58 protein-coding genes, 6 tRNA genes, 1 other RNA gene and 1 other annotated feature (1 of these 66 cut by a window edge) are annotated in these 56110 nt (G+C 50.3%); of the genes, 49 read left to right on the top strand and 16 right to left on the bottom strand.

Translation table 11 applies throughout. The annotated features are described in order from the left end of the window. The 5 genes from DCCM_RS12280 to DCCM_RS12260 form a co-directional block, all read left to right on the top strand. Nucleotides 1-316, top strand: partial view of a pyridoxal-phosphate-dependent aminotransferase family protein gene (locus tag DCCM_RS12280; protein WP_104372680.1) — the 3' portion only. Its footprint begins 833 nt before the window's first position; 316 of the gene's 1149 nt are visible here — the last part of the coding sequence; its start codon lies off the left edge, out of view; the stop codon is at nucleotides 314-316. Next, a complete protein-coding gene (serA, locus tag DCCM_RS12275) occupies nucleotides 316-1896 on the top strand; it encodes a phosphoglycerate dehydrogenase (protein ID WP_174705162.1) in 1581 nt (526 codons plus the stop codon). The genes DCCM_RS12280 and serA overlap by 1 nt, the downstream gene beginning before the upstream one ends. Nucleotides 1897-2269: 373 nt before the next feature. Continuing rightward, the gene (gene serS, locus DCCM_RS12270) at nucleotides 2270-3541 is read left to right on the top strand and encodes a serine--tRNA ligase (protein WP_104372678.1); all 1272 of its coding nucleotides are present in this window, start codon (nucleotides 2270-2272) and stop codon (nucleotides 3539-3541) included. Between the two features lie 196 nt (nucleotides 3542-3737). Beyond that, nucleotides 3738-3827: transfer RNA gene (locus tag DCCM_RS12265), tRNA-Ser, on the top strand. Nucleotides 3828-3841: 14 nt separating this feature from the next. After that, nucleotides 3842-3936 (top strand) — tRNA-Ser (locus DCCM_RS12260). A gap of 53 nt (nucleotides 3937-3989) precedes the next feature. Here DCCM_RS12260 and DCCM_RS12255 read toward each other — a convergent pair. Together DCCM_RS12255 and DCCM_RS12250 are read right to left on the bottom strand one after the other, a co-directional pair. Beyond that, nucleotides 3990-4199, bottom strand: coding sequence for a hypothetical protein (locus tag DCCM_RS12255; RefSeq protein WP_104372677.1), 210 nt, complete (start codon nucleotides 4197-4199; stop codon nucleotides 3990-3992). A 71-nt stretch (nucleotides 4200-4270) separates the two neighbouring features. Further along, nucleotides 4271-5158: a glycosyltransferase family 2 protein gene (locus DCCM_RS12250; protein ID WP_104372676.1), complete on the bottom strand. Its 888-nt coding sequence runs from the start codon at nucleotides 5156-5158 to the stop codon at nucleotides 4271-4273. A 228-nt stretch (nucleotides 5159-5386) separates the two neighbouring features. On the opposite strand from DCCM_RS12250, the gene DCCM_RS12245 reads away from it, so the two are divergent. Next, nucleotides 5387-5463 (top strand) — tRNA-Arg (locus tag DCCM_RS12245). A gap of 3 nt (nucleotides 5464-5466) precedes the next feature. Continuing rightward, nucleotides 5467-5543: transfer RNA gene (locus tag DCCM_RS12240), tRNA-Arg, on the top strand. Between the two features lie 41 nt (nucleotides 5544-5584). Here the strand turns inward: DCCM_RS12240 and DCCM_RS12235 are convergent. Then, nucleotides 5585-6931 (bottom strand): ABC transporter substrate-binding protein, encoded by a 1347-nt coding sequence (locus tag DCCM_RS12235; RefSeq protein WP_231702762.1) that lies wholly within the window; start codon nucleotides 6929-6931, stop codon nucleotides 5585-5587. A gap of 119 nt (nucleotides 6932-7050) precedes the next feature. Between DCCM_RS12235 and DCCM_RS18670 the strand changes: the two genes are divergently transcribed. The 4 genes from DCCM_RS18670 (at nucleotide 7051) to DCCM_RS12220 (ending at nucleotide 8910) form a co-directional block, all read left to right on the top strand. After that, nucleotides 7051-7209, top strand: coding sequence for a hypothetical protein (locus tag DCCM_RS18670; protein ID WP_165792137.1), 159 nt, complete (start codon nucleotides 7051-7053; stop codon nucleotides 7207-7209). 100 nt (nucleotides 7210-7309) lie between these two features. Further along, on the top strand, nucleotides 7310-7948 hold the full coding sequence (gene upp / locus DCCM_RS12230; protein WP_104372674.1) for a uracil phosphoribosyltransferase: 639 nt from the start codon (nucleotides 7310-7312) through the stop codon (nucleotides 7946-7948). Nucleotides 7949-8087: 139 nt separating this feature from the next. After that, the gene (tadA, locus tag DCCM_RS12225; RefSeq protein WP_112787737.1) at nucleotides 8088-8555 is read left to right on the top strand and encodes a tRNA adenosine(34) deaminase TadA; all 468 of its coding nucleotides are present in this window, start codon (nucleotides 8088-8090) and stop codon (nucleotides 8553-8555) included. 261 nt (nucleotides 8556-8816) lie between these two features. Further along, nucleotides 8817-8910, top strand: a tRNA-Ser gene (locus DCCM_RS12220). A gap of 143 nt (nucleotides 8911-9053) precedes the next feature. On the opposite strand, the gene DCCM_RS12215 is transcribed toward DCCM_RS12220, so the two are convergent. The 3 genes from DCCM_RS12215 to DCCM_RS12205 form a co-directional block, all read right to left on the bottom strand. After that, the gene (locus DCCM_RS12215; protein WP_104372697.1) at nucleotides 9054-9494 is read right to left on the bottom strand and encodes a helix-turn-helix domain-containing protein; all 441 of its coding nucleotides are present in this window, start codon (nucleotides 9492-9494) and stop codon (nucleotides 9054-9056) included. Nucleotides 9495-9589: 95 nt separating this feature from the next. Further along, entirely contained in the window at nucleotides 9590-10126 is a 537-nt protein-coding gene (locus DCCM_RS12210; RefSeq protein WP_231702761.1) for a DUF6932 family protein, read from the bottom strand. A 156-nt stretch (nucleotides 10127-10282) separates the two neighbouring features. Continuing rightward, nucleotides 10283-10621 (bottom strand): hypothetical protein, encoded by a 339-nt coding sequence (locus DCCM_RS12205; protein ID WP_174705161.1) that lies wholly within the window; start codon nucleotides 10619-10621, stop codon nucleotides 10283-10285. Between DCCM_RS12205 and DCCM_RS19020 the strand changes: the two genes are divergently transcribed. Both DCCM_RS19020 and DCCM_RS12190 read left to right on the top strand, forming a co-directional pair. Further along, nucleotides 10601-11161: a M48 metallopeptidase family protein gene (locus tag DCCM_RS19020; protein WP_207655594.1), complete on the top strand. Its 561-nt coding sequence runs from the start codon at nucleotides 10601-10603 to the stop codon at nucleotides 11159-11161. The two genes, DCCM_RS12205 and DCCM_RS19020, sit on opposite strands and share 21 nt — an antisense overlap. Beyond that, nucleotides 11118-11342 carry a hypothetical protein gene (locus tag DCCM_RS12190; RefSeq protein ID WP_207655593.1) on the top strand — a complete coding sequence of 75 codons (225 nt, stop codon included), beginning with the start codon at nucleotides 11118-11120 and terminating at the stop codon, nucleotides 11340-11342. The genes DCCM_RS19020 and DCCM_RS12190 overlap by 44 nt, the downstream gene beginning before the upstream one ends. Nucleotides 11343-11450: 108 nt before the next feature. Here DCCM_RS12190 and DCCM_RS12185 read toward each other — a convergent pair whose 3' ends face one another. From DCCM_RS12185 to DCCM_RS12175, 3 genes are all read right to left on the bottom strand, one after another. Next, nucleotides 11451-12260, bottom strand: a complete 810-nt coding sequence (locus DCCM_RS12185) for an SDR family oxidoreductase (RefSeq protein WP_207655592.1) — start codon at nucleotides 12258-12260, stop codon at nucleotides 11451-11453. Between the two features lie 142 nt (nucleotides 12261-12402). After that, complete coding sequence (locus tag DCCM_RS12180; RefSeq protein ID WP_104372672.1) at nucleotides 12403-13068, bottom strand: NAD(P)H-binding protein; 666 nt, start codon at nucleotides 13066-13068, stop codon at nucleotides 12403-12405. A 142-nt stretch (nucleotides 13069-13210) separates the two neighbouring features. Continuing rightward, nucleotides 13211-13513: an ArsR/SmtB family transcription factor gene (locus tag DCCM_RS12175; RefSeq protein WP_104372671.1), complete on the bottom strand. Its 303-nt coding sequence runs from the start codon at nucleotides 13511-13513 to the stop codon at nucleotides 13211-13213. Nucleotides 13514-13586: 73 nt separating this feature from the next. Between DCCM_RS12175 and DCCM_RS19745 the strand changes: the two genes are divergently transcribed. After that, on the top strand, nucleotides 13587-13661 hold the full coding sequence (locus tag DCCM_RS19745; protein WP_373855460.1) for an SEC-C metal-binding domain-containing protein: 75 nt from the start codon (nucleotides 13587-13589) through the stop codon (nucleotides 13659-13661). A gap of 311 nt (nucleotides 13662-13972) precedes the next feature. Here the strand turns inward: DCCM_RS19745 and DCCM_RS12165 are convergent, their stop codons facing one another. Beyond that, the gene (locus DCCM_RS12165) at nucleotides 13973-14461 is read right to left on the bottom strand and encodes a GNAT family N-acetyltransferase (RefSeq protein WP_104372670.1); all 489 of its coding nucleotides are present in this window, start codon (nucleotides 14459-14461) and stop codon (nucleotides 13973-13975) included. Nucleotides 14462-14629: 168 nt separating this feature from the next. Here DCCM_RS12165 and DCCM_RS12160 point away from each other — a divergent pair, with 168 nt between their 5' ends. Together DCCM_RS12160 and DCCM_RS12155 are read left to right on the top strand one after the other, a co-directional pair. Continuing rightward, complete coding sequence (locus tag DCCM_RS12160) at nucleotides 14630-16063, top strand: aminotransferase-like domain-containing protein (protein ID WP_104372669.1); 1434 nt, start codon at nucleotides 14630-14632, stop codon at nucleotides 16061-16063. 432 nt (nucleotides 16064-16495) lie between these two features. Next, on the top strand, nucleotides 16496-17938 hold the full coding sequence (locus DCCM_RS12155) for an MATE family efflux transporter (protein ID WP_104372668.1): 1443 nt from the start codon (nucleotides 16496-16498) through the stop codon (nucleotides 17936-17938). 164 nt (nucleotides 17939-18102) lie between these two features. Here DCCM_RS12155 and DCCM_RS12150 read toward each other — a convergent pair whose 3' ends face one another. Further along, nucleotides 18103-18705, bottom strand: coding sequence for a TetR/AcrR family transcriptional regulator (locus tag DCCM_RS12150; RefSeq protein WP_104372667.1), 603 nt, complete (start codon nucleotides 18703-18705; stop codon nucleotides 18103-18105). 260 nt (nucleotides 18706-18965) lie between these two features. Between DCCM_RS12150 and DCCM_RS12145 the strand changes: the two genes are divergently transcribed. From DCCM_RS12145 to DCCM_RS12125, 5 genes are all read left to right on the top strand, one after another. Then, entirely contained in the window at nucleotides 18966-19892 is a 927-nt protein-coding gene (locus DCCM_RS12145; protein WP_104372666.1) for an alpha/beta hydrolase, read from the top strand. Nucleotides 19893-20174: 282 nt separating this feature from the next. Continuing rightward, entirely contained in the window at nucleotides 20175-22094 is a 1920-nt protein-coding gene (locus DCCM_RS12140; protein ID WP_104372694.1) for an ABC-F family ATP-binding cassette domain-containing protein, read from the top strand. A gap of 365 nt (nucleotides 22095-22459) precedes the next feature. Next, a complete protein-coding gene (locus tag DCCM_RS12135; protein WP_231702760.1) occupies nucleotides 22460-22792 on the top strand; it encodes a carboxymuconolactone decarboxylase family protein in 333 nt (110 codons plus the stop codon). Nucleotides 22793-22807: 15 nt separating this feature from the next. After that, nucleotides 22808-23176, top strand: a complete 369-nt coding sequence (locus DCCM_RS12130; protein WP_104372665.1) for a hypothetical protein — start codon at nucleotides 22808-22810, stop codon at nucleotides 23174-23176. 16 nt (nucleotides 23177-23192) lie between these two features. Continuing rightward, the gene (locus DCCM_RS12125; RefSeq protein ID WP_104372664.1) at nucleotides 23193-24245 is read left to right on the top strand and encodes a TDT family transporter; all 1053 of its coding nucleotides are present in this window, start codon (nucleotides 23193-23195) and stop codon (nucleotides 24243-24245) included. Nucleotides 24246-24386: 141 nt separating this feature from the next. On the opposite strand, the gene DCCM_RS12120 is transcribed toward DCCM_RS12125, so the two are convergent. Then, complete coding sequence (locus tag DCCM_RS12120; protein WP_104372663.1) at nucleotides 24387-25658, bottom strand: hypothetical protein; 1272 nt, start codon at nucleotides 25656-25658, stop codon at nucleotides 24387-24389. A gap of 333 nt (nucleotides 25659-25991) precedes the next feature. Further along, a complete protein-coding gene (locus DCCM_RS12115) occupies nucleotides 25992-28235 on the bottom strand; it encodes a HelD family protein (protein ID WP_104372692.1) in 2244 nt (747 codons plus the stop codon). 379 nt (nucleotides 28236-28614) lie between these two features. On the opposite strand from DCCM_RS12115, the gene DCCM_RS12110 reads away from it, so the two are divergent. Next, on the top strand, nucleotides 28615-30684 hold the full coding sequence (locus DCCM_RS12110) for a DNA topoisomerase III (RefSeq protein ID WP_104372662.1): 2070 nt from the start codon (nucleotides 28615-28617) through the stop codon (nucleotides 30682-30684). A 422-nt stretch (nucleotides 30685-31106) separates the two neighbouring features. After that, complete coding sequence (locus DCCM_RS12105; RefSeq protein ID WP_104372661.1) at nucleotides 31107-31862, top strand: DUF3800 domain-containing protein; 756 nt, start codon at nucleotides 31107-31109, stop codon at nucleotides 31860-31862. A 228-nt stretch (nucleotides 31863-32090) separates the two neighbouring features. Here DCCM_RS12105 and DCCM_RS12100 read toward each other — a convergent pair whose 3' ends face one another. Then, nucleotides 32091-33365, bottom strand: coding sequence for a [Fe-Fe] hydrogenase large subunit C-terminal domain-containing protein (locus tag DCCM_RS12100; RefSeq protein ID WP_104372660.1), 1275 nt, complete (start codon nucleotides 33363-33365; stop codon nucleotides 32091-32093). A 155-nt stretch (nucleotides 33366-33520) separates the two neighbouring features. Between DCCM_RS12100 and DCCM_RS12095 the strand changes: the two genes are divergently transcribed. From DCCM_RS12095 to DCCM_RS12030, 14 genes are all read left to right on the top strand, one after another. Beyond that, nucleotides 33521-33823: an H-type small acid-soluble spore protein gene (locus DCCM_RS12095; protein WP_128739147.1), complete on the top strand. Its 303-nt coding sequence runs from the start codon at nucleotides 33521-33523 to the stop codon at nucleotides 33821-33823. Between the two features lie 587 nt (nucleotides 33824-34410). Then, nucleotides 34411-34500, top strand: a tRNA-Ser gene (locus DCCM_RS12090). Nucleotides 34501-34522: 22 nt separating this feature from the next. After that, nucleotides 34523-34787: signal recognition particle sRNA large type (ffs, locus tag DCCM_RS12085), an RNA gene on the top strand. A gap of 217 nt (nucleotides 34788-35004) precedes the next feature. After that, nucleotides 35005-36837 (top strand): DNA polymerase III subunit gamma/tau, encoded by a 1833-nt coding sequence (dnaX, locus tag DCCM_RS12080; protein WP_104372658.1) that lies wholly within the window; start codon nucleotides 35005-35007, stop codon nucleotides 36835-36837. Between the two features lie 116 nt (nucleotides 36838-36953). Continuing rightward, the gene (locus DCCM_RS12075; RefSeq protein ID WP_104372657.1) at nucleotides 36954-37271 is read left to right on the top strand and encodes a YbaB/EbfC family nucleoid-associated protein; all 318 of its coding nucleotides are present in this window, start codon (nucleotides 36954-36956) and stop codon (nucleotides 37269-37271) included. A gap of 35 nt (nucleotides 37272-37306) precedes the next feature. Next, nucleotides 37307-37903, top strand: a complete 597-nt coding sequence (gene recR / locus DCCM_RS12070) for a recombination mediator RecR (RefSeq protein ID WP_104372656.1) — start codon at nucleotides 37307-37309, stop codon at nucleotides 37901-37903. A 299-nt stretch (nucleotides 37904-38202) separates the two neighbouring features. Continuing rightward, nucleotides 38203-38466, top strand: coding sequence for a pro-sigmaK processing inhibitor BofA family protein (locus DCCM_RS12065; RefSeq protein ID WP_104372655.1), 264 nt, complete (start codon nucleotides 38203-38205; stop codon nucleotides 38464-38466). Between the two features lie 477 nt (nucleotides 38467-38943). Next, nucleotides 38944-39627 (top strand): hypothetical protein, encoded by a 684-nt coding sequence (locus DCCM_RS12060; RefSeq protein WP_104372654.1) that lies wholly within the window; start codon nucleotides 38944-38946, stop codon nucleotides 39625-39627. A gap of 51 nt (nucleotides 39628-39678) precedes the next feature. Then, the gene (locus tag DCCM_RS12055) at nucleotides 39679-40767 is read left to right on the top strand and encodes a transketolase C-terminal domain-containing protein (RefSeq protein WP_104372653.1); all 1089 of its coding nucleotides are present in this window, start codon (nucleotides 39679-39681) and stop codon (nucleotides 40765-40767) included. A gap of 116 nt (nucleotides 40768-40883) precedes the next feature. Further along, on the top strand, nucleotides 40884-41642 hold the full coding sequence (locus DCCM_RS12050) for a thiamine pyrophosphate-dependent enzyme (protein ID WP_104372652.1): 759 nt from the start codon (nucleotides 40884-40886) through the stop codon (nucleotides 41640-41642). 2 nt (nucleotides 41643-41644) lie between these two features. Continuing rightward, the gene (locus DCCM_RS12045; protein ID WP_104372651.1) at nucleotides 41645-42211 is read left to right on the top strand and encodes a 2-oxoacid:ferredoxin oxidoreductase subunit gamma family protein; all 567 of its coding nucleotides are present in this window, start codon (nucleotides 41645-41647) and stop codon (nucleotides 42209-42211) included. Nucleotides 42212-42227: 16 nt separating this feature from the next. Further along, a complete protein-coding gene (locus tag DCCM_RS12040) occupies nucleotides 42228-42488 on the top strand; it encodes a 4Fe-4S dicluster domain-containing protein (RefSeq protein WP_104372650.1) in 261 nt (86 codons plus the stop codon). A 393-nt stretch (nucleotides 42489-42881) separates the two neighbouring features. Continuing rightward, complete coding sequence (locus DCCM_RS12035; protein WP_104372649.1) at nucleotides 42882-43226, top strand: cupin domain-containing protein; 345 nt, start codon at nucleotides 42882-42884, stop codon at nucleotides 43224-43226. Nucleotides 43227-43310: 84 nt separating this feature from the next. Further along, nucleotides 43311-43532 carry a sigma factor G inhibitor Gin gene (locus DCCM_RS12030; RefSeq protein WP_165792136.1) on the top strand — a complete coding sequence of 74 codons (222 nt, stop codon included), beginning with the start codon at nucleotides 43311-43313 and terminating at the stop codon, nucleotides 43530-43532. Here DCCM_RS12030 and DCCM_RS12025 read toward each other — a convergent pair. After that, the gene (locus DCCM_RS12025; RefSeq protein ID WP_104372647.1) at nucleotides 43487-43750 is read right to left on the bottom strand and encodes a hypothetical protein; all 264 of its coding nucleotides are present in this window, start codon (nucleotides 43748-43750) and stop codon (nucleotides 43487-43489) included. The two genes, DCCM_RS12030 and DCCM_RS12025, sit on opposite strands and share 46 nt — an antisense overlap. 241 nt (nucleotides 43751-43991) lie before the next feature. Here DCCM_RS12025 and DCCM_RS12020 point away from each other — a divergent pair, with 241 nt between their 5' ends. The 6 genes from DCCM_RS12020 to rsmI are packed head-to-tail and all read left to right on the top strand — an operon-like array spanning nucleotide 43992 to nucleotide 49100. Continuing rightward, nucleotides 43992-45440, top strand: a complete 1449-nt coding sequence (locus tag DCCM_RS12020) for an aminotransferase class I/II-fold pyridoxal phosphate-dependent enzyme (protein ID WP_104372646.1) — start codon at nucleotides 43992-43994, stop codon at nucleotides 45438-45440. Further along, nucleotides 45437-46066, top strand: a complete 630-nt coding sequence (tmk, locus tag DCCM_RS12015) for a dTMP kinase (protein ID WP_104372645.1) — start codon at nucleotides 45437-45439, stop codon at nucleotides 46064-46066. Before DCCM_RS12020 ends, tmk begins: the two co-directional genes overlap by 4 nt. Then, nucleotides 46063-47088, top strand: coding sequence for a DNA polymerase III subunit delta' (gene holB / locus DCCM_RS19500; protein ID WP_104372644.1), 1026 nt, complete (start codon nucleotides 46063-46065; stop codon nucleotides 47086-47088). The genes tmk and holB overlap by 4 nt, the downstream gene beginning before the upstream one ends. Nucleotides 47089-47093: 5 nt before the next feature. Next, nucleotides 47094-47990 (top strand): PSP1 domain-containing protein, encoded by an 897-nt coding sequence (locus DCCM_RS12005; protein WP_104372643.1) that lies wholly within the window; start codon nucleotides 47094-47096, stop codon nucleotides 47988-47990. After that, nucleotides 47911-48243, top strand: a complete 333-nt coding sequence (locus DCCM_RS12000; RefSeq protein WP_104372642.1) for an initiation control protein YabA — start codon at nucleotides 47911-47913, stop codon at nucleotides 48241-48243. Before DCCM_RS12005 ends, DCCM_RS12000 begins: the two co-directional genes overlap by 80 nt. Next, on the top strand, nucleotides 48240-49100 hold the full coding sequence (gene rsmI, locus DCCM_RS11995) for a 16S rRNA (cytidine(1402)-2'-O)-methyltransferase (RefSeq protein WP_104372641.1): 861 nt from the start codon (nucleotides 48240-48242) through the stop codon (nucleotides 49098-49100). The genes DCCM_RS12000 and rsmI overlap by 4 nt, the downstream gene beginning before the upstream one ends. 80 nt (nucleotides 49101-49180) lie before the next feature. On the opposite strand, the gene DCCM_RS11990 is transcribed toward rsmI, so the two are convergent. Next, nucleotides 49181-49435, bottom strand: a complete 255-nt coding sequence (locus DCCM_RS11990; protein WP_104372640.1) for an AbrB/MazE/SpoVT family DNA-binding domain-containing protein — start codon at nucleotides 49433-49435, stop codon at nucleotides 49181-49183. A 197-nt stretch (nucleotides 49436-49632) separates the two neighbouring features. Next, nucleotides 49633-49906 (top strand) — a binding site (T-box leader). Between the two features lie 105 nt (nucleotides 49907-50011). Here DCCM_RS11990 and metG point away from each other — a divergent pair. From metG to DCCM_RS11955, 6 genes are all read left to right on the top strand, one after another. Continuing rightward, nucleotides 50012-51562, top strand: coding sequence for a methionine--tRNA ligase (gene metG, locus DCCM_RS11980; RefSeq protein ID WP_104372638.1), 1551 nt, complete (start codon nucleotides 50012-50014; stop codon nucleotides 51560-51562). A gap of 111 nt (nucleotides 51563-51673) precedes the next feature. After that, nucleotides 51674-52465, top strand: a complete 792-nt coding sequence (locus DCCM_RS11975; RefSeq protein ID WP_104372637.1) for a TatD family hydrolase — start codon at nucleotides 51674-51676, stop codon at nucleotides 52463-52465. A gap of 23 nt (nucleotides 52466-52488) precedes the next feature. Then, entirely contained in the window at nucleotides 52489-53019 is a 531-nt protein-coding gene (gene cobO, locus DCCM_RS11970) for a cob(I)yrinic acid a,c-diamide adenosyltransferase (protein ID WP_104372636.1), read from the top strand. A 362-nt stretch (nucleotides 53020-53381) separates the two neighbouring features. Further along, nucleotides 53382-54407 (top strand): resuscitation-promoting factor, encoded by a 1026-nt coding sequence (locus tag DCCM_RS11965; protein WP_104372635.1) that lies wholly within the window; start codon nucleotides 53382-53384, stop codon nucleotides 54405-54407. A 202-nt stretch (nucleotides 54408-54609) separates the two neighbouring features. Further along, entirely contained in the window at nucleotides 54610-55497 is an 888-nt protein-coding gene (gene rsmA / locus DCCM_RS11960; RefSeq protein ID WP_104372634.1) for a 16S rRNA (adenine(1518)-N(6)/adenine(1519)-N(6))-dimethyltransferase RsmA, read from the top strand. A gap of 73 nt (nucleotides 55498-55570) precedes the next feature. Next, a complete protein-coding gene (locus tag DCCM_RS11955; protein WP_104372633.1) occupies nucleotides 55571-56041 on the top strand; it encodes a ribonuclease H-like YkuK family protein in 471 nt (156 codons plus the stop codon). Nucleotides 56042-56110: the final 69 nt, after the last annotated feature.

The following is a 56110-nucleotide window of genomic DNA, read 5'->3' as shown; positions in this document are numbered from 1 at the left end:
GGCGCTGGGTCTGAAATTGCTGGCTGAGGACGCCTGGGCTTCTCCGGTGGTAACGGGCATTTATAGCCCCGAGGGCATGGGAGCCGACGATATCCGTAAAATAGCCAAGAAGGAATTTGCCGTAACCTTTGCCGGAGGCCAGGGCAAATTAAAGGGTAAGGCCTTCAGAATAGCCCATATGGGATTTGCCGACAGAATGGACGTAATAATAGCCATTGGCGCTCTGGAGATGGCGCTGAAAAAAGCCGGCCATGCCATGGAACTGGGGACCGGCCTTAAGGCAGCCCAGGAAGTACTGATGGGAGGGAGCAAATAATGAAAGTTCTGGTTATGGATGGTGTTTCCGAGGAGGGTTTGAAACCTCTCCGGGAAAACCCCGAAATAGAAGTGGTTATAGGGCAAAAGATGACCGAGGATGAATTATGCGCCGCCATTTCCCAGTACGACGCCATGATAGTGCGCAGTGCCACCAAGGTTACCGCCAAGGTTTTTGAAAGCGCCGCCAATTTAAAGGTGGTGGGCCGCGCCGGCGTCGGGGTTGATAATATTGATCTGGAAGCCGCCACCAAAAAAGGGGCGCTGGTGGTCAACGCCCCGGACGGCAACACCATTGCCGCCTGCGAGCACAGCATCGCCATGATGCTGGCCCTGGCCAGAAACGTTCCCCAGGCCGTGGGTAAAATGAAGGAAAAGGTCTGGGATAAAAAGGCCTTCTTAGGCGTGGAACTAAGGGGAAAAACCCTGGGTGTTCTCGGATTGGGCCGGATCGGCTCCGCCGTGGCCAAAAGGGCCCAGGCCCTGGAGATGAATGTTATCGCCTACGACCCGTTTATCACCGAGGAAAACGCCTCCAGGCTGGCGGTGGAACTGATGCCCCTGGAAGAGGTTTTTAAAAAGTCCGACTTTATAACCATTCATATGCCCAAAACCAAGAACTCCTATCATCTGATCAATGATAATACCATAGCTCAAATGAAACAGGGCGTGCGCATCGTCAACTGCGCCCGGGGCGGCATAGTGGACGAGGAGGCCCTGTATAAAGGAATGATGTCCGGCAAGGTGGCAGGGGCGGCCCTGGACGTGTTTGAAAAAGAGCCTAATTTGGAAAGCCCGCTGCTGGAACTGCCCAACTTTATCGCCACCCCGCACCTGGGCGCCTCCACCAGGGAAGCGCAGCTGAACGTGGCTGTGGACGTCGCGGAGGAAATAGTCAATGCCCTTACCGGCAAGCTGGTGAAAAACACAGTAAACATTCCATCCATCAGCCCCAAGGCCCTGGCTGTTATTAAACCCTACCTTGGCCTGGCGGAAAAACTGGGCCGCTTCCATGCCCACCTGGTGGACGGAAGGATTAAAAAGGTTGAGGTTGTATACAGCGGTGAACTGGCCAGCCAGGATGTTATGCCCCTTACCACCGCCCTGCTCAAGGGCTTGTTGGACCCCATCCTCCAGGAAAGCGTTAATTTCGTCAACGCTCCCCTGCTGGCCAAAAACCGGGGCATTCAGGTGTTCCAGACCACTGACGGGGACTCGGAGGGATATGCCAATCTGATTTCCATAAAGGTTTATACCGACAGCGGCGACAAATGCCTGGCGGGAACTCTTTTCGGACAGAGCGACGCCCGGCTGGTGATGATAGACGGCTACCGCATTGACGCCGTGCCCAGCCAGCATATGCTTTATATTCCCCATGTGGATAAGCCCCGTATAATAGGTCCTGTGGGGACGCTTATCGGCGAGCACAACATCAATATCGCCGGTATGCAGGTGGGCCGCAAGGAAATAGGCGGCAAAGCGGTGATGATCCTGGCGGTGGACGGCCTGGTGCCGGACGAAACCCTGAAAGAAATCGCCGCCATTGACGGGGTCATTGAGGTGAAGATGATTAACCTGTGATTTCCCCCAAGCGGCTTTCTTTCAGCATTTAAATAAGGTTTTCATATAAAAACGGTTAAAGGCAGGTGTCTTTAACCGTTTTTTTAACAGGTTCACGAAGGGATGTTCCCGGCTTACGGTAAATTATTATGGGCGGCCTGACGGCTCAATTGGAAGGTTTTCTTGTTTTTGAACAATTTCGCCGGAGAAAGTCACCAGGCTACTGTTTCTTGCTGAAATATCTGTGTTATTATTACTAATGACGGTCTGCATTTAATGGGGTTGTCAGGTTGTAGTGCCGGCATAAATTGGCAATAATAGTACTTACCTGGTGATTATAACCGGCTGGGCCGGAGAAATATTATATTATGATCTGTGGCGGAGGTATGATACCATGCTGGATTTAAAATTTGTGCGCGCTAATCCTGAAGAGGTTAAGGAAGGATTGGCCAGGAGGGGAGCCGACGTATCCCTGCTGGATCCCTTTTTAAAGCTGGATGAAACCCGCCGGGAAAAGCTGCATGCGGTGGAGCAGCTGAAAAACCGGCGCAATGTGGTGTCCGAGGAAATCGGCAGGCTGAAAAAAAGCGGACAGGAAGCGGAAGACAAGGTGCTGGAAATGCGCCAGGTTTCCCAGCGGATAAAGGAAATGGACGACGAGCTAAAGGATCTGGAGGAGCAATTGCAGGCAACGCTGCTGACAATTCCCAACATCCCCAACGAGACTGTTCCCTACGGCAAAGACTCCAATGACAACGTGGAGGTGCGTCGCTGGGGCCGGCCCGCTGATTTCGGTTTTGCGCCCAAGGCTCACTGGGATATAGGAGAATCCCTGGATATATTCGATTTCGAGCGGGGAGGCAAGGTAACCGGCGCCAGGTTCACCTTTTACAAAGGTCTGGGAGCCCGGCTGGAAAGGTCCGTTTTTAACTTTTTCCTGGACCTGCACACCCGGGAGCACGGATATGTGGAGGTATTTCCGCCTTTTATGGTGAACAGCTCCAGCATGGTGGGAACAGGTCAACTTCCCAAATTCGCGGAGGATATGTTCAAGGTGGAGGGAACCGATTATTACCTTATTCCCACCGCCGAGGTTCCGGTGACCAACCTGTACTCCAATGAAATACTGGACGGCGGCAAGTTGACTATTTCACACTGCGCCTACAGCGCTTGCTTCAGGGCTGAGGCCGGGGCGGCCGGCAGGGATACCAGGGGGCTTATCCGCCAGCATCAGTTCAACAAGGTGGAAATGGTTAAATTTACCCGCCCGGAAGATTCTTACGAGGAATTGGAGAAGCTTACCCTGAATGCGGAAAGAGCTTTGCAACTGCTGGAGCTGCCCTATAGAACCGTTTGCCTGTGTACCGGGGATATGGGCTTTAGCTCGGCCAAAACCTACGATATAGAGGTATGGCTGCCCAGTTACAACGATTACAAGGAAATTTCCTCCTGCAGCAATTTTGAGGACTTCCAGGCCAGGAGGGCGAATATACGGTTTAAGGATGGAAAGGCCAAGCCCAGGTTCGTGCATACCTTAAACGGCTCCGGGCTGGCGGTGGGCAGGACCGTGGCCGCCATACTGGAGAATTTCCAGCAGGAAGACGGCAGCGTGAAGGTACCGGGTGTGCTGGTACCCTACATGGGAACAGAGTATATAAGGAACTGACAGATGGGGCCACCCGGACCGCTTTGTTAAAGCTTTAAGCCCGGCGGCTGGGAAGTGCCGGAGCGGGAGGGTTTATGGCGGGATTGGATGTTCAACTTATAGTTTACTTATATTGACAGGAACAGGGGCAGGGCTTTTATTGACAGGCATATTAGGCTATGCTATACTGATATATGCCGCTGGGGAAAGCCTGCCTGGAGGGGTGTCCGAGCGGTTGAAGGAGGCGGTCTTGAAAACCGTTGAACTCTTGCGGGTTCCGTGGGTTCGAATCCCACCCCCTCCGCCAATATGAAGCTATATGGAGAGTTGGCCGAGTTGGCTGAAGGCGCTCGCCTGCTAAGCGAGTATACGGGCATAAACCTGTATCGAGGGTTCGAATCCCTCACTCTCCGCCAGATAAAATACCAATATGCCGCACCGCCGGAAGGTGCGGCATTTATATTGCTTTTTAGATTAAATAATCGAGTATAACCACCACAGCCACTATCAGCAAAAATATACCAACCAGCACGATGGTTCTGTGGCTGTTTTTAGACAGTTTTTTTTGTTTTTCACGCTGACGGAGTAATTCCTTTTTTTCCGGCGAAACATAATTAACGTCTTTTAATTTCTTTTTTTTCCTGGGCTCAAATTGTATAACCTTTTGAGATTTATTCATTTTTTTTACCTCTAACGGGTGTTTTAACAAAATTATATAACATCAAGGAGGCCGGGGAAAGTTTGACGGCATTAAAAATCAATTCCGAAACGCCTCATAAACCAGTTATCGTCCCTGCTGCGCCTTGACAGATAATCTTTTCGCTGCTCCCATACATTGCTCAGGCATATCGAGGATAAAATTTGTTCAAAGCCGGCATGTTTTTTTAAAATGTTAAAGGCTTTGGCCAGGCGCTCCTCGTTAAGGTGGGAGCAGGCCAGGCGCAGAAAATTATAATGAATGTGTGTCATGGTGACAGGGTAGGGGTGCCTGGGCCGAAAAAGGTGCAGCACCTTCACATCGGGCTCCACGTAGAGATTGTGCCCGAATAACCACATTTTAAAGGATATTTCCTCGTCTTCGTGGCCCCATACCAGGAACCCCCGGTCAAATCCTCCCACCCGGTCAAAGGCTTCCCGGCGGAAGGCCATGCAGCCCCCGGGCAGCAGGGCCACCTGGGTGAGTCTGTTAAACTTTGTGCTCAGCCATTTGCACTCCAGTTGCCCGTTCCAGGTCTGGCCGTAGCCCACGGCGTTGGGATCCGCCATTGAGCCGATGCCCGGTGAAACGCCGTCCACAATGTCGTGGGAAAAATCCGTGGAGAATACCGCCAGCCAGTCCGGCGGGACGGTTATATGGGCGTCGCAAAACACCAGAATATTTCCCCGGGAGTATTCAGCCCCCAGATTTCTGGCGCCGGCGGCGCCCAGACCCGGGGATTTTACCAGTATGACTTTTTCGTAACCTTTATTCCTGTATCGTAAAAAGTCGCAGCAGCCGTCGTTGGAGTTATCGTCAACCACAATTATTTCGTGGTTAATGTCCGGGTTGGCCTGCAGCATGGAGTCCAGCGTCATCTTAACGTTTTGGGTGCCTTCGTTTTTTACCGGTATAATCACCGAAAACATTACTTTTGACAAAAGGGCCACCCCCTCCCCGCTTTTATATCACATTAACATTAATATGCGGGAACGGGGATAGAAGACACGGTTTATTGCGGAAAGCGCGCCTTATCCGGCTGGCGCCTTTATGTTACGGGGCGGGGAGATTACTGGTTAATCTGTCAGATATATATAGCGGATAAGTTCTTGACTTGGGTTATGTATTTTGTTACAATATAATTCGCCGGTGAACGCCGGACATAATACGTGCCTGTAGCTCAGCTGGATAGAGCGTCTGACTACGGATCAGAAGGCCGGGGGTTCGAATCCCTTCAGGCACGCCATATGCGCCCGTAGCTCAGGTGGATAGAGCAGCGGTTTCCTAAACCGCGTGCCGGGAGTTCGAGTCTCTCCGGGCGCACCATGGGAAATAAACCCCCGCAAAATTTTGCGGGGGTTTTCTAATTATGGGTTAATAGTTGTTACATATTGCAGCTGTCCGCTTTTAACCTGCATAATTACACCGGACTTTATGGGATTGCCGTCTTTATCAAAACTAATGCCGCCTGTTACACCCGGGTAATTACCGATGCTTTTTAAGGCCTCCCTAATTTTGACCGGATCATTGGAATTAGCCGTTTCAATGGCTTTCAGCAGCAGTCCGGTGGCATCGTAGCCCAGGGCCGCAATTATATCGGGGTCGGAGCCGTACTTTGCCCTGTATTTTTCAACCCAGGCCTTTACCTCGGGGCGGGGATCGTCGTTGGAATAATGGTTGGTAAAATAGCCTCCCTCCATTGCCGCATAGTCCAAATTCGGGGAATCCCAGCCGTCGCTGCCGACAAACACGGCTTTGACGCCTTTTTCCCGGGCCTGCTTGCCGATCAGGCCAACCTTAATATAATAGTCCGGCAGGTATAGAACATCCGGGTTCTCTTCGGCGATATCAGTCAGCACCGGGCCGAAGTCCGTGTCATTTCCCTCATAGCCGATATAGCCGGTAATTGTTCCGCCCCCGGTGGTAAAGCTTTCTTTAAAGTTTTCGGCCAGCATCAGTGAATAGTCGTTATGTTTATCATACAAAACCGCGGCGGTTTTTTTGTTTAAATTGTCCAGAGAGAATTTTGCCGCCAGTTTGCCCTGGTAGGGATCTTCGAAACAGGCCCTGAAGGCGTACCCGTCAATGCTCCCTTCGGTGACCTTGGGGCTGGTGGCGGTGGGAGTAATCATCGGTATCTTTTCCTGGCCGGCCAGTGTTGCCAGCGGGATTGAACATCTTGAAGTCAGGGAGCCTATCAGGGCATTTACCTTGTCTTCTTTGATCAGCTTTGTGGCCATGCTGACCGCCTCGGTGGGGTCGTTCCGGTCGTCCTGGGTAAAAGCAGTGACGGTATAGTCCCCTATTTTGCTTTTTTCTTCAACGGCCAGAATAAATGCCTTTTCCAGGGACTGCCCGAAGGAGGAAACATCTCCGCTGAGAGGGGCCAATAAACCTATATTTACCGTTTCTTTTGCCGCTGCCTGTGCCGGTGTCGTAATGCCGCCGCCGGGGGTCGACTGGATATAAACGGTTTTGGCTGTATCGTCCCATTTTATGTCCATCCCCAGGGCCTCACCAATGGACCTCAGGGGCACAAGGGTGCGCCCGTCCATAATTATTGCCGGCACATCTCCTTTTAGCTCTTTCCCGTCCACCGAAACCTTTACCACCGGGTAGCCCTTATACTGGCTGCTGCTGTCGGCGTATGCCGGGGCAGTAAGGGCGGTCAGCAGGAAGGTAACCAGTAAAATCATTTTTAAACAACGAAACATTAAAATAAATCGCCTCCTGTGAATTTTTTAATATTATAGTTTCATATGCAAATGAAAGTAAGAAGATATAATGTCAAAATGCGCCGAAAGTGGTTTAGCCAATAATAACATATTTATAATTGTTATTTAACCGGGTAAAAAATAAATATACCGATGGCGCAAGGCATTTTGCGGGTGTTATACCCAAAGAGGATACCCGGCCAGGCACCGGCTTAAAGGAGCTCGACGGCAGGGCAAAAGATATCGAGGCTGATGAAATGCTGGGTGAAGGGGACTAGAAGGGATTTTTTGTACTGTTAAATGCATAGAGGAAAACCGTGGCTTTTGTCGAAGATTACTTGGATCGCGCATTTTTATGTTGTGAACGGGGGTATTGATTTGAGTTTCGTTACAGTGTTAAAACATCCTTTGGCAAGTCATCACATCCGGATTCTCCGTGACCGGGATACGGACATTGAAATGTTCCGCCGGTCCCTGAAGGGTCTGGGTTTATTTTTGGCCGTGGAGGCCACCAGGCAATTACAGGCAGTATCTTCCCCGGTAATTACACCCCTGGATGTGGAGGCTCCGGGAGAAGCGGTAGAATCAGGCAGAGTGCTGCTGGTGCCGGTGTTGAGGGCCGGCCTGGGATTCCTGGACAGTTTTTTGGAATTGCTTCCTGCCGCCAGGGTGGCCCATGTGGGCGTATCCAGGGACCATGAAACCCTGCAGGCCTGCACTTATCTTAGCGTAATACCGCAAAACCCGGAATTGTTTGATACCGTTTTCGTGCTGGACCCCATGCTGGCCACGGGCAACAGCAGCGTAAAAACCCTGGAGATACTTCAGGACGCCGGTTATTCCCAGGAGAAAATTATTTTTGCCTGCGGATTTGCCGTTGAGGAAGGCATAAACCAGATTAAGAGCAAATTCCCCGCCATTGGCATAATTGCCGGCACCATCGACTGGAAGCTCAATGAGGTGGGCTATATAGTTCCCGGACTGGGGGACGCCGGTGACAGGCTGTACCTTATATAACTGTGCAATGTTCTTATGTTAAGCGGATAGCGGTTAAGGCTATATTAACGAATACAGGTTATGTTATCGGCCGGACATGGATTATGGCATACTTGTTTTTAGTCCGGTCCGCGGATCATAGTATAAAGGGGATGTACCGGTGGATCATCCCGATTATATGCGGGAAGCCCTGCTGGAGGCTCAAAAGGCTTACGACCTGGGAGAGGTGCCCATAGGGGCGGTGGTGGTCCGGGAAGGCCAAATTATCGGCCGGGGCCACAACCTCCGGGAAATACTTGCGGACAGTTCGGCTCACGCCGAGATGCTGGCCATGAGGGAAGCGGCCCGCCGCCTGGGTGACTGGCGGCTGAACGAATGCACGCTGTATTCCACCATAGAGCCCTGCCCCATGTGCGCCGGCGCCATGGTCCAGTTCAGAATTAAAACCTTGGTATACGGCGCCGCGGACCCTAAGGCCGGAGCCGTGGACTCCATAATGGACGTGGTCAGAGAGCCCAGGTTCAACCACCGGGTGGAAGTGATCTCCGGTGTGCTGGCGGAGGAATGCGCCGCCATTATTAAAAGATTTTTTCAAGCCCTGAGGCAAAGACATAAAATTGACAAATAATTTATTTCTGAGAATCAACAAAAATTTCCCGGAAGGCGCCCAACGGTCCGGGTTTTTTTATGTTCAAACTCCCTCTTAGGCAGAGTAATATATCAGGTGCAAAAAACGCTGTATTTAAACTGACCCCCGATGAATTGCTAAAAATAACCCGGGGCGATATAGTGACGGTAAAATAGCTATGATAATAACTGACAGCGCCGGTTGTGTTGTCAACCGGCACCGGTGTGTGTTATACTTGTTTTTGCTGGGAAAATGTAAAATGGAGAGATGGCCGAGCTGGTCGAAGGCGCTCGACTCGAAATCGAGTAGGCTGTGATGAGCGGTCTCCAGGGTTCGAATCCCTGTCTCTCCGCCAGATTACATGAAAACCAAGTGGGTTTATCGCCAGTTACAGCGATAACCCACTTGGTATTTTTATAGGTAAAATCTCATGCAGCCAACGGGAGAGCCGACGGTGGTCATTATCCGCTCAAGGAGTTCATAAAACTACATACTTTTTTAACTGGCAAGCTTTTTGGGGAGGGATTCTACTTTGCTAATAAGCTTGATGTCAAGGGCATCTAAAATTCTTTGAGCTTTTTCAATTGTCATTCCATGATACTCATTACGTTCATCTTTTGAAACCTGGGCCTCGGAAACACCCAAACGATTAGCAAGATCAGATTGGGAAATACCAATCGCTATTCTAGCACCAATTAAAATTCTACCCAATCCGGACAAGTTTTCAAGGGCATCAAATTCCCCTTTTTTAATACGCTCATAGTAGGCAACCTCTTCTTTGAGTTGCTGATGAAAGCTAATAGTAGGCTCTACAACCCGTTTTATTTGATCTTCTGTTAATCCCAATTTTTTTAGTTCCTCTTCTTGCGCCTGAATTAATTTCTCATCCTGAAGAAGCCGTTCTTTCATTGCCGAATATTCTTTATCAGTTCGTATCACTATAAACACCCTTTCTTTATATACAAAAATAAATTTCCAAAAAATAAATGCCATATCCTTTGAAACACTGTACCTATTCTGCTTTCCTGTGTTGATCATCTGATGATTTTTATGATCCCCTTAGGTTGAAATGTATCACGAGTTTTCCTGAAAGCTGCGGGGAATTGTTGATTATTCCCATGCTCATCCAATATACCTGAAAAAATACCATCACAATGTGGGTAGAGTTCAACACGGTATTTATGCCACATTGGCAACTGTGCTTTTGTATGACCTTTGTAGGGTTTTCGACTCTTAGGATCCCATGTCCAGATTCCGGGATCAAAAGAGTTCAGTTCTTTATGTAAATCACCAGTTGCAAAGCGCATAAGATCAGTAACGAAGTAGCCATCGATATCGTTGGGGTGCAATTTGTCTTCGACAAATGAACCATTGATAAAAATTTCCGTTATTCCTACCGTCCATAATTGACTGACCACTATTTCCAGCTGGTTTACCAAATACAGACGCCACTTTATATCCCAACCTATGACATCCTCAGGTCCGTTGACGAGTAAGGAACTTCTTAAGTCACTAATGGCCAATGGGTAATCACCCGGAGGCAAAAGCCCATCGCTATTAAATGCCAACATTGTGGGTGCTCCTTTGCTATATTATATTCAGTAGCTCCTGTGTTTATACCTATATATTAATATTAACCAATGGGTTAAGTCAATTTTTTTGGTGCAATTCGTTTCTCCTTTCTCAGGATACTAAAAGGCCCCAACCTCAGTATTTGAGATTGGGGCTTATGCGGTGCCGGCCTGTTCCTCCAGCCACTGTAGGGCTTCATCGTCTGCTGCGTCCGGAGGGCAATATATGTTTATGGCGTATTCGTTGTTCAGCACAATCACCAAGCTGTAGAATTTCTGGCCGTCCCTCTCCATGAGTTCCACCCACTCCGAGGCTGCTCCCAACGGGCCGCCGTCTTCTGAGTTCAAGCCGATTTCTTCCAGGTCACGTACGTTGTCGCCGGGTTCAAGCACCACGATGGGGCCGATGTCCCGCAAGCTGAATTCTTCGATGCTAGCGCCTTCATTGACATTCTCATAAACGGTTGTGAGCTGATGCTCAGTTTCGTCCGGCAAGACTGGCGAAAGCGCTCCGGCTTGCCTCAGCAGGCTAATGTCTTCCATTGTTTTGATAATCCTCATTTTCTACACCTTCAAGTGCTGGCCGGGAAACATTTCCGTGACGAGCGCCTGAGCATGAAAGGCATCCCACCCAAGCTGCGCAGTATTATTGACGCTTATCTTGAATCAAAGGGGATTGAGGTAAAGGTAAAACCCATTTCTATCCTTGACGATGATTTTCAGAAACAGGTTGGTACGCGCAAGCGAACAAAGACCAAGGCTGCAGAAGTTGAGCACGCAATACGCCACCACTATGTTATCATACACGAGCTTGCTCATCTCATCGAAGCAAACCATACGCCCAGGTTCTGGAACATTGTCCGAACACAAGCTCCGACGATAGAGAAGGCAAAGGCTTGGTTAAAGGAGTACGGACAATTGCTAGAACAAGCGATTGAATTTATAGGGGTTGGATTTGGTTTTGGTATGATTAGTGAATGGAGGGTTGTGAATGGCTATTTGGCTCACCCGCGCCGGTTCACACGGGGAATATGAGCAAAAATTTATTCAGGAAAATAGGGTTTATGTGACTTGGGAAGACTTAGACGTAAACTTAGGCAAGCTTAAGCATAGAGCGGATTTGACTGCGGCGATGACCGACTATTACCCAGAGGCAAAGCCCAAAGCGATTCAGAAAATACCTAGAAAGCCCTCCACACGACTCGAAATCGAGTAGGCTGTGATGAGCGGTCTCCAGGGCTCGAATCCCTGTCTCTCCGTTAGAAATAATAACCAACAAGGGATTTTCACGAGGGAAGTGGGAATCCCTTGTTGGTATTTTTATTTATTTTTCCATTGCACTTCTTACCAGCGAAGTATAAACTTTTAGCGGCAACATTGCACGTATAGAAATCATTTCCTTTGAATATCCTGTGGGATACCGTAATTTTGTACTGTTATCCGTAGCTGCTTTATAAATAGTTTTGGCAACTCCATCCGGGCTGGAGCCCTTTTCTCCGTTTTTTAAAATATTTTTTACAACTTTTTGAGAATATGATTCATACTCTTTTATTTCATCATCCTGCATCACAGTCATGGAACGGCCGTAAAAATCGGTTTTGATGACACCGGGTTCAATAATTTTAACACGTATATTAAATGGCCGTAATTCATATTGTAATGATTCAGAAAAACCTTCCACTCCCCATTTGGTGGCATGATATAGAGTTTGCAGCGGGATGGAAATTATTCCTGCGATAGAAGATACATTGATAATGGTACCGGATTTTTGTTTTCTAAAATGAGGGACTATTTCTTTGGTAACTTCGATTAATCCAAATAAATTAGTGTCAATTTGCCGTTTTATCTGTTCATGTGTTGCAGCTTCAAATGGCCCAAGGATATAATATCCGGCATTATTAACCAGAACATCAATATTGCCAAAAGCTTTTATTCCTTCGTTTACAGCAGTTTTAATGCTATTTTGCTCCGTTACATCACACTGTAATATTTTTATGTTTTTTAATTGTACCAATTCTTTTTCCGCCTGGGGATTGCGCATGGTGGCAATAACATTCCATCCCCTTTCCTGAAACAGTTTGGCTGTTTCCTTACCAATTCCCGAAGAAGCACCTGTAATAAACACTGTTTTCATTATAGAACCTCCTTGTATTCACTTTTAAATTTCGACAATTTTACAATTAAAAAAGTTTGCAATATAAGAACACTATCAAAACCGGAAAAACTCCTCAAATGCCAGTGGGCCAACCACCCTGGTTATATCTGAATTCCGCCAGTCACAGGCAAATACTGTTGATGTCATGATTTTCAAGAACCGGTTTTGGAGCTCCCCGCCTGGCGACTTTGATCATCGCACGCCCCACATTTTCTGTTGTTGTGACATGCCTCGGGAAAAACGTCTTCCACGCGGGATAGAGCGGACCCAGCACGGCATACAGCGCCCTGTACAACTTTGTCTTTGATACAATTCCATGCATCGGTTGAATGTATGCGGGGCGGAACATATACGTTGCCCTGAATGGCAAACACAGCAGCGCATTCTCGGTCTTACCCTTCACTCTGGCCCACATGACGCGCCCCCGCCCGGTGTTGTCGGCGCCGGCTCCCGACACGTAGATGAACGTCATGCCGGAGTTAAGTTTAACCAGATTCCGCGCCACTGCCAATGTGATCTCATAGGTCACGCGCTGATAGTCTTGCTCCGTCATACCTGTTGAACTTACCCCAAGGCAGAAAAAGCATGCATCGTAATCCGAAAGAGAGCCTTCGATTGTGGAAAGATCCTGTAGATCCTTATGTACTATCTCACGCAACTTACCATGTTGCAGCCCTGTCGCACTGCGTCCAACCGTCAGAACGGCTTGAACCTCAGAGTCAAGCAAACATTCCCGCAAAACACCCCGGCCGACCATCCCCGTAGCTCCAAAAATAATAACTCTCATGAAGACCCCTCCAAAAATTTGAATTTATTTTTTACTTTATTTGATATTTTTTAAATTTGATAAATATCAAAGTTTAAAATAAAAAATATAATTGCCCATAGCCTTCTAAAAACTGCTTAAGCCGCAATTCGGGAGAATTAGATTATTTAGTGGATTGCCGCAATGTTAACAGCTTAATTATTTCAGCTACCAATTGTTCATTAACCCGGCAGGTTAAAAATTTCCCTCTTTTTTCCGTGATGATTAAATCAGCGTTAGCCAATTCTTTAATATGGTGCGAAATAGTGGGAGCACCAATATTTAAAGAGTCGATGATATCAGTGACGAAACATTCACCGCTCGTTTGAAAATCGGATTCGCGGGCGTCAGCAATTTTTAAATATAATTCTAATCGATTCGGATTGGAAAGAGCCTTAAATATTTTTGCCATTTTCTTAATATCCACATTAGGTGAGCTCCTTGTCAATTATATTACATTTCGATAATTTTCAAATTGATATTAGCCTATTTTAACATTCTTGTCAATAATCTTTCTCTATGATCCTTGCTCCTGTGGCAGTGGCAAGAAATATAAACGCTGCTTCGGCAACTAAATTGGAACCAAAAATAAAGAGGCACAAGGAACCCGAAATCAGGTAGACTGTGATCCGGGTTGGAATCCTGTCTCTCAGCCAGATTGTTTGTAAAGCAAGGGGTTATCGCTTTTTGGAGCGACAACCCCTTGCTTATTTTTTCCGTAATAAATTGTATGAACTCCTAATACAGGCTCCTCAATATATAAATAGTCCAGGGTGCAATGTTTGTTTCATTAAGCCATTGGTACGGCCCGCTTTCTTGGCGTATGCCCGGGCACATTTTGCATCCGCATGGCAGTTAACGGTCGCCATAATATGCCTCCCTTTACTTATAGCGTCAGCTGCATCCAAATGACATCGAAATAAATACCCTTTTTTCGGCCTATGCCGGGAAAGCGTCCGCATTCTTTAAACCCGCGCCTGTGGTGAAAACGGATGCTGTCCTTGTTAATGGAGGATATTTCCGCCAGTATGTTCCGGATACCTGTTGATTTGGCTTCCTCCAGCAGGAACCCGAGCATAAGGGTTCCCAGTCCCCGGCCTGTCATATCGGGTTTGATAAAATAAGTGATTTCGCACGTGCCCCGGAAAGCGGGGATGGGGTTATACGGGCGAAGCAGGGCAAAACCAACAACACTTCCATCCTGATTCTCCGCAACTATCCTGGGATAACCATCGCTCCTTAGAAATATCTCATCGAAGTATGCATAGGGTATTTTTTCCTCCGGGAAGGCAGCAAAGCTTTGCTCAACATAATGATTGAAGATGTCAATAACAGATATACGATCCTCATTATTCATCCGGCGAAGGGTTGCCATTTCTCTCACCTTTCTTTAATAAGGTCGGGGGACACAACTTCTTTGTTAGTGATAGTAACCTTGTTTTTATAAAATAGAAAGGCACAGTTTACAGAAAGTTGACCTGTAACAGTTGTAAAATTACCATTACTGTTTTATATTGTTTGGAATAAGCGGTGGGGAGCTGTGATGGGAATAAAAAAGTATGACCAAATTATGCGCAGAATTGAAGACCTTATCAGTCTGAATACAATAAAAGATGGTGAACGGGTACCCTCTGTCCGCTCCATGGCCAAACAAATGGGGGTTAGTGTAATGACCGTCCTTGAGGGGTACCGCCGGCTGGAAAGCCTGGGGCTTATTGAAAGCCGGCCGCAAAGCGGCTACTATGTTCGTCCCGGGGCTCTGCACGCTTCACCCCCCTTGGCCCGGCCCCCCCGGGTAAGCCGGTCTGATATTGCTCTCAGGACCGAATCGGTACTGATTCCGGAGTCTGTGGAAAGGCTTTTAACCCAAGCGTTAAGAAAGGATGTACTTCCCCTGGGCAGCGGGATGCCCGCGGCGGATTACTATCCCAGTGAAGAGCTGAGTATTTGCCTGGCCCGGGTTGCCCGCTCGGACCCCGAACTGGTAAACCGATATTGCATTGGCGGGGGGCAGGGCGTTTTAGTTGAAAGGATAGCCAGGTGGATGATGGAAGCCGGGTGTGTTACCCCGGAAGAAGAAATTGTTGTGACAGCCGGGGCGACCCAGGCCCTAATGCTGGCTATCAGAGCAGTGACCCGGCCCGGAGATACCGTTGCCGTTGAATCACCCGGATATTACGGTTTTTACTCCCTGTTGCAGTTTTTTAATTTGAAGGCGGTTGAAATCCCGTGTGATCCGCAAAGCGGGCTGGCGGTGGACGCCTTGCAAACCATATTGCGCCAGGGGCTGCGCCCCGCCTGCGTAATACTGTCGCCGGCTTATTCAAATCCCACAGCGGCGGTAATGCCCGACACAAATAAAGAGGAACTGGTTAAACTTTGCTTAGACTATAACCTTCCCATCATCGAGGACGATACATTCGGAGAACTGTCCTATGATACTTACCGGCCGCGTCCTTTAAAGGCGCTGGCCCCGGATACGGTGCTCCATGTGGGGAGCTTTAGTAAAGTGCTGGCCCCGGGATACAGGGTCGCCTGGCTGGCCGGCGGGAGGCACACCCGGGACATACTGCGCTGTCATGCCATGTCCGTGCTTGCCACACCCGTGGTAACCCAGCTGGCACTGGCGTCATACTTAAAGGGCGGAGGGCTGAAGCGGCACCTGCGGCTTCTGCGAAAGAAATACCAGGTAAATGCCGGGCTGCTTCAGGCCAAAATCGCCCTGTGCTTTCCAGCCGGAACCCGGACATGTAATCCCCGGGGCGGTCATTTTTTATGGGTTGAACTGCCTCCGGGGCATGACGCCGTTAAGCTTTCTGTTGCCGCGGCTGAGGAGGGAATATCCATCGCTCCCGGTGTTCTTTTTTCCTCCCGGCAGCACTACAGAAGGAACTTCCGGCTTAATTTTGCCGTCAAATGGAGTGAGGAAGTTGAGAAGGCTATTGAGCGGCTTGGTGAACTTTCTGCGGTGAGATAATAAAAAAAACCCCTGCAAAATACTTTACAGAACTGGAAATCGGGCAGGCTGTGATGAGCGGTCTCCAGGCTTTAAAACCCCTGTCTCTTCGCCGGTAATTGGCGCCAAAGGTAAAGTCCGGCCCTTGCTAATGGGAAAGGCCGGATTTTTTATTTTGCTCAACTTTCCCGGGGAGTGGTTGACAAAAAACAAACAAAAACATAAAATGTTTAAAGTAAAGCAATCAATATGCGGCAATGTTTGTCCTGCTGAGCTGTTTTGGCCTGTTTTGGAATGTTTCTGCTTAAAGAGCTCAAAAACGGATATTGGGGACAAGGGATAAGAAGGGATTGCGGATTTTTAACCGCCCTTGAGAAAATCAAAAAAAGATTAAAGGGAAAAATACATGTGAAAATGTATTGCCCAATTAAATTTTAAAGGACGAAAACAACAATGGATGAAACAATCACCAGCTCTTCTTCTGCCATCAAATCGAAACCGGAAATAATCAGAGAAGACGCTAATTCCCGGCAGCAACATTTTGACAGTCAACCTGTATGGCGCTCCATGCTTATTTTTCTCATACCGCTGATTTTAAGCAACGGGCTGCAGTCGGTGGGCCAGTTGGTGGGCAGCATTGTCGTGGGCAGATGGCTGGGCGTAGCCGCCTTAGCCGCCATTTCAGCCTTCTTTCCGCTATTCTTTTTGATGGTTTCCTTTACCATTGGCATAGGGGCCGGCAGCTCAATACTGATTGGGCAGGCATTCGGCGCGCGTAATGAGGAGAGGATGAAGGCAATCGTCGGGACAACCCTTACCTTTACCTTCCTGCTGGGCCTGGTGCTGGCGTTAATTGGCGGCATATTCACCTGGGACATACTGCGCTTGATTGGAACCCCGGCCAACATTATCGCCGTCAGTGTACACTATGCGCGGATATTGTTCTGGTCCTTGCCGGTCATGTTCTTGTATTTTGCCTACACAACCTTCATGCGCGGCACGGGTGATTCCAAGACCCCATTTTACACTCTTTTCGTGAGCACCGTACTGAACCTGTGCCTGCTGCCCTTTCTGATCTTCGGGTGGCTGGGCCTGCCCAGATTTGGGATATACGGCGCGGCGTACGCATCGGTGTTCTCCACGGTGATTACCTTTATACTGATGCTCATTTATCTCGGCAAAGTCAAACATCCGCTGCAATTTGACGCATCCGTGCGTCAGCATCTCCGGATAGATTTTGGATTGCTGAGGTTGCTGCTGCGCCTGGGCATTCCGTCAAGCATCAGTATGATACTGGTGTCACTTTCTGAAATTGCCGTTATTTCCTTTGTGAACCGGTTCGGCTCCGACGCCACCGCGGCCTATGGCGCTGTAAACCAGGTTGCCAGCTATGTCCAGATGCCGGCCATCAGCCTCGGCATGGCGGTATCGATTTTCGCCTCCCAGTCCATCGGGGCAAACCGGCTTGGCCGGCTCAAAGATGTGATCCGGGCCGGGATTTTGCTCAACTACGTTATCGGCGGATGTTTAATCATACTGGTTTATCTTTTCTCCCGGGATATCCTGTCCTGGTTCATAACCAGCAGGAATACGCTTAATATTGCCCATGGTCTTCTCATGATCACCCTGTGGAGCTATTTGATTTTTGGACATGCGCAGATTATTACCGCCACCATGCGGGCCAGTGGAACCGTGCTGTGGCCAACGGTTTTCGGTATTGTTGCCATCTGGGGCGTGGAGGTTCCGGTGGCCTACCTGCTGTCCCGCTATAGCGGCCTGGGCATCCGGGGCATATGGATCGGGTACCCGGCGGCTTTCATTGTAAGCCTGGTTCTGCAATATTCCTATTATCAGTGGTCATGGAAGAAAAAACGTATTACCCGCCTCATCCAGTAAAATATAAATGTGCCTTGGGTTTGTCAGGGGGTATTCCCCTGACAAACCCGCGTTGGAGACATTCCTCAGGGCCTCTGCCTATGCTTCAAATAGAGGCGCGTCCCTCCGGTTAATTTCCCGGGCCGATGCGGGATAGAGCTGGGGGGCGACATGGTGAAGCCGGCCTATCGCCCGGTCCCGGTTAGCCCCTCCGAAACATAATCTATAATTAAGTCCATAATTTTGGGAAACAAATCAGCGCCTATCCTGTCTTTAATAAGTCGAAGCATCATAACGGCACGCATGACCCCCTCAATTACCTCGGGATCCTGTTCTTTCAGTATGCCGCGCTGAATTAAAGACTGAACGAAAAGTATCCCTTTTTTTGAGTGACCCTGGGAAAAGCCCTCTATGAGATGTTTGGGTAATTTACGGGTTATGCGTTCATGTTCCCCATCCTGCAGCCATTGCTGTAAAAGGGGATTATCGTCGGCCAGCTGAAAGGCCAGGTGAAAGAAGGAGGAGAGCATCTCTTTGGGAGGAAGACTTTCTTTAAAGTGCTCTCCTAACAGCCTGTTTGTAATTTCTTCCTGGTTATTCAAAATGACATAAAAAAGCTCTTCCTTTGAGGAGTAAAATTTATAAAAGGAACCCTTGGCAATCCCGCAGGCCTGAACAAGGTCGTCGATGCTGGTTTTTGAGAGGCCATATTGAATAAAAAGCTCCTTACCTTTCGTTAAAAGGCATTGCCTTATTTGTTCCTTCTCACTTTCAGTAAATTTAGACATCTACGACTCCTTATAATTTATTTGGTGAATATCGATTGACATTTAGTCACCAAGTTTTTATAATATATCATATCAGCCGGATCTAGAAATGTAAACCTTGGGCTGCTTTTAAGAGCGGCTTATTTTTTGACTATTGCATGACTATGAGATCTAATTTAGTCACGAGGTAATTTTCAGGTCATGACCACCGGTGGATCGGAATGGAAAAAAATTATTCAAAAGAGCTGGGAAAACAAAATAATTACCGGGAGGAATAGAGTATGCCGAGTCTGCAAAGCAATCTATTTCGTTTCATATTGAAACACAGCCATTTATTGCACTTTCAGTTGAAAAGGAGAGCGGTCATTGACTTTAATACATCGATACCCCGTTTTCGCCGGGATTGTGAAAAAGCTGCCGGATTATTCGGCAAGATTCCGCCCGGGATTGAAGTGTCGCCTGTGATGATAGACGGCATCAGGGCCGAATGGATTCAGCCCTCCCGGGCGGCGAAAGATAAAGTAATACTTTATACCCATGGCGGCGGATATGTGTCGGGATCATGCCGGGATCACCGGTCAATTGTGGCCAGGGTCGTAAAAGGCAGTGAAGTGGGCGCGCTGCTGTTTGAGTATGGTTTAGCCCCTGAGAATCCTTTTCCCGCCGCTATTGAGGATTCGGTGGCGGTTTACGGCCGGCTGCTGGACCAGGGCATACCAGCTTCGCGGATCATTATTGCTGGAGAATCCGCCGGGGGGGGCTTATGTTTAGCCATGCTGCTTGCCCTCCGGGATCGAGGCGTTCCCCTTCCCGCAGCCGCGGTGGCGCTCTCTCCCTGGACCGATCTTAAATGTACCGGAGAGTCCTACCGGACCAAGAATAAGGTGTCCTTGGCCCCTGCGGAGTCATGGACCGTTTTCAGCAAATATTATGTGGGAGACAACGATCCCTGCTTGCCGTGGATATCCCCTCTTTATGGGGATCTTCACGGGCTTCCGCCCATCCTCATCTATACGGGCGAAGATGATGAACTGCTGGATGACTCAATATTGTTTGCCGAAAAAGCCGCAGCCGCGGATGTGGACGTCACCCTGAAGGTTGGCCGGGGAATGGTTCATTGCTATCCTTTGCTGCCTTCTTTCATACCTGAGGCCCGGCAGGCAATGGAGGAGATTTGCACTTTTATAAAAACACGCATTGGCAAATAAATTACAGGGATGAAACAAAAACAGGTGCAAGGCGGAGGACGTTTCCTTTGACAAACGGGGGATTTTCACTGTAAAAGGTGAGAATCCCCCGCTGCTTTTATGGGCAGAATCAGCTATACAGGCGGAGAGGGCAACCTAAAATATATTTCCGCAATTCAACAGCCGGAAGCGGGATCTCCATGGAAGGAACTGACCGCCCCACCGGCTGCGGATAGAAGGTATTGTCCGGTGCCTTACCGAAACAGAAGAAGAGGAAAGATGTCCATGGGGGAAGGGAGCAATATGAATCTATTAACTGCCGATAATATTTCGAAGAGCTATAGTGAAAAGAAGCTGCTTTATAAAATAAACCTTGGAATAAATGAAGGGGACAAAATAGGGTTAATAGGTGTTAATGGCACGGGCAAGACCACACTGTTAAAAATAATTGCCGGTGTGGAAAAGGCGGACCAGGGAGTGGTGGTTAAAGGAAATTCGGTCAGGATTGAATATCTTCCCCAGAATCCCGATTTTGAGCCTGAAGCCACGGTGCTGGAGCAAGTTTTTAAAGGGAACACCGTTATTATGAACCTGATAAGAGAGTATGAAGAAGCCATCGGCAGCCGGGATGCTTCCAGTGAGAAAATTTCTAAACTTGCCCATGATATGGAAGTAATGAACGCCTGGAATTTGGAAAGTGAAGCAAAAACAATTCTTACAAAATTAGGTATTGGGGATTTTAACGCAAAAATAGCCGGCCTGTCCGGAGGGCAGAAAAAGAGGGTAGCCCTGGCGGCGGCACTGGTGAATCCTTCAGAATTGCTAATTTTGGATGAACCCACAAACCATCTTGATAATAGCGCCATTGATTGGCTGGAACAATATTTAAATAAAAGAAACGGTTCCCTGCTGATGATTACCCACGACAGGTACTTTTTAGACCGGGTGGCAAATCAGATTATAGAGCTGGATAACGGCAGCCTTTTTCTGTACAAAGGCAATTACAGCTATTTTGTGGAGAAAAAAATAGAAAGGGAAGAAATAGAGAGTGCCGGTGAGAGAAAAAGAAAGAGTCTGCTAAGAAAAGAGCTGGCCTGGATTAAAAAGGGCGCTAAAGCCAGAACTACCAAGCAAAAGGCCAGAATAGACCGCTTCCAAAAGTTAAATGAGCAGACCGGCGGAGGAAAGGTTGAAAAGATCCAGATTTCAGCGGCCTCCAGCCGCCTGGGCAAAAAAATAATAGAGCTGGAGCGGATAAACAAATCCTTTGACGGTATCAGGATTATAGATAATTTTGATTTTGAGCTGCTTAGAAATGACAGGATTGGCATAGTGGGGCCAAACGGAAGCGGCAAGACGACCCTTTTAAATATAATATGCGGCAGGGTTGAGCCGGACAGTGGAAGGGTTGAAACGGGAGAAACGGTAAAGATTGGACTTTATTCCCAGGAAATTCCGTATATCGACGGGAGCTTGCGGGTTATAGAATATATAAAAGAAGTGGCGGAATATTTGAAAACGGCGGAAGGACATACACTAAGCGCGTCACAGATGCTGGAGAGATTTTTATTTCCGCCGGCACTGCAGTGGACACCTGTGGAGAAGCTTTCCGGGGGCGAGAAAAGAAGGTTAAACCTGCTTAAAGTACTTATGGAAGCGCCAAATGTACTGCTTCTGGACGAACCCACTAATGACCTGGACATTGAAACACTGACAATTTTGGAAGATTATCTTGAGAGCTTTAAAGGGGCTGTTATTGCCGTTTCTCATGACAGATATTTCCTGGATAGAATGGCTGAAAGAATTTTCTCCTTTGAAGGCAATGGAAAAATAGTGCAGTACCCGGGAAATTATTCAGATTACAAAGAAAACAGCAGCGGGAATTGTCAAGGCGGTTTTAACAAAACACCGGCTAAAGTTGGAGCGGCTGTTGATAAAAAATCCGACGGGCCGGGTAAGGTTGAGCCGGGGAAAAAAAGGGAGAGGCCTTTAAAATTTTCTTTTAATGAACAAAAGGAGTATTCGGAAATAGACGGTATAATTGCCGGGATTGAAGATAAAATCAATCAGACAAATGAGAGGATTAACGAGGCCTATGCCGATTACGTTCTCTTGCAGCAATTAATGGCTGAAAAGGAGGAACTGGAAGGCCAGCTGCAGGAGAAGCTGGAAAGATGGGTTTATCTCAACGAGCTGGCTGAAAAAATATCAAAGGGAAAATAGTTTTTTAAGGTTTGAACATTTGCCGGGAATACCTCGCTGTGAAATGCCGACAGCACCGGACAGGCTATTATCCTTCCCAGGATTACAGCCTGTCTTTTTTATTTCCGGGAGAGTGGCGGCTGCCCGGCCTGCCATTTAATTTTTACCAATCAAAACAGCGGGGAAACCACCTCAAAATATGGTTAACATATTAACAATATGGTGGTAAAATAAGTGCAATGGTTCAAAATAATAACCGGTGCCAACAAAAAACTCTTTCCAAATAACAGGAGGGGGGATGGGCGGTAGGGGAATAAAATTTTAATTGACCCAAAAATAGTTTTTCCTTTGTAAAGGAAAAATGCGCTTGAAAGGATGTGAATCAATTGGAAAAAACCAATACAATGCTGGCGCAAATTGAACAGGGCAAAGAGTTTCTGCAGGGAGCCAGGCCGGAGCTGATGAACAAATTCAACCAATTTCACAATGAGGTTTTTCAAGACGGCACACTTTCCGCCAGGGAAAAGCGGCTGATCGGTCTTGGCATGGCCCTGGCCCTAAAATGCGATTTTTGCATTGCAGTGCATTTAAAGGCTCTGAAAGCGATGGGCGTCAGCCTGGAGGAAGTGCTGGAAGTGTGCGGAGTGGGGATGCTGATGCACGGGGGCCCCGGCATGGCTTACAGCACCCTGACGGTCAAAATGTGGAATGAAATATAAATGGGGGGACTTGACATGATTTGCGCTAAATGCCTGGAAGAAATTCCGGCGGGTGAAGAAATGCAGCTGCATGGCCAGACCCTGTGTGAAGACTGCTTTGTTATCGCCGTCGAGCCGCCGAAAACTTGCGACGTGGCGGCTGTGCACAGCGCCGTCACTCACCGCAAAATGTCCGGCCAAAGCGGTACGGAGGGATTAACCGGGCTGCAGAAAAAAATATATGAGTTCGTGAAGGAAAAGGGCAAGGTGACCCGCCCGGAAATTGCCGCTCATTTTGAATTGAAAGATTGGGAATTTGAGCGAAATTTCACCGTGCTGCGCCACTGTGAGCTCCTGAAGGGCACCAAAGAGGGCAATACCATTTATATTACCATCATGAATTAATCAGGGGCAATTTGGAGTGAATAAAATTTCGCTGATAATCAAAAATTTTGCCCCTTCCTGGTTTGCCAGCGTTATGGGCACGGGCATCGTGGCCATAACCAGTTTTTTTTACTCCCGCCACTGGGCCTGGCTGCAAGATTTATCGGTTGCGCTCCTGGTATTTAACCTTTTGCTATTCGGGGTGCTGTTAGTTCCCTGGCTCCTTAGAATTGTTTGTTACCCGGGGGAATCCGTCAGGAACTTGCGGGAACCGGTGACCGGGCAATTTTACGCCACCATGCCCATTGCCTGCCTGGTGCTGGCCGCCGACCTGCTGATCATCGGTGTTCAACACCTGGATACCGGCCTGGTTGTCCACCTGGCCAAAGGATTCTGGGTAACTGGCGTAGTTCTGGCTTTAGTACTGGCGGTGGCCACCCCCCTGTTGAATTTTGTCAACCGGGAGGTAAAATTGGAACAGGTCAACCCGGCCTGGTTTATGCCGCCGGTAAGTTTAATTGTCATTCCGGTCCCCGGTGCCAGGCTGATATCCTACTGGCCGGACGGCTGGCAGCAGTTGCTGCTGGTTTTTAATTACGTTTCCTGGAGCGGCGGTTTTTTTCTGTTCTTGTTTCTGGAAGCTATTTGCCTGTACCGGTTCTTCTGCCGCCCGCCGCTTCCGGGCCCATTGGCTCCCACCGCCTGGATCAACCTGGGACCTATTGGGGTTGGCACCATTGCCCTTTTTAACCTTGGGGCTGCCAGCGCACCCTTTTGGGGCGGCCAGGTGCTGCCTATGATCAGCCTGCTGGCCCTCCTGCTGTGGGGATTCGGCTTTTGGTGGCTTATCTGCGCCCTTGTTTTAACCATTTATTATATCCGGCAGGGCAGCCTGCCTTTTTCCCTGGCCTGGTGGGCCTTTACTTTTCCCCTGGGGGCTTACACCGCCGCTACTTACTTAATCGCCTCTTACATTAAATTGCCGGCTATTGATCTATATGGCTTTATTTGTTATTTACTGCTGCTGGCCATCTGGTCGGTGGTGATGGTGCGAACCGTCCTGGGATTAATTAAAATGGAGTTTTTTTAAAAAACACTCCCCCGGATAAGGCTCACCGTGGTTAAAAAAATAAGTAGAAAAGTAAATATCACTGAAAGGGTTAAACATATAAAAGCCGGGGATTTCCGCTTAATGGCGGAAATCCCCGGCTTTTATTTTATTTGCAAGGACTTATAATTTTGATTCCGGTAATTTTGATTCCGGCTCTTTTAAAGAATCAAAATTTATACTGTTGTAGGGTGTCAGCCGGGGTACGGTAATCCGTACGGTTGGGTCCGCCTGGGCATTGCTGGTCATTATTAAGGACAGGTTAATAAGCGTGGCATTCTCTTTTTTGTAATTCACCGTGAACCTGGCGTTGGAATCCGAATCGTCCGTTCTGTTTTTAAACTGTCCGGCTATATTCACGCCTATGTTGGTATTGTCGCTCTTGTTCTGCATGGTAAAGCCCGCCGTGTAATTCCCGGTCAAATTGCTCTTGCTGCCTGAAAAATTAATATCCAGGACCATTTTTCCATTGGCGCCGGATTCATCTGCAATGTTGAAAGCGGCGTAGATCTTACTTAATCCTCCGGGCAGCAGGGGGAATTCACAGTGAAGCTTTTCCAGTTTGAAACCGTCCAATTTTTGCTTAATATATTCGGGGCTGTCAGGGTAATTGCCGCCGGCAATGCTGCTCTCTATTCCGGCAAGAATTTGCTTTTTGATTTCACCGGGGTCGACGGACGGGTCAACGGCCACCGCTGTTTCCGCGATAATGTCCGCGAACCTTTCCCTTTCATTTTTTACCTTCTCGGAAATAGCAAACAATAAATCGTAAAACCCGTTGCTGTCAACATCCAGTAAAATTTTCTGCTGGCTTAAGGAAAGGGTAATGTATTTATCCGGCACCGCTTCCAGCAGGAATTCCATCAGGCTGTTAAATTGCTTTACGGCAATCTGCTGGTTGGTCATCTGTTTGGCAAACTGTTCCCAAAATTCTTCCAGCCCGGCTTGTGAGCCGTAAATGTAGCTTATATCCTTGTTCGGAACTTCTTTAAGCAGCAATTCTTTTATAATTGGGGTGGTGGCGGAAATTATATAGGTATTACCGTCTAAATAACCGGCTCCGTTATAGTTTTCGTTGTCAAATTTTACCTTATAATCCGCGGCAATTTTTTTCTCCGGGGCGTTTAATTTATAATCCAAGGCGAGACTTGAATCTTTAAATTTAGGAAGCATGTCGTCCATTGCGAGCAGTGAGCCGTCCAGCGTTTCAATTTGCAATGTTAAAGTGCCCTTGGATTTTTGATATTGTTCGTTGTTATAGGTATAAAGTTCATTGTTTTTTAACTGGTCTATTAGAATCTGTTTGGTCGAAAGGGTAGTTTCAGCGAAGGCCGGCGACAGGGTCAGCAAACACCAGGTCATACAGAGAATTACGGCGATTAGCTTTTTTTTCATGGAAATCCTCCAGTTTTATTATTTCTATATATTATATTATTTAAACAATGCATTTAATTATTCCTGCTCTTGTAACCTCTTTTCTTATGGACCAGGATGACGATATGGCATACAGGATACCAAAACCCTTAATTATCAGCTTATCATTAATGTTCAAATACAGGCGGGTAATTTAGCTCCCGGCCGGTGGAAGGTAAAAAATTGGGCGGCACCCTGGCACCGGCAGTTGTTCAGGATGGCAGGAATTATCATGCGCACAGCCGCGGCGGCCATTTCGGCCATGATTCCATTGGTTTCCGGTGTGTTCCGGGGGCCGGTGGCCGTGGCCGGAGGTCAACCGCCGGCGCCTTCTATAAAAGGGCTTTTTTCACCGGTATAGTAAAGGCAGAGACGGTGGAGCGCCCTGGTGCAGGCCACATACAACAGTTTTTTGTCAAGCCGGCCGGAATAATTCTCCCGGCCGGCATCGTGTACAATCACCGCGTCAAATTCCAGCCCTTTTGCCAGGTAGGAGGGTATTACCAGCGCCCCTTTTTCCACCCTCCCGTCCCGGGCCTGAATCAACTTTGCCGGAATTAATTTTTTTAATCCGGAGTGAACCTTATTGGCCTCCTGCTGGGTTTTGCATATCACCGCCACTGATTCATAGCCCTCTTCCATGAAATCCCTCACGTCAGCGGCAATGGCCCGGTCAATTAATTCTTTTGTTTTTTTCTTTTGTATCACGGGTTCTTTTTCGTGGCGCTCAAAGGGGACGAAGTCCTGGCCCCCGCCCAGCAGCCTTTGGGTGAAATCGTTTATTTCATAAGAGGATCTGTAACCTTTATTTAAAGACAGCTTTATTGTTTTTTGTTTGTTCAGTATTTCCGAAATATCTTCATAAATGGAATTATCCTTCTCCTTTTCGATGGTCTGGTTAATGTCTCCCAGCACCGTGTATTTGGCATCCCCGAACAACAGCTTAAAAACCTCGTAATGCAGGGGATAATAGTCCTGGGCTTCATCGATGACCACCTGTTTGATTTCTGAAAAAGGTTTATAGCCGTCAATTTTTAATTTAAGATACAAAAGGGGCGCCGCGTCCTCGTAACGCAACAGGCCCTTTTGGAGGCTTGCCCCGGTGGAGGAGATTATCCGGTGGATATCTTCCGGAAGCTCCAGTCCCCGGGAGAGCTCAAAAAAAAGTTCCCGCTGCTGGAAAAGTCTTTGGTACAGTTTAAGGTAATCAACCCTTGTGAATTTATGGAGCCGTTTTTGAAACTTTCCGGCTTCCTTAATCGACAACAGCCTGCTGAAGGACTTTACTTCAAATTCGCGCCCGTCGCTTTGGGCAACTATTTTTTCTATTTTCCTAAGCCTCTTTTTCTGTAGGGGGTGAACCTTGTCCAGCAGCATATTCTCAATTCTTTGAAGCTGCCTGGCCATGGGTATGCCGGTTTTGTTGTTTAAAAAACGATTTTTCAACTGCTGCTTCGTTTCCAGAATTACCCCATTATAATATACGTCTTCGAAGGGAATCAGGCGGCGTCCGCAATACGTAAGCAGCCTGTCAAGTATTTCGGCAAAGGTTTTTGACCCTTTAAAAATAATGCCCTGTCTCCTGGCCGCTATTTCGCCGCGGTCCCGGCCGCCTATTACGGCTTCAAGCTGAGCCGCTCTATTTTCCACCGTAAGCCTGTTTTCAAAAGCCTTTGCCGCGATATCGTCAAAGGTGGCCCGCCTCACGTTTTCTTCTCCAAGTTCGGGAAGGACATTGGAAATGTATTTGCTGAAAACCGCGTTGGGGGAAATGATAATGACATTGTGGGAGCCCAAATTTGTTTTCAGTCCGTCATAAAGCAGGTAGGCAACACGGTGCAGGGCGATGGAGGTCTTGCCGCTGCCCGCCACGCCCTGAACAATCAAAAGATCGCTGCCGGTGTCCCTGATAATGAGATCCTGCTCCTTTTGAATGGTTTCCACAATATTTCTCATTTTTGCCGAGGCATTGCGGCTTAAAATTTCCTGAAGTATTTTATCGTTAATCAGGATATTGCAGTCAAAAAAATATACCAGTTCGGAATTCCGGATTTTATACTGCCTTTTTAGCAGCACCTCTCCGGCAATTAATCCGGCAGGGGCGGTATATTCCGCCCTGCCCGGCTCATACCGGTAAAAAATGCTTGAAATGGGCGCCCTCCAGTCATACACCCGGACAGTATTTGTTTCCGAATCCATCACCGTATAGAGGCCCACGTAGATCTTTTCCTCGTTCCGGCAGCCGTCTTCCGTAAAATCAAACCTTCCGAAATACGGAGATTCGATTATTTTCCTGTATCTGTCCACCTGCCTGGAGGTATCCAGGTAGCTTGCCGTTTGGCTGTTGACCTCCAAAAGATACTGGCTCATTTCCACAAGCTTTGTAAAGTCGTTGGAAGAGTGAGCGGTATTCTCCCACATATCCTTTCTTGCTTCAATTAAATTTCTTTTTCTATGGGATAGCTTTCCGGATTCCGTTTCCAGTTCCTTCTGGATAACCTTTAATGTTTTCTCAAGATAAAGCTTTTCTTCCCGGAGATTCTGCCGGTAGTTGTCCACATTGTCACCCCGCATTTTATATAAAACCATTGACATTGCTGTTTTTTTGTGATAATATTATTATAAGTACTGTTAGATAATGCCTTTGTTATGTCCAATAATCTATTATATGCAAAAACAGCACCGGGGTAAAGAGGAATTTTCAGGCAATCAGAGGATTGCCTTTTTGATTTTTATATTCCGGTAATTAAAATTTAGGGATTTTGGTAAGGGAGAAACCTGTGTTTTTTAGTGTCCAGGGCTGCCGGCGGGGCTGACGGGTCCGCTTTGGGAAGGCAAAGAGCTTAAACTGATTTGATGTATAGACTAAATGGCTGCTACAATTATGTTGGTCAGTGAAAAGATATTGACAAAGGGAATGTAATTTGGAGGACTTTTAATGAAATTACTGGTGTTGGCCGAAAAGCCCAGTGTTGCCCGGGAAATAGCCCGGGTGCTCAATTGCGGCGTAAAGGGAAAGGGATATATGGAGGGCCCCGGGTATGTGGTGACCTGGGCCCTGGGGCATCTGGTGACCTTGGCGGAACCGGAGGAATACGACCCCAAATACAAAGAATGGCGGCTGGAAGACCTTCCCATGGTTCCGGAACAAATGAAGCTCAAGGTAATCCGCCAGACTTCCCACCAGTTTCAACTGGTTCGCAACTTAATGAAACGAACGGACATTGGAGAACTGGTCATTGCCACCGACGCCGGGCGGGAGGGCGAGTTGGTGGCCCGCTGGATAATGAAGCTGAGCAACTGGAAAAAGCCCTTTAAGCGGCTGTGGATTTCCTCCCAGACGGACGCGGCCATCCGGGAGGGTTTTTCCAGATTAAAACCGGGAAAGGAATATAACAATCTGTATGATGCCGCGGTTTGCCGGGCTGAGGCGGACTGGCTGATAGGACTTAACGTTACCCGGGCATTAACCTGTAAATTCAACGCCCAGCTTACCGCCGGACGGGTGCAAACCCCTACCCTGGCCATGATTGTGCAGCGGGAGGAAGAAATTAAAAAATTTGTGCCGGTGGATTATTGGACCATCCGGGCGGATTTCGGCGATTATTTCGGAGATTGGCGGGGAAAAGAGGGAAACCGCATCTTTGATTACCCCAGGGCGGAAGAGCTTATTAATAAGTTGAAGGGGCATCCCGGCAAAATAGCCGAACTGCGCCGGGAGAGCAAGAGTGAGCCGGCGCCCCTGGCCTATGACTTGACCGAATTGCAGCGGGACGCCAACAGGCGTTTGGGGTTTTCCGCCCAGAAAACATCGAGTGTATTACAGGATTTGTATGAGCGGCACAAGCTGGTTAGCTATCCCCGTACGGATTCCCGCTATATCTCCGCCGATATTGTGCCCACCCTGCCGGCCAGACTTAAAAGTATAGCCGTGGGTCCATACGCCGGGCCGGCCGGTCAGCTTTTGCAAAAAAAGCTGGCTCCATCAAAACGTTTCGTAGACGACAGCAAGGTGTCCGACCACCATGCCATTATCCCCACGGAACAACCGGTGAAATTGTCGGAGCTGAACCCGGAGGAAAAGAATCTGCACGACCTTATAGTCCGGAGATTCCTGGCAGTGCTTTATCCTCCTTACCGCTATGACCAGATTACATTGGTCACCACTGTAAACGGAGAGAAATTTTATTCCCGGGGCAAAGTGGCCATTGATCCGGGCTGGCGGGCGGTGGCCCGTAATCTTGCCGAGAGGGAAGACGGGAAGGAGGATGCCCTGCCGGAGCAAACCCTCACCAGCCTGAACAGGGGCGAGGAGCGGCAGGTTAAAAGTATAAAGGCCAACAAGGCCAAAACCAAACCCCCGGCCCGGTATAACGAGGCCACATTGCTTTCCGCCATGGAAAGCCCGGGTAAGTTTATAGAAGATGAAGAATTAAGAGAGACCATGAAGGGCAGCGGTTTGGGAACCCCCGCCACCCGGGCGGAAATTATAGAAAAACTGCTTTACACCAACTACATAGAACGCGGCGGCAAAGAATTGGTGCCCACCTCCAAGGGCATACAGCTCATTAATATTGTAACTCCCGAGTTAAAGAGCCCGGAGCTTACCGCCCAGTGGGAGCAGAGCCTGACCAATATTGCCCGGGGCAAAGGAGACAGGGCTGATTTTATCAATGGAATAAGGGAGAAAACAGTGGAGCTGGTACGGAGTGTCGCCTCGGATACCTCTGTTTATAAAGCGGACAATATTACCAGGACCAAATGCCCGGCTTGCGGCAAATATATGCTTCTGGTCAAGGGTAAGCGGGGCAAAATGCTGGTATGCCAGGACCGCAGCTGCGGGCACCGGCAGCCTGAAAAGGAAAACGATTTTGGCTTTGGCAGCTCAAAGCGGGCCAGCAGGGTTAACCAGAAATTAATCGCCAGATACAGTGATAAAACGTCCATCGGCAGCAACCTGGGAGAGCTGTTTAAGGCAGCGCTGGATAAGGAAGGCCGGGATAAATAATTTTGAGCTCGCCTCGCTTGTGATGTTTTGGTGGCGCTTAACATTTTTACAGGCTAATAGGTAAAACCTCCTTTTGGGGTGCATTATGTGATTTTATATTTTTATTTATGGGTAAAGGCTTTTTAAAACTACCCTAAATCCCTTGCAATTAAACAGTTCAAGATTTTGAAATTGCTATATTTTATATATATGAAAATTCTTATATCAGCAAATATTTTCAAAACGTGGCAGTATAAATTTCAATTGTTCAAAAAACTAGCCCTTGATTTTACTGGATTTTCGCCCCAAAAACCGTTATAAATCTTAAGTAATTGCTAACTTGAGTTAAAAGAAAAGCCCAAATAAATTCAGTTGTAAATTTTGTATAATACTATTATGATATGCTAAGAATAATGATTCTAAAGTAGTTATAGGGTATTGCGATGCTTTCTTTTGTTGATATTTCTGGTGATTTTGGATCTAAGCCAGAAAAGGAAAAATATATTGTGGCTTCTGCTGTTATAATTAGAAAGCGCTCTATTGGAGATATAACAAGATTGATACATAATTTCAAGCGTGATATTCTTAATAACGTTTTTTATGAAGCCAAAGCAAATTCATTTATAAATAAAGACACTCTAAACAATCCGGAAAAGAATAAATATAACTATATTCAGCATGTATTTGACTATTGTATTGATAGATACGATTGTTTTTATTCCTCAGTAGTGATTAAAAATGAAGATATAAAGCCTATATTTTCAGGCGACCGTTTGTCTAAACATTATATTTATTTAATGCAAAGAATCCAAAAGGTTGTTCAGAGGGAGCGCTGTGAGAGTGTTGTTGTAATAATTGATAATGATAATAGAAGAATAGATAAAGGAATAGCACATGCATTTAACAGCTATTTATATCGAACAATAGATGGACAGAGCCTGGATCGAATTCTCCAAGCACCCATTTTCGGGGACTCGGAAATGACGGTAGGTATACAGCTTGCGGATTTTGTTGCCGGGACACTTAAAAAATATTATACCACGGGATTAAATGTAATACTGCCGGACGTTGACGAGGGCTTGTATCAAAAAAAATTAAGAGAATTTTATGGCATTATCTATAGTAGAACCCCTAATTTTCCTGGGTTGCCAGGTATCTATGAAGCGCCTCCAGATTTTTTATCAAAGTATTACGTATAATTTATTGCATTTTAAGTTAATAATATGTATATTATTAAATAGAGACTGTGGTTGGAACGTCTGTATCCACTTAAGCACTGTCTAGTTGCTACCAGTCTCTTTGCCTGAGAGTAAGGTAAGATGTTTTTGACATCTTACCTTTTCCTTTTAATGGGAGTTATAAAATCTTTTGATGATAGATGAAAATTTAATTTTCAGGATGGTGACGGCACATATTATAAATTGGCCTCAAAACTTTCGGATAAACATGCCGGCCTTTTCATTGTCCAAAAATTCATAGATATCCTCCACGCCCAGTTGCTTTAAAAGTTCCATAACATATTTATTGTCAACCGGGGTTTGTGAAAGGGCCTCGTCTCCGTAGCTGTCAACCAGCTCCCGGCCCAATCCGGGAGCAATTAATGCCTTTGGTCCTCCCACGCAGCCCCCGGCGCACCCCATCCCTTCCAGGAAATTGGCATCTATATTGCCCTCCAGTACTTCTTTTAACAATTTTCTGCACTCCTGCAAGCCATCAGCCTGTTTGGCCCGTATTTTTAAATCCCTGCCGGGGCTTATGCGGTTCAGGGTATCCTCCACCGCCCGGCTTACACCGGCGGTTCTCGCGTATATCCTGCCCGCCCGGGAGGAATGCTCGCTGACATCCTCCTCCAGTTCCGCCGGTTTGATGCCCACTGCCTCAAATATTTGCTCAACCTCCCGAAAGGTTAGCACGGCATCCACGGCGTCCTTTATATCCGGTTCTTTGGCCTCTGCTTTTTTTGCTATGCAAGGCCCCACAAAAACCACTTTTGAACCGGGGTGCAAATGTTTGATTCCCCTGCCACACGCCACCATGGGTGATACGGAGGGTGATATATGGGGAACCAAATCCTTAAAAACCCGTTTTACCATGGAAACCCATATGGGACAGCAGCAACTGGTAAGTAAGAAGTCGTCGTGCTTTGTGACATGGCGGTCAAATTCCAGCGCTTCTTTTAAAGTAAGCATATCGGCGAAAAGAGCAACTTCCACCATCCCGTAGAAGCCCAGCCTTTTAAAGGCGGTCCTCATTTTTCCCGGGGTGGCCCCGGGGCCGAATTGACCGATAAAGGCCGGGGCCACTATTGCAAAAACCGGAACGCTGCGATCCTTTAAAAGCTCAATCAGAGGTATAAATTCCTTTTTATCAACCAGGGAGAAATCCCTGCATACTTCCACGCATTTTCCGCAGCCGGCACAATTATTCTGCTGGATAACAACGTTGCCCTCCATGTCTCTGACAATGGCATTGAAGAGGCATGACGCCTGGCAATCCTTTTCATCATCGCCGCAGGCGTTGTTGCAATCCTTTATCTTGAATACCACCCTGTCCGGTTCCCCGCCCCCCGAGGCGTAAAGCAGGTAATCGTCGGTAAATTGATCGCCCTCTTGACGGATTTTTTCAATCTCTTCGGGCATGTTTCCCCTATAGCCGGATTTCACAAGCTTTTTAAAAATATCTTCATAAATTGAGCCTGTCATGTTATATCCTTTACCAATTTTTTGTTACTATCTACTGTTTTATGGTTTTTTATTCCAACCCCCCCGCAATATTTTTTTGCAAATCATGGAAAGGATTACTGCTAACCGGTGCTGTTTAATTGCTTTTGCGGTCGCGGGCCGCGTGCGGCCGGGCTTTGCGGGACAGTTCGTTCCAATGGCCGCCGATGGCTTCCATGGGAAAAGAGCAGGCAAAGGTTAATTATTTTCATGGTGATGGGAAAAATATTTATAAATTTATACTTGAAAGCGGGGATTATGTGGATATCGACAGGGCGAGGAAGATATTAAACACGAGGGGAACGGTGGAAGTGTTTCGTAACGGGCTGCCCGTGTGGATAGAGGGTGTTGATGAGGTAAACAATACCGCGTCGGTAAGGCCGTTAAACGGCCCCGGTATGGTCAGCGAGGTGCCGGTGGCGGAGTTGGTGGAAGGTTAGTTTTTTCCCTGCCCGGAGGCTCCCGGGCCAATGTCTGACATAAATTGCATTAAACAATATTGCGGCGTTTTATTGCAATTTGTAAGTGGAGATGGTATTATAACTGCAAGCACCATCCTTACTAAAGACACGGTTTAACGGAACGGCAGCGTTTTTGGAAGCTTTGCCTTTTGTTACTCGGTTGACCAGTCCAGGGATAGTGTTTTTTGTTTCCAAGTTAGTGTATGACGGTTTTAATGAACGGTAAGTGTGTCCCGACGTTACTTTGGGTTCAGAAGAGGCAATTGGTTTAATCCGAACGGAGTGTAGATGCAAAGGCATGGGAGTTACTCAACTGTAAGGATGGTTGCCTATTGAGAGAAGGCCGCGGGCCTTCTCTCTTTTAATTAAGCAGGTTTTAGCGGCTTTACGGAATAGGGATTTACTCCAGGTAATTACACCTGCTGGCGCATGTGCTGGTGAAAGGTTGCCAATTCTCAAAAACGCTTGCATCGGAGTCCAATTATATGTATAATAATCTAGTCGCAGTAATTTGCGGAATGTTGATTTTCCGCTTAAATCAATAGGTTTTACTTTTTGGAGTCCACGGAGAGATGGCCGAGCGGATGAAGGCGCACGCCTGGAGAGCGTGTGGGCGGGTAACCGCCTCCAGGGTTCGAATCCCTGTCTCTCCGCCATTTATTTTTATTTGAAAATTGGCCGTGCTAGATGGGGAGGTAGCGGTGCCCTGAACCCGCAAACCGCTATAGCGGGATTGAATTCCTGCCCCAGGGTTTAGCTTGTGGGGTCCGGCCCCTGTAAGGGGTGTTGACGGTTGGGTCTTGCGCGACGGGGGCTCCTGAACCGTGTCAGGTCCTGACGGAAGCAGCACTAAGGGAACACCTCCGGGTGCCGCGAGGTTGCCTGACCCGAGCTACCTGCAGGGGTAACGCCCGGAAGTTATTATTCAAAGGCAGGTGCACGGCCTGCAAGATTATAAAAGAACTGTTCCTGACCGGAGCAGTTCTTTATTTTTTATTTAAAGGAAAAGGCTTTTGGGTTATAGAATTTTACTTTGACCTTTTCCCCCGGGCCAGAAACGGAAGGTTCCAGCCCGGTTTACATTGGGAAAGGCAAAGGTGTATAAATATTATATGGTTTTGCTTTGAAACTACTTCTATTTGTAACGGAGTGTTAAAACTATGGCCTACATGGCTTTGTACCGCCAGTGGAGACCCCGGACCTTTCAGGAGGTGGCGGGGCAGGAGCATATTGTCCGGACCCTGCAAAACGCCCTCAAAAGCGGCCGGGTGACCCATGCCTATCTGTTTTGCGGTCCCCGGGGCACCGGCAAGACCACAACCGCCAAGATTCTGGCAAAGGCGCTGAACTGTCTTGACCCGCGGGAGGCGGAGCCCTGTGGCGGGTGCAGCAATTGCCTGGAAATACAGGCCGGAACCTCCATGGACGTAATAGAGATTGACGCCGCCTCAAACCGGGGCATTGATGAGGTCAGGGAACTGCGGGAAAATATAAGGTTTTCCCCAACCACCGGAAACAAAAGGGTATACATAATTGACGAGGTGCATATGCTCACGGACCCGGCTTTCAACGCCCTGTTGAAGACCCTGGAGGAGCCCCCGGGGCACGCGGTTTTCATACTGGCTACCACTGAGCCCCACAGGGTCCCCCTGACCATACTGTCCCGTTGCCAGCGTTTTGATTTTCACCGCATCAGCCCCCCGGTGATGGCCCAAAGGCTAAAGGAAGTGGCCCGGGGAAGCGGTATAGAGATCGAGCAGGAGGCTCTGGAATTAATTGTTAAAGCTGCGGACGGGGGCTTAAGGGATGGCCTGGGCATGCTGGATCAGGCCGGCTCATTGGGGAGCGGCCGGGTGGGAGCGGAGGATATTCACCGCATGTTGGGCACTGTCCGGAGGGATGTGCTGGAGAAATTAAAGGATCTGATTATGGCAGGGAAAGCAGGGGACTGTCTTGTCCTGCTGGGGGATATTTTTCAAAGGGGGCTGGACCTGCGGCTCTTCGTCAGGGAATTTGCCTCTCATGTAAGGGCTTTGATGCTGACAAACCTGTCCTCCGGAATGGAACAGCCGGATTCCGGGGGTGGTCCGGAGCTGGGTAAACTGCTGGAGGTGCTGGATATACTCACCGGCGTGGAGCAGGAAATGAAATGGAGCAGCCAGCCCGGGGTGCTGCTGGAAGTGGCCCTGGTGCGCTGCGCCAGGGTATATCTGTATGGTGAAACCGGGCACCGGCAGGAGGACTTAAGGGAACTGTCCGCCCGGGTGGCCGAATTGGAGGCTTTGCTGCCGGGTTTGGGACCGGGCGGCGGGGAGCGTGGCGGCTATCCCCTTCCGGACCCGCCGGAGACTGTCAAGGCCCCGGCTCCGGCCACGGTACCCGGGGAGGGAGGGGTGCCGGCGGTAAAGGATAAAACCTCCGGCCCCGGCCGGGACGTGGGGGATGCCGGGAATTCCGGTGTCCGGCCAAAGTCGTCTGACCGGGGCCAGCAGGCCCCGGTTGTGAAAAAAAAGTCCGGCGGGTCCCGGACGGCTGAAGAGCAGTCCGTTCTCCAGGCGGTGCAAAAGCCGGGGGAAGCGCCCGGCCAGGCCGCACAGCTGCTGGGGAAAATAGCCGAGCGCTGGGAGAATATAATGGACAGCGTTCATCGTTCCAAAAACTGCGGCAACATATATTCCTACCTTACCGGGGGTGCCGGCGCCTGGCCCGCCACGGTTGCCGGTAAAGTGCTGACGGTGGCCTTCTGGGAAAAGGACCCCTATTCTTTCCTGGCCGCCAACAATATGGAAAACAAAGATAACAAGGACATGTTCACAAAAATATTAAAGTCCGTCTGCCGGGAGGACCTGGAGGTACGGTTTGTTATTTCAAAGGAGGAGCCGCCGGCCGGCAAGCAGGAAAAAACCGAGGAGGATATTTCCCACGACGAGGCGGCGGGCCTGTTCCAGGGCGAGGGGCAGGAAATACTTGAAGACAACCCCTTTGACGAATAAATTTACAATAAAAGGTTATTTACATGAATATATTCTGTGAATAATGTAATAAACAACTTTACCGGGGAAAGTCCCCTGATTGCTAAAAGTATATAAATATTGAGGAGGTTTTTTCGATGATGGGTGGCAATATGTCCAAAATGATGAAACAGGTGCAGAAGATGCAGTCCGACATGGTGAAAATGCAGGAGGAACTGGGCGGCCGCACGGTGGAAGCCACCGCCGGGGGCGGGGTGGTAAAAGTGGTGGCCAACGGCAAGCAGGAGCTGGTCTCCGTGGAAATAAACCCCGAGGCGGTGGACCCGGAGGATGTGGAAATGCTTCAGGATCTCATTCTCACCGCGGTAAACGCGGCTCTGAACCAGTCCAGGGACATGGTGACCAAGGAAATGTCCAAATTAACCGGCGGCCTGAATATTCCCGGATTGTTTTAAGCGGGAAGAGGGAAGCGGCAAGGATGTGGTAATAGATGCACAATACCGGGCCGGTGGCCCGACTGGTGGATGAATTCGCCAGGCTGCCGGGAATAGGGCCTAAAACCGCCCAGCGCCTGGCCTTCTATATTTTGAACCAGCCCGCCGAAACCGCCGGCAGGCTGGCTGCGGCCCTGCTCGAGGCCCGGGAAAGCACCCGCCGCTGCACGGTTTGCCTGAATCTCACCGATCAGGAGCCGTGCGCTGTTTGCGCCGACCCCAGGCGCACCCCCGGGGTTATATGTGTGGTGGAGCAGCCCCGGGACGTGCTGGCCATGGAAAAGTCCAGGAGCTTTAAAGGGCTTTACCATGTGCTTCATGGCTCCCTGTCCCCCATGAACGGTATCGGCCCTGATGAATTAACGGTGCGGGAGCTGTTGAAAAGGATAGGGGAGGGGAAAGTTAAAGAAGTTATATTGGCCACCAATCCCAATGTGGAGGGGGACGCCACCGCCCTATACCTTTCCAGGCTGATTCAGCCCCTAAACGTCAGGGTTACCAGGCTGGCCCACGGACTGCCGGTGGGCGCCAGCCTGGAATACGCGGACGAGATAACCCTTTCCAAGGCCCTGGAGGGAAGAAGGGAGCTTTGAGGCTTGCCCCGCCGGGTAAAACCGGTTAATTATCCCGCAACAGCCTGTGCATGTTCGGCAGGGGAATAACCCCTTCCGAACCCAGGGCCTACTTATATTGAGCGCTGTGATTTAAAATATAGTAACTCCGGGCAGAGTAATATTTTTCCATTCCACGGCATAATTTGTTAGGGGACATTTCTTAGGGAGACTTGTTGAAACGCAAGGGATATAAGCCGCCCTAAGAAGGTGTGTCCCCTGCCCCGGGTTGGGGACATCCCTTCGGGAGATTGTTTGGGGATATGAGGAGGGAAGCTGTAATGGAATGGAGTGCGGCGCTTTTAATAATGCTCGGGCTGTGTGTCCTTTTTTTGCTGGGAACGGTTCTGGTGAAGCCTGTGATGCTGCTTCTCAGGGCTTCCTTTTACCTGCTGGCGGGTCTATTGCTGCTGGTGCTGGTTAACGCGGTTTTGGGAAGGCTCGGGATGCACCTGGCGGTTAATCCGGCCACCATACTGACAGCGGGCGTTTTACACGTTCCCGGGGTTATACTGCTGCTGGTTCTGGAGGCTCTGTTCGTATAAGCCCCATGTCCGGGGCGATTATCCGTTTAATTGACTTTGGTATAACTTTTGCACTATACTGAAAATGTCTTTTGCCGTAAGAGCGGGCGGGGCGCTAGAATTATAGCTCCCTCCGGCTTATTTTATTTATCTCGCTAACAGCCTGTAACACCCCTTCCCTGAAGGCCGGGGATAAACAGGCAATTAAGGAAAGGGGACACACCTCTCTTTGGAGCGTGGCTTTCGGGGCAGAGGAATGTCCCCAACGCGAACTAAGTTCGCTCTAAGGGTTCGGTAGGGGAATAACCCCTTCCGAACCCAAGGCTCACTTATATTCTCGATATATCCCGGGGAGGCTTCCCGTAATATTTTTTGGTAATATTCTGTATACTTAAAGGGTTTCTATTGTTTTTTGTGAACATTATGTAATAAAATTATTTTTAATAATTTTTATAATTTAGAATGATAATTTGGAATGAAAATTTTGCAATTTTATTAATGGAGGTGAGGCATAATATTTCCAGTAGGATAGTGGAAGCATATATAGGTGAATATGCCAGCGGCAAAAGCGAGATTGCCGTCAACCGGGCTATTATGCTGGCCCGGGGCGGGCATCGGGTTTCACTGGTTGACCTGGATATTGTGGAGCCGTGCTATACCTTAAGGCCCATTAAAAAGCAGCTGATGGGAATGGGCATTGATGTACTGGCCTGGGAGACCAGGGAAACATTGGGCCTGGGCGAGGTCGGGAATATTATGCGGCCTGCCAACCGCTGGGCGCTTAAAAGGCCCGGGGACATTATCCTTGATATCGGTTACGGGGTGGAGGGTTCGCGTACCCTGAACCTGCTGGAGGGGGCCGGCACGGACCCGGACCTGAAAATAATGGTTGTGGTCAACGTTTCCCGGCCAATGACCTCATCCGTGGACGACATAGTGGAATATATAGGGCAGCTGGGACGGGTGGACGCACTGGTAAACAATACCCACCTGGGGGATGAGACCACCCCGGAGGTGATTCAGGAAGGCGCCAAAACGGTGGCCCGGGCGGCGGCGGCACTTGGCCTGCCGGTGGTGGCCACCACCGCCGTGGAGGAAGTGGCGGAAAAAATCGGGCCTAAAGATTGCATGGGTAATCAGGTGTGGGCGATAAGGCGCTATATGCCGCACACACTTTGGTAAAGGCTGTTTTACTTACGGCCGGGCAATAGATTTAGGAGGTGTTTTAGTTTAATGGCAGATAAGCCTATTCAGGGAGAGAAGCGGGTCTTTATGACCGGCAACGAGGTTGTGGCTTACGCGGCGATGGCTGCCAAAGCCGAAATTATGTACGGTTATCCCATTACGCCCCAGAATGAAATAATGCATTACTGGACCAGGATGGCTCCCAAGTACAACCGGGAGTTCTTACAAACAGAGGACGAACTTTCCGCCGGGTTTACCACCCTGGGCGGGGTGCTGGCGGGGAGAAAAGCGTTTACCGCCACCGCCGGCCCCGGCAATACCCTGATGCAGGAACCCATGTCCATGGCGGAGGCCATGCGGCTTCCCTCCGTGGTGGTGGTGCAGCAGAGGGGCGGCCCCTCCACAGCTACCGTTATTTATTCCCAGCAGGAGGTCACCATGACCACCCTGGGAGGAAACGGCGAGGGACTGCGGGTGGTCTATTCCACTTCCACCCACCAGGAATTATTCGATTATACCATCAAGGCGTTCAATACGGCCTGGAAATACAGATTCCCCACCTTCGTGCTGGGCGACGGCTACCAGGCGAAAATGAGGGAGTCTCTTACCATGTACGACCCCGAGGAAAGAGGCATAGAATTGTTGCCGGCCCAGCCTTACATGGGCAAACCCGGCACCCCCGGCGTGGACAGGCCGCCCTCCCAGTACCGCAACACCTATAATGTTGAGGAAGAGCTCTACGAGGTGCTGCAGGGCTATTTTGAGGATTACGCCAAAATGGCCCCGGAAGTTGCCGAGTATGAAAGCTTCGGAGTGGATGACAGCGACCTGGTGGTGGTGTCCCACGGAGTCGTGGCCCGGGCCTGTAAGGAAGCCGTCAAGGAACTGAGAGAAGCGGGGGTCAAGGTCGGCTATTTCCGTCCCATAACCCTTCGTCCGCTGCCGGAGAAACAGCTGCGTGAAGCTGCTGAGAAGTCCGGAAGATTTTTGGTGGCTGAATCAGCCCAGGGACAGCTTGACCGCTTGCTCAAGGAAGCCTTGTTCGGCGCCAAAGTGGAAATGATCCCCATGTACAAACCCGGTGTGGGCATTACCTCGGAAGAGGTCGCGGCCAGGGTTAAATCCGTTATGGGCTAATTTTAAGATTTAATATTTACAGAGAGATTTTTTGAGAGAGATTTCTAAAATCTTCCATGATCATACCGGGCATTGTACATATGCCCGGCCTGCTGAAATTGAAAGGAGGCTGTTCCATGTCTGTGCAACCTGCCATGCCAAAAAGCTGGCGCCTGGATACAAAACCACACAAATTCTGCCCCGGCTGCGGCCACGGACTGGTGTTAAAAGCCCTGGGCCAGGCCATTGACGAATTGGGCATACAGGACCGGGCTGTTTTCGGCTGTGATATAGGATGTTCCCTTTTGTCCTGGGACTTTTTCAATGTGGATACCATACAGACTCACCACGGGCGGACAACCCCGGTTGTCACCGGGATGAAGAGGGCAAACCCCAACCTTATAGGTATCGCCTACATGGGTGACGGCGGCGGCTATGCCATCGGCTCCCAGCACCTGGTCAACGCCGCGGCCAGAAATGAAAGAATAACCGTAATACTGGTAAACAACACCCAGTATGGCATGACCGGCGGGCAGATGGCCCCCACCACCATGCCGGGTCAGAAAACTGAAACAAGCCCGTACGGAAGGGACCCGGAGAAAACCGGTTATCCCACCCAGGGACCGGAAATGGTTGCCGCCATTACCAAGGAAGGGGCCTACGTGGCCCGGGGGACGGTGGCCAACTTAAGGCAACTCAAAGGATTTATCAAAAAAGCTCTGGAAAACCAGATCAACGGGGGAGGCTTCTCCTTCGTGGAAGCCCTGTCCACCTGTCCCACCAACTGGCGTACCAATGCCGAGGAGACCTGGAATTTCGTGGAGAAGGAAATGACCAAGTACTTCAAGGTGGGAGAAATTAAGGTGCCCGGACCCCGGCAAGAGGAGGGAAATTAAACATGGCTAAGGCGGTTAAGATCATCCTGGCAGGGGAAGGCGGCCAGGGTGTGCAGTCGGTGGCGGAAATTATTGCCGAAGCGGCCAACGAGCAGGGCCGTGAAGCCCTTTACATTCCCAACTTCGGGGTGGAGCAAAGGGGCGGCGTTTCCGTGGCCTACCTTCAGATCGGCGATGAACCCATCGGCGCGCCTAAATTCCTTACAGGAGATATTGTTGTGGCTCTTAGCGACCGGGCGGTACACCGTACCCGCCAGTATGCCGGCCCGGAAACGGTTTTTGTATATGATTCCGGTATTGAAGGGGTGGAGGACGCCATTCCCACCAACGCTAAAAAGGTTTTGCCTATTCCAGCCATAGAAGTGGCCAAAAATGAATTGCACCCCAGGGTTTTCAACATCATAATCATGGGCGCGGTAATCAAGGCTACCGGCGTGGTGCCCGAGCAAAGGGCCAAGGACGCCATTGAGAAAAAACTGGGCTACAAGTTCGAGAAAAACCCCAAACTCCGGGAGCTGAATTTCAAGGCTATCGACCGGGGCGCCGAACTTGTCGCCGGTGCGCTGTAAAGGAGGGGCATTGATCATGACGCAAACCTTTAATGGAAGGACCATAGAAGGGGACAAGGGGTTCTGGACCATTTTCCCCGGACTGTGCAAGGGCTGCGGCCTGTGCATACAAAAGTGCCCCAAAAAGTGCATGTCCTGGTCGGATGTACTGGGAGTATACGGGACACCCTCGGTGGAAATAAACAGCGAGGAATGCATCGCCTGCGGCACCTGCCAGACCTTCTGTCCCGACACCGCCATAGCGGTGGAGCGTAAGAAAAAAGAAAAAAAACAATAGGCTATAAGAATAAAACCACCGGAATAATATCCGGTGGTTTTTATTATGCGACAATTAACGGCAACCGATGTGCACAGCTATTCATTCGATATAGTGGACCACCTCCGGTGCAGGGCATGAGGGGTGTCGATAAAGGATGTATTGACAATGTAAATACATCCTTTAATCCGCATGTGGATTAAAGAGAAAATTAAAACTGAAGTCTGAACAACAAGACTCCGACTCTTTAAAACCTTTAAATAAGGGAAGACAACTCTTGGATTAATAATATATTCCAACACTGGTATTGCCAAGAAATAGACAACGTAAACCAGCAGGCCCCTATGATGTTTCGTTGATTATTATTCAGGAAAGAATAAGTACTGATTATCGCGATTACGGGGAGGTTAAGGCATGCCTGATGTAAAATTTATAAAAAATATTGATTTTGCCACGGTTTTGGAAATGGAATCCCTGGTTGACTACCAGGAGGGCAGGGTGATCAGCAGGACCCTGGCCCAGGGCCGGGCCATGAGCGTGACGCTGTTTGCCTTTGCCCGGGGGGAGGAAATAAGCACCCATTCCTCTTCGGGGGACGCCATGGTTTACCTGCTGGACGGCCGGGCGGAGGTTGTGGTGGGACAGGAAAAATTCGTGCTGAAAAAGGGGCAGACCATAGTGATGCCGGCCAACGTTCCCCACGGGCTCACCGCCATTGAAAAATTCAAAATGCTGCTTGTTGTGGTTTTCGAAAAGTAACCACCGGATGGGCCGGGGCATATTTTTAATAAATGCCCTGCCTTTTTGGGCCGGTGGTTATACTTTATACGGGTGGTGTTTTTTTTGAAAACCAGCTATTGCGGACACGGGGTTTTCCCCCTGCCCGCCGAAAGGTGCCTTCTGTGCGGCAGGGAGGCGGGAGCCGCCGCATTGGGGCTGCGCATCAAGGGGAAGCATATTTGCGCCAATTGTGAAAAGGCCCTGATCGGGTCCTGCTGCCGGGATGAAAATTACAGCCATTACGTTAACGGGCTCAAAAATATATGGCGCTGCCCGGTGGCCTGACCCAGTCCCATGTTTTCCTTTTTTTTAGCCAGCCTTATGCGCCGGTGGGAAAGCTCTATATCGTTTCTGATTTGCTGCAGGGTAACCGGGTTCAATCCTGTGAGCCGGGCTATTTCCAAATCGGTACGGCCTCTTTTCCAGGCCCGGATCAGGGTATGCACATTGGTGCGGTATTTTTTGGAAAGACTTTTTTCGTCGATGGTAATATCGCCGGGCAAATCACTAAAACCCCTTTCTTTAAATATTGATTTTGCGGGATTCCTCGGCATGCGCCGGGGCTTTCCGGCCCCGGCTGTTTAGTTTGAGACGAGGGTCTTTTTTTTCTTAAAGATATTTTGCTTAAAAATCCGGCAACTATAATTAAAAACTGCTGGTAAAATATAAAGTGGGGCCTGGTGGCGGCAATTACTGGCATTATGTTAAAATAATTAATAAAATAATAAACGGCCGGGTGGTTTTTTGTCTTTAAATCAAAAGGAAACGCCACTGCTTGGCGCCATGTTGAAAATAGCCGCCGGCAATGCGGGAAGGTTTCACGTTCCCGGCCACGGCGGCACGTCCGTTCCGCCGGAGTTGCTGGCTGCGCTGGGGCCGGGACTGTTCCGGGCGGACCTGACCGAGTTGCCCGGACTGGATGATTTGAGCAGTCCCTCCGGGGTGATTGAATACGCCCAACAACTGGCTGCCGATGCCTTCGGCGCGGACAGTACTTTTTTTCTGCTTAACGGCAGCACCCTGGGGTTACAGTCCCTGGTGGCGGCCTGCTGCCCCCCGGGCAGTAAAATTATATTGCCCAGAAATATTCACCGCTCCCTGCTGGGGGGGTTAATAATCAGCGGCGCCCAGCCGGTTTTTTTGAATCCGGGCCTTGTGCCGGATTTTAATTTTGCTTCGGGATTGTCCCGGGAAACCGTGCGGCGGGGGCTGGCGGACCATCCCGGGGCCCGGGTGCTGCTGCTGATACATCCCAGCTATTACGGTGTAACCGGGGATACCGCCTCCCACGCGGAGGCGGCTCATGAAGCCGGTATTCCGGTTATCGCGGACGAGGCCCACGGGGCTCACCTGAGGTTTCACCCCGGACTTCCGGAGGATTCATTGTCCCTGGGGGCTGACGCCTCGGTGCAAAGCATGCACAAAACAGGGGGGTCCCTTACCCAGACCGCCCTGCTGCATTTGAAAGGCGGCCGCCTGGACCGGGGGAGGGTTGCCGGGACACTGGCGCTGCTGCAGACCAGCAGCCCCTCATACCCTCTGATGGCTTCCCTGGACGCTTCCAGGAAGCGCCTTTTAATGGAAGGAGACCTGTTTGGGCGGTCCCTGGAACTGGCCCTGGCCCTTAGGGAAAAATTGATTAAAATTAAAGGTATTGAGGTTTTCGGCAGCGAACATGTTGATGGCGACGCAGTGTACGGCTTTGATCCCCTCAGGGTGGTGGTATCGGTTCGGAAGGCGGGCCTTACGGGTTACCAGGCCGCCGGCCGGCTGGCCCGCCGGGGATTGTTTGTGGAGATGGCTGATCAGCAGAATCTGGTGCTGGTCATCGGCCTGGGGGTGGATGCCGTTCACTGTGAAAATTTGCTCCAGGCATTAAAGGAAGCTGTAGAAAATAACAGCCGTAATGGAAAAAGAGCGCCGGGCTTCGGGATGGCGCCTTCGGCCGCTGCCCGGATGTCTCCCCGGGAAGCGTGGTTCGCCCCCTCCAGGAATGTGCGGCTGCCTCAGGCTGCCGGCAAGGTCAGCGCTGAATGGGTGGCGGTGTTTCCGCCGGGCATTCCCGCGCTTATACCCGGTGAAGAAATAAGTCCGGAGATGATAGAGTTTCTCACCGCCGTAAGGGCGGCGGGAGCGCATGTACAGGGACCCTGCGACTCTTCCCTGGTTTTTTTGCGGGTGGTTGATGAATGATTGGCGGGACAGGCAGATTTATAGTATTTGAAGGTATCGACGGCTGCGGTAAAACCACCCAGCTCTCCATGCTCAACAGCGCTCTGGGGGGAATGGGGCACAGGGTTTTATGCACCAGGGAGCCCGGGGGAACCCTGCTGGGGGAACAGATCCGCCGGATACTGCTGACTCCGGGAACACCGCTGCACCCGGAGGCGGAGGCCCTTCTTTTTGCCGCGTCCAGGGCCCAGAATGTGCGGGAGGTTATCCTGCCGGCACTGGGCAGCGGAATAACGGTACTTGCCGACCGCTTCACCGATTCGACCTTGACCTACCAGGGCCATGGCCGCGGGCTGGACAGAGAATTTTTAATTCATTTGAATAATCAGGCGGCCGGGGGGCTGGTTCCCGGTCTTACGGTTTTGCTTGACATCGACCCTGCCGCGGCCATGGCCAGGCTCCGGGGACCGGCGGACAGGCTGGAGCTGGAGCAGGTGGATTTTTTCAGCCGGGTCAGGGGAGGATATTTGTCACTGGCTAATTCCCGGGTTAAGCCCTACCTGGTTTTAGATGCCCAAAGGGAGCCGGAGCCGCTGCACCGGGAGATTCTGGCGGCGGTGCTTAAATTGCTGGAGGAAACCCCATGATAAAAAGCCTGGGAGAAATTATCGGCCATAAAAGGGCCGTGGAAAAATTTAAGCTGGCGGCTTCCTCCGGGCGGGTTTCCCATGCCTACTTGCTGGCGGGGCCCCCGGCCGTGGGCAAGGAGACCCTGGCCCTGGCCTTTGCCCGGGCGCTGCTGTGCCGGCAGCCCCTGGAGGGAGACAGCTGCGGCGCCTGTCTCGGCTGCCGGCAGGCAAATGACGGGGTTCACCCGGACCTGACGGTTACGGGACCCTCCGGGGCCACCATAAAGATTGAGCAGGTCAGGCTGCTGCAGCGGGAGACCAATTCCGGCCCCCGCACCGGAAAGTGGGCTGTAAATATTATCACCGGGGCCGATGCCATGACCCCGGAGGCGGCCAATTGCCTGCTGAAAACCCTGGAAGAACCGGTTTTGGGAACCGTGTTCATACTGGTCACGGCAAAACCCCAGCTGCTTCTTCCCACGGTGGTATCCCGCTGCCAGCAAATTTATCTGCAGCCCCTTTCCCGGGAAGAACTGGCTGAGGGATTGGCCCGGAGCGGGGTCGGGGGGATCGGGGAACTGCCCCTGGCCCTGGCCGGGGGCAGCCTGGGCAGGGCGCTGGCCCTGGCGGATGGCAGCGCCGCGGCTGAAAGGGACCGGGCGGAAAACCTGGCCCGGCGGCTAACCGGTTCCGGAGCCGGAGGCGCGCTTCGGTTGGCGGAGGAACTGTCCGGCGGCTCCTCCCGGGGAGCGGGCAAAGCCCCGGACAGAAGGCATATGAACAATATGCTGGATTTGCTGTTATTGTGGTACCGGGATATAATGTTGGAGAAGGAATCCGCGGGCGGTGAAAACACCGTTAACAGGGATAGGGCCGGCGATATTAAAGAAATGGCCCGTTTTTACACCACCGGGCGGATTATTGAAATAATCAACCATATTGAACAGGCCAAAGGTGCTTTGGCGGCCGGAGCGAATATCCGTTTAACCCTGGAATCGCTGTTTTTAAAGCTTTCGGCGGGTACCGGCCGGGGGAGGTAAATTATATGCCCTACCAGGTAGTGGGGGTCAGATTTAAAAAGGCGGGAAAAGTTTATTATTTTGACCCGGGGGAATACAATCCTCCGGTGGGGTCGGGAGTTATAGTGGAAACCGCCAGGGGAGTTGAATACGGCTCCGTGGTGGCCGGTGTCATGACTGTTCCTGATGAGGAGATAATGGCGCCTTTGAAAAAGGTGCTTCGTATAGCCAGCCAGGAGGACACCCTTCAACTGGAGTCCAACAGGGAAAAGGAAAAAAGGGCCTTTCAGGTGGGGCTGGACAAAATAGCCGCCCACGGCCTGCCCATGAAGCTGGTGGGGGTGGAGCACACCTTTGACGGAAATAAAATAATATTTTACTTTACCGCGGATGGAAGGATAGATTTCAGGGAGCTGGTAAAGGATTTGGCGGCGGTTTTCAGAACCAGGATAGAACTGCGGCAGATAGGTGTAAGGGACGAGGCAAAAATTCTGGGGGGGCTGGGCTGCTGCGGCCGGGAGCTTTGTTGCTGCTCATGGCTGGCGGATTTCGCCTCGGTATCCATCAGAATGGCCAAGGACCAGAATCTGTCATTGAATCCCACAAAGATATCGGGTATCTGCGGCCGGTTGATGTGCTGCCTGAAATATGAAAACGACATTTATGAACAGGCCAGGGAAGAGTTCCCGGAGGTGGGCAGCAGGGTGCAGACGCCTCTCGGGGAGGGCCGGGTCACCGGAATCAATATCTTCAAAAAAACCGTCAGCGTGGAGCACAAGGAAAGCAAGGCCATTAAGGATTATCCCTATAAAGAAGTTACTTCCCTGGGGGCGAGGAACGAAAATGACACATCCGCTGGGAACAATAGTCAGGCAGCTGGAAATGAAAATACAGGACATATCCAGGGATCTGTCCAAGATTAAAAAATATGTGCATACCCTGGAAGATGAAAATTTAAAGTTAAAAGGTGAGCTGGCCCGCCAGATTCTTGGTGATGCCGGTGTGGAAATCGCGGCCGGGGAAGTAATAACCGATGAAACCACCGGTGAAGGGATCGCCAATCTCACCCGCCTGTATGAGCGGGGATTTCACATCTGCAGCCTGAACTTCGGCTCCAGGCGCGGCGACCAGTGTCTTTTTTGCGCCGCCCTGTTGCGGAGGCCGGAGGGTGATTGAAATTGCCTGAGGAAAAAGGCAAATTATATCTTTGCGCCACACCCATCGGCAACCTGGAGGACATATCCCGGCGGGTGCTGAGGGTGCTGGGGGAAGCCGACCTGGTTGCCGCGGAGGACACCAGGCAGACCATGAAGCTGTTCAGCCGCTTCGATATTCACACTCCCCTCACCAGCTATCACCGGCATAACATAAAAACCAAGGGGGAGCACCTGCTGCAGCAGCTGCTGGCCGGCAAAAGCGTGGCCCTGGTTTCCGACGCCGGAATGCCCGGAATATCGGACCCCGGTGAGGAACTGGTGGCCCTGGCCGTGGCCGCGGGGGTGGACGTGGTGCCCCTGCCGGGCCCCAGCGCCGCCCTTACCGCCCTGGTGGCTTCGGGACTGCCCGCCGGCAGGTTCGTGTTTGAAGGGTTTTTGCCCGCCCGGGGCAAACAGCGGAAGCTGCTGCTGGAGGAATTAAAGGGAGAAAAAAGGACCATCATCCTTTATGAATCTCCGCACAGAATAAAGAGCACCCTTGAAGATTTATTGGAGGCTCTGGGGGATCGCCGGGCTGCGGCGGCCCGGGAGCTGACCAAAAAATTCGAGGAAATCCGCCGGGGCACCCTTTCGGAAATTTTGGCCCGGTGCCGGGAAACCGTTCCCAGGGGGGAATTTACCCTGGTGGTGGCCGGGGCGGAATCTCCCGCCGGAGAGGAAAGCGCCCCGGCGGATAAAACACCGGAAGAACAGGTCCTGGAACTGGAGGCCGCGGGTATTGCCCGCAAGGAGGCCATTAAAAAAATAGCCCGCAGCCGGGGAATGGACCGGCGGGAGCTGTATAAAATAATGACCGGCGTAAAAAATGGGGATTAACAAAAATTAAATCCCAAAAGCAAAAAGGAGGAACTTATCCTCCTTTTTTTGCAACTTTTTACCTCCGGGTTTCCAGTCAACTACATAGCTTTAGCGTTGTCCACCATGGCCAGGGCGCATTCCCGGCAAACAAGCTTGCCCTTGTAATTTTGCACGTTGGAGGCGTTGCCGCAGAATACGCAGGCGGGCTCGTACTTTTTCAGTATTATTTTTTCATTGTCAACATAGATTTCCAGGGCGTCCTTTTCGTCTATGCCAAGAGTCCGTCTCAATTCTATGGGAATAACTACCCGTCCGAGCTCGTCCACCTTTCTAACGATACCAGTGGATTTCATTTTAAATCTCCCCCCCTCTTAAAAAACATATTACAGGATTCGACAAAATACACTGCATGTCCAACTAAATGGTACCAATGGTACCAGTAAAAGTCAATAGTTTTTTAAAAAATGGTTTAATTTGTATAAGCCGGTGAATTTTGCGGAAAACTTGACAACCGCCCCGGGCCGTTGTTAAAATTAGCCTATAATATTGACAAAAGATATTGATGGGGAAGAGTACGCCGGGTAATCCGTACCAGAGAGCGGGGTTGGGTGAAAGCCCGCCGGGCCAGCCGGTGGAACATGGCCCCGGAATCTTTTTGCGCAAAGTCCCGGACTTTTTCGGGGCCGGTAGGCAAAAACGGGATGAGCTCCGTTAAAGCGCTTACGGTATCGGAGATTTTGTGTCTCCCGTACCTGTTGAGGCTCTCTCCCGCAAGGGGGAGGGTAAATTAGGGTGGTAACGCGGAAAAAACCTCCGTCCCTGGCAGGGGACGGAGGTTTATTTATTTTAAAGACGATGTTCGAAAAGTCCGCGGGATATACACTAAAACTCCAGGTTAAACTTAAAAGGCCTAAAGGAAGGATGGTTCCATGAGCAAGGGCAATACTTTTTACATCACCACGCCTATTTATTATCCCAGTGACAACCTGCACATCGGTCATGCCTACACCACCGTGGCGGCGGATGCCATGGCCAGGTTTAAAAGGCTTACCGGGCATGAGGTCTGGTTTTTAACCGGCACCGACGAGCACGGGCAAAAAATAGAGCGGGTATCCCGGGCCAAAAACAGTACCCCCCAGGAGTACGTGGACGGCATTGTGGCCGGGATAAAGGATCTGTGGAGCAAGCTGGAAATAAGCAACAACGATTTTATCCGCACCACCGAGGAAAGGCATAAAAAGGTGGTATCCGCCATATTCCAGCGCCTTTATGACCAGGGGGACATTTACAAGGCAAGTTACCAGGGCTGGTACTGCACCCCCTGTGAGGCCTTCTGGACCGAAAGCCGGCTGGAAAACGGCAACTGCCCGGATTGCGGCCGGGGAGTGGAGCTTTTACAGGAGGAAAGCTACTTTTTCCGCATGTCCAAATATGCCGACCGGCTTTTAAAGCATATAGAAGACAACCCGGAATTCATCCAGCCCGTATCCCGGCGCAACGAGATGATCAGCTTTATCAAAAGCGGGCTGGAGGACCTGTGCGTATCCAGGACCACCTTTGACTGGGGCATACCGGTTCCCTTCGATTCCAAACACGTTATTTATGTCTGGGTGGACGCCCTCTCCAACTACATTTCCGCCCTGGGCTACGGCACCGAAAATGACGGACTGTATAAAAAATTCTGGCCCGCGGACGTCCACCTGATGGCCAAAGATATTGTACGCTTCCATTCCATTATCTGGCCCATCATATTGATGGCGGTGGATCTGCCCCTGCCCAGGCAGGTACTGGCCCACGGCTGGCTGCTGCTGGACAGCGGGAAAATGAGCAAATCCAAGGGCAACGTGGTAAATCCCTGGCTGCTCATCGACAAGTACGGCGTGGACGCCATTCGTTATTACCTGATCAGGGAACTGCCCTTCGGCTCCGACGGCTATTATTCCGAGGAGGCGCTGGTAAACAGGATTAACAAGGATCTGGCCAACGACCTGGGCAACCTGGTCAGCAGAACCCTGGGCATGGTGCAGAAATATTTCAAGGGCCACCTGCGGGCCCCGGGGCCCGCGGAAGGCCCGGACCGGGAGCTGAGCGGCCTGGCCGCCGAAACTCCCGCCGCGGTGGAGGAATTAATGGAGAAAAGGGAGCTGTCCAACGCGCTGGGAGCGCTGTGGCGGCTGGTCTCCAGGGCCAACAAGTACGTGGATGAGACCTCTCCCTGGGTGCTGGCCAAGGACCCGGAAAAGGAGGAGCGCCTGGGCACGGTGCTTTACAACCTTGCGGAAAGCGTGAGGTTCATCACGGTGCTGGCCTCGCCCTTCATGCCCCTGATGGCCCCCAGGGTGTGGCCCATGCTGGGCATAGCGGACCGGCCGGACCTGCACACCTGGGAATCGCTGCGCTGGGGCAAACTGCCCGGGGCAATCCAACTGGGCCGGGGCGAGGCGCTGTTTCCCAGGATTGATCCGGCCACCCTGGAATAGCCGCGGCCTGTTTTGTAAATGAACCCCGGCGCCGCCCGGGGCGGCGCCGGCTGGGAAAGAATGTTTCATCCGGAGAAAATGTATGGGGAGTGAAAGGCTCTGGCCGAAATAATGGACGAAAAAGACCGATTTCTGGTGGACACCCACGCCCACCTGGACATAGAAGAATTCGACGGGGACCGGGAGGAGGCAATCCTCCGGGCCAGGGATGCCGGGGTGAGGTATATTATTAACGCCTCCTTCGACCTTCCTTCCTCCGAAAGGTCAGTAAAACTGGCGAATCAGCATCCCTTCATATATGCCCTGGTGGGGGTGCACCCCCACGAAGCGGAAGACCTGCCGGAAAACTACCTGGCCAGGCTGGGCGGGCTGGCGGCCGGTCCGGGGGTGGTGGCCATAGGTGAGATAGGCCTTGATTATTACCGGGATTTAAGCCCCAGGCCGGTTCAGCAGAAGGTGTTCAGGGAACAACTGGCCCTTTGCAGGGAACTGGACCTGCCGGTGGTTATCCACGACAGGGACGCCCACGGCGATTTAATGGATATTCTTAAAAAAGACGGCATCAGCCGCCGGGGCGGCGTGCTGCACTGCTATAGCGGAAGCTGGGAAATGGCCGGGCTGTGTATGGCCATGGGCTTTTACATTTCCATCGCCGGCCCGGTTACCTTTCCCAATGCTGCCAGGTTAAAGGACATAGCCGGCAAACTTCCGCTGGAAAGGCTGCTGACGGAAACGGACTGCCCCTATCTGGCGCCCCAGGCCCGCCGGGGCAAAAGAAACGAGCCGGCCTATGTGCGTTATGTTACGGAAGAAATAGCCTCCCTGCGGGGAATGGAAACGGATGTTCTTGCCGCCGCGGTATTGGAGAATACCAGGGCGATTTTCGGTATACCGGCGGAATAGATTTTAACAGAGGGGGTAGTTGTATGCCGGATACAAAGGGACTGGTGATGGTTTTTACCGGCAATGGGAAGGGAAAAACCACCGCGGCCATGGGCATGGCGCTCAGGGCCTGGGGCCAGGGACTGAAAATACTGATGCTGCAGTTTATCAAGGGCGGTAAAGGCTACGGCGAACTGAAAGCCGTGGAGAAGCTGCCGGGATTTGAAATAGTCTCCATGGGCGAGGGTTTCGTCAGGGACGCGGGGGAAGACAAAATGGCCGGCCACCGTGCGGCCGCCCGGGAGGCCATGGCCCGGGCCCGGGAGGAAATAAGCTCCGGCAGGTGGGATATGATTATCCTTGATGAAATAAATTACGCGGTGGGCTTCGGGCTGCTCAGCGAGGGTGAGGTACTGGAGCTGATAGATATGAAGCCTCCCGAGCTTCACCTGGTGCTCACCGGCAGGAACGCCACCGGGAAGGTCACCGAAAAGGCGGATCTGGTTACCGAGATAAAAGAGATTAAACACCCTTACGCCAGGGGAATCAAGGCGCAAAAGGGAGTGGAATTTTAAGGCAAAAATTTTTGCGACTATTCATGTCATTCTTTCCAAGGATTGTGCATAGACTTATATTAAAGTATACTTTTCAGCTATTAAAATTTATTGCCGGGATTAAAAGTTCCTTGTGAGAAAGGAACTTTTTTCCGCCATTCCCAACAACTTGGAGGTTTTTTTCGGTTGCCGGCAACCTTGAAATTTATTCGACAATACTTTTGGCGCCTTCCGGGCAGGAAACGGAGGAAGAAGATAGAATTATTAAGATTATGTTATAGGGACATTTCTTTTTGGAACTGCTAAAAGAGAATTAAAGCCGTACAAAAAGGTGTCTTAATAAACAGGTTACCGGGGCCTGTGCGGTAAAGGAGGCTTTACGCATGTCTTTGACGGATTCTTTAAACGCCGAAGAAGGTCAGAAAGCCGCTGGGAGTAGAAAAGGGATTTTCCGTATCGTGCCCCCCCCCATAGTTGCCATGATCATAGTCCTTATCCTGGCGGGCGTTGTTATTGCGGGGTTCGCCTGGGCTCAGAAAACCGTTACCCTGGTGGTGGACGGCAGGGAGACGGTGGTAAAGACAACATCTTCCACGGTGGGTAAACTTTTGAAGGAAAAAGGAATTGTTCCCGGGCCAAAGGATAAAGTAGACCCGCCTGTTAGCGAACAGCTTAAGGAAGGTTCCCGGGTGGAGCTGATGGAATCTCATCATGTGACAGTTGAGGCCGGGGGGGAAATAACGGAGTTTGATACCACCGCAGCTACGGTGGGGGATGCCCTGAAAGAGAAGAACATAGCATTAAACCAGGGCGACCTGGTTGCGCCGGAATCCGGTTACAGGATTGCCGGGGACGTTAAAATCAAGGTGACCAGGGTGCGGGTTGCGGAGGAAGTAAAAAATGTCCCCATACCGTACAGTGTCAGAAGGGACAGCAATCCGGAAATGGCCAGGGGCATAACCCGGGTAATTAAAAAGGGAAGCAACGGTGTCGAGCAGCAACGCTGGCGGGTCACCTACCACGACAGCCAGGCGGTGGAGCACAGGCTGGTGGATAAAAAGACCGTTACCGAGCCGGTTCCCGGAATAATACAGGTAGGCTCCGGACAGAGCGTATCCCGGGGCGGGAGAGATATTCGCTTCAGCCGGGCAATGGAAATTGTGGCCACGGCCTATACCTACACCGGGCGGAATACCGCTTCAGGCAGGGCTCCGGGCTACGGTCTGGTGGCTGTGGACACCAGTGTAATACCCTTTGGCACCAAGCTATATATCGACGGATACGGCTACGCGGTGGCCGCGGACCGGGGCAGGGCCATAAAAGGCAACAGGGTGGACGTGTTTCTCGAGTCGGAGCGTGATGCCCGACGATGGGGTGTCAGACGGGTTAATATGTATATATTGCAGTAGGAGGGCCACAACCCTCCTGCTTTTTTGTCCGGGAACCGTTTCCCAAACCTTCCCCCGGCATCCGGGAAGCGGGAGGTTGAGACCGCAACAGTTTACCGGTTCCTGTCAGGTTAATTTTAGTTTAAACTATAGTTCAATTGAAAAAAATAGTATAAAATGCATTTAGATATTCAGCATGGATAATACGATTTCCGGAGGAACAATGTCGGAGCTGACAATGCCTTCCCAGGTTAAAAACCTGATGGCAAAATACGGTTTTAGCTGCCGAAAAAGTTTGGGGCAGAATTTTTTGGTGGATGCCAACATAGTAAATAAAATAGTGGGGTCGGCGGGTATCACCGGAAACGATACGGTGGTGGAGATAGGCCCCGGGCTGGGGGTGCTTACCAGGGAGGCTGCGGCAATTGCCCGCAGGGTGGTGGCGGTGGAAATCGACCGCCAGCTAATACCCATATTGCAGGAAACCCTGGCTGACCTGGAAAATGTGCAGGTTGTCCGGGGGGATGCCCTGGAGACTGACTTAAACAGGCTGGTCTACGGGGAAAATTGCTCTCACCCAGGCAGCAGACCGTTTATAATAATGGCCAATTTGCCTTATTATATAACCACGCCACTGATTTTACACATATTGAACGGCGGTTATAATTTTAAAGTTATGGTAATGATGATACAGCATGAGGTGGCCCGGAGGCTTGGCGCGGCCCCCGGCACCAAGGATTACGGCTCCCTGACGGTGGCCGTCAACTATCATGCCGGGGTGGAATTCCTGTTCCAGGTATCCCGCACCGTGTTCATACCCAAGCCGGAGGTGGATTCCGCGGTGGTCCGGCTGACCAGAAGGGAAAAGCCGGCAGTGGATGTTCCGAATCAGGAGCTATTTTTTAAAGTGGTCCGGGGCTCCTTCGGCCAGCGCCGTAAAACCATTCAAAACGCCCTGGGCAGCGCCTTTAATTCCGTTGACCGCGCTGCGCTTTCGGATATTCTCAATGCGGCCGGGGTGGAGCCGGGCCGGCGGGGCGAAACCCTGTCCCTGGAGGAATTTGCCCGCATTGCCCGGGGGCTGGCCGGGCTGCCGGAATATAAATCATAAAAGCCCTAATACGGGCTTTGCAGCCTGTTTAGCGGGAGAAAGTTAATATTGAACACTCGGGAGGCGCAGTTTTTTGTATTTTGTCAGTCCCACCAGAGGCAGGATGACCTTCGATCAGATGATGGCTGATATATCCCAATTTATTATCGGTTTGCCGTCCTCTTCCTACAAACTTATCATCGGTTCGGATTCCCAGGTGAAAACTGAGACATGTTTTATCACAGCCGTGGTGATCCACCGGCTGGGCAAGGGAGCCCGCTATTATTACCGAAAAAAACTTCAGAGAAAAATTAAAAGCCTGCGCCAGAAAATATTTTACGAAACAGCCCTGAGCCTGGAAGTGGGCGGTATGATTGCCAAATATCTGGCGGAAAGCGGGCTGGACGATCTGGAGGTGGAAATCCACATTGACGTGGGCAAACAGGGTGAAACCCGGGATTTAATCCGGGAGGTGGTAGGCATGGTGGCGGGCAGCGGATTCCAGGCCAAAATCAAGCCGGAGGCCTTCGGGGCTTCCAGCGTGGCGGATAAGCACACCAAATGACCGGTATAAATCCGGCGGCCGGTGTGCTTTTTATATTTTAGGGTTTTTTCACAATATCCCACCTGTTTC

Source organism: Desulfocucumis palustris, assembly GCF_002933875.1.
GTDB classification, from domain to species: Bacteria; Bacillota; Desulfotomaculia; order Desulfotomaculales; family Desulfocucumaceae; genus Desulfocucumis; species Desulfocucumis palustris.
The sequence above is the reverse complement of the archived record's forward strand: the minus strand, read 5'-3'. Positions and strand labels throughout refer to the sequence as shown.

What these genes read in the sequence shown, in the direction of transcription:
- DCCM_RS12235 (WP_231702762.1), bottom strand. Translation starts at nt 6,931, where the DNA reads ATGTTTCGTTGTTTAAAAATGATTTTACTGGTTACCTTCCTGCTGACC.
- DCCM_RS12145 (WP_104372666.1), top strand. Translation starts at nt 18,966, where the DNA reads ATGCCGAGTCTGCAAAGCAATCTATTTCGTTTCATATTGAAACACAGC.
- DCCM_RS12105 (WP_104372661.1), top strand. Translation starts at nt 31,107, where the DNA reads ATGCTTTCTTTTGTTGATATTTCTGGTGATTTTGGATCTAAGCCAGAA.
- DCCM_RS12165 (WP_104372670.1), bottom strand. Translation starts at nt 14,461, where the DNA reads ATGGCAACCCTTCGCCGGATGAATAATGAGGATCGTATATCTGTTATT.
- DCCM_RS12075 (WP_104372657.1), top strand. Translation starts at nt 36,954, where the DNA reads ATGATGGGTGGCAATATGTCCAAAATGATGAAACAGGTGCAGAAGATG.
- cobO (WP_104372636.1), top strand. Translation starts at nt 52,489, where the DNA reads ATGCCGGATACAAAGGGACTGGTGATGGTTTTTACCGGCAATGGGAAG.
- DCCM_RS12100 (WP_104372660.1), bottom strand. Translation starts at nt 33,365, where the DNA reads ATGACAGGCTCAATTTATGAAGATATTTTTAAAAAGCTTGTGAAATCC.
- DCCM_RS12180 (WP_104372672.1), bottom strand. Translation starts at nt 13,068, where the DNA reads ATGAGAGTTATTATTTTTGGAGCTACGGGGATGGTCGGCCGGGGTGTT.
- DCCM_RS12155 (WP_104372668.1), top strand. Translation starts at nt 16,496, where the DNA reads ATGGATGAAACAATCACCAGCTCTTCTTCTGCCATCAAATCGAAACCG.
- DCCM_RS12060 (WP_104372654.1), top strand. Translation starts at nt 38,944, where the DNA reads ATGGAGGTGAGGCATAATATTTCCAGTAGGATAGTGGAAGCATATATA.
- dnaX (WP_104372658.1), top strand. Translation starts at nt 35,005, where the DNA reads ATGGCCTACATGGCTTTGTACCGCCAGTGGAGACCCCGGACCTTTCAG.
- serA (WP_174705162.1), top strand. Translation starts at nt 316, where the DNA reads ATGAAAGTTCTGGTTATGGATGGTGTTTCCGAGGAGGGTTTGAAACCT.
- DCCM_RS12255 (WP_104372677.1), bottom strand. Translation starts at nt 4,199, where the DNA reads ATGAATAAATCTCAAAAGGTTATACAATTTGAGCCCAGGAAAAAAAAG.
- DCCM_RS12150 (WP_104372667.1), bottom strand. Translation starts at nt 18,705, where the DNA reads ATGTCTAAATTTACTGAAAGTGAGAAGGAACAAATAAGGCAATGCCTT.
- DCCM_RS12190 (WP_207655593.1), top strand. Translation starts at nt 11,118, where the DNA reads ATGGCTATTTGGCTCACCCGCGCCGGTTCACACGGGGAATATGAGCAA.
- DCCM_RS12045 (WP_104372651.1), top strand. Translation starts at nt 41,645, where the DNA reads ATGGCTAAGGCGGTTAAGATCATCCTGGCAGGGGAAGGCGGCCAGGGT.
- DCCM_RS12035 (WP_104372649.1), top strand. Translation starts at nt 42,882, where the DNA reads ATGCCTGATGTAAAATTTATAAAAAATATTGATTTTGCCACGGTTTTG.
- DCCM_RS11975 (WP_104372637.1), top strand. Translation starts at nt 51,674, where the DNA reads ATGGACGAAAAAGACCGATTTCTGGTGGACACCCACGCCCACCTGGAC.
- DCCM_RS11990 (WP_104372640.1), bottom strand. Translation starts at nt 49,435, where the DNA reads ATGAAATCCACTGGTATCGTTAGAAAGGTGGACGAGCTCGGACGGGTA.
- DCCM_RS12160 (WP_104372669.1), top strand. Translation starts at nt 14,630, where the DNA reads ATGGGAATAAAAAAGTATGACCAAATTATGCGCAGAATTGAAGACCTT.
- DCCM_RS12055 (WP_104372653.1), top strand. Translation starts at nt 39,679, where the DNA reads ATGGCAGATAAGCCTATTCAGGGAGAGAAGCGGGTCTTTATGACCGGC.
- serS (WP_104372678.1), top strand. Translation starts at nt 2,270, where the DNA reads ATGCTGGATTTAAAATTTGTGCGCGCTAATCCTGAAGAGGTTAAGGAA.
- DCCM_RS11965 (WP_104372635.1), top strand. Translation starts at nt 53,382, where the DNA reads ATGTCTTTGACGGATTCTTTAAACGCCGAAGAAGGTCAGAAAGCCGCT.
- metG (WP_104372638.1), top strand. Translation starts at nt 50,012, where the DNA reads ATGAGCAAGGGCAATACTTTTTACATCACCACGCCTATTTATTATCCC.
- DCCM_RS12120 (WP_104372663.1), bottom strand. Translation starts at nt 25,658, where the DNA reads ATGAAAAAAAAGCTAATCGCCGTAATTCTCTGTATGACCTGGTGTTTG.
- DCCM_RS12065 (WP_104372655.1), top strand. Translation starts at nt 38,203, where the DNA reads ATGGAATGGAGTGCGGCGCTTTTAATAATGCTCGGGCTGTGTGTCCTT.
- rsmA (WP_104372634.1), top strand. Translation starts at nt 54,610, where the DNA reads ATGTCGGAGCTGACAATGCCTTCCCAGGTTAAAAACCTGATGGCAAAA.
- DCCM_RS12140 (WP_104372694.1), top strand. Translation starts at nt 20,175, where the DNA reads ATGAATCTATTAACTGCCGATAATATTTCGAAGAGCTATAGTGAAAAG.
- holB (WP_104372644.1), top strand. Translation starts at nt 46,063, where the DNA reads ATGATAAAAAGCCTGGGAGAAATTATCGGCCATAAAAGGGCCGTGGAA.
- DCCM_RS12130 (WP_104372665.1), top strand. Translation starts at nt 22,808, where the DNA reads ATGATTTGCGCTAAATGCCTGGAAGAAATTCCGGCGGGTGAAGAAATG.
- DCCM_RS12005 (WP_104372643.1), top strand. Translation starts at nt 47,094, where the DNA reads ATGCCCTACCAGGTAGTGGGGGTCAGATTTAAAAAGGCGGGAAAAGTT.
- recR (WP_104372656.1), top strand. Translation starts at nt 37,307, where the DNA reads ATGCACAATACCGGGCCGGTGGCCCGACTGGTGGATGAATTCGCCAGG.
- DCCM_RS12210 (WP_231702761.1), bottom strand. Translation starts at nt 10,126, where the DNA reads ATGTTGGCATTTAATAGCGATGGGCTTTTGCCTCCGGGTGATTACCCA.
- DCCM_RS19020 (WP_207655594.1), top strand. Translation starts at nt 10,601, where the DNA reads ATGCTCAGTTTCGTCCGGCAAGACTGGCGAAAGCGCTCCGGCTTGCCT.
- DCCM_RS12050 (WP_104372652.1), top strand. Translation starts at nt 40,884, where the DNA reads ATGTCTGTGCAACCTGCCATGCCAAAAAGCTGGCGCCTGGATACAAAA.
- DCCM_RS12040 (WP_104372650.1), top strand. Translation starts at nt 42,228, where the DNA reads ATGACGCAAACCTTTAATGGAAGGACCATAGAAGGGGACAAGGGGTTC.
- DCCM_RS12185 (WP_207655592.1), bottom strand. Translation starts at nt 12,260, where the DNA reads ATGAAAACAGTGTTTATTACAGGTGCTTCTTCGGGAATTGGTAAGGAA.
- DCCM_RS12000 (WP_104372642.1), top strand. Translation starts at nt 47,911, where the DNA reads ATGACACATCCGCTGGGAACAATAGTCAGGCAGCTGGAAATGAAAATA.
- DCCM_RS12110 (WP_104372662.1), top strand. Translation starts at nt 28,615, where the DNA reads ATGAAATTACTGGTGTTGGCCGAAAAGCCCAGTGTTGCCCGGGAAATA.
- tmk (WP_104372645.1), top strand. Translation starts at nt 45,437, where the DNA reads ATGATTGGCGGGACAGGCAGATTTATAGTATTTGAAGGTATCGACGGC.